The organism is Pseudooceanicola antarcticus (assembly GCF_900215355.1).
Taxonomy (GTDB): Bacteria; Pseudomonadota; Alphaproteobacteria; order Rhodobacterales; family Rhodobacteraceae; genus Pseudooceanicola; species Pseudooceanicola antarcticus.
Genome location: NZ_OBEA01000006.1, coordinates 54,487 through 110,902 on the forward strand (window position 1 = coordinate 54,487; position 56,416 = coordinate 110,902).

At 66.9% G+C, this 56,416-nt stretch carries 49 protein-coding genes and 1 tRNA gene (2 of these 50 running past the window's edge); 27 read left to right on the forward strand and 23 right to left on the reverse strand.

Going from position 1 to position 56,416, the window contains the following annotated elements; translation table 11 throughout:
• Both CRO50_RS14990 and CRO50_RS14995 read left to right on the forward strand, forming a co-directional pair.
• Positions 1 to 1,706 carry the 3' portion of a TRAP transporter permease gene (locus CRO50_RS14990; RefSeq protein WP_097146744.1) on the forward strand. It extends 502 nt beyond the left edge of the window, so the window shows 1,706 of its 2,208 coding nt (coding positions 503–2,208); its start codon lies beyond the left edge, outside the window; it ends in the stop codon at positions 1,704 to 1,706.
• 3 nt (positions 1,707 to 1,709) lie between these two features.
• On the forward strand, positions 1,710 to 2,951 hold the full coding sequence (locus CRO50_RS14995; protein WP_097146745.1) for an NAD(P)/FAD-dependent oxidoreductase: 1,242 nt from the start codon (positions 1,710 to 1,712) through the stop codon (positions 2,949 to 2,951).
• 57 nt (positions 2,952 to 3,008) lie between these two features.
• Here CRO50_RS14995 and CRO50_RS15000 read toward each other — a convergent pair whose 3' ends face one another.
• Complete coding sequence (locus CRO50_RS15000; protein ID WP_097146746.1) at positions 3,009 to 3,266, reverse strand: hypothetical protein; 258 nt, start codon at positions 3,264 to 3,266, stop codon at positions 3,009 to 3,011.
• A gap of 311 nt (positions 3,267 to 3,577) precedes the next feature.
• Between CRO50_RS15000 and CRO50_RS15005 the strand changes: the two genes are divergently transcribed.
• From CRO50_RS15005 to CRO50_RS15015, 3 genes are all read left to right on the forward strand, one after another.
• Positions 3,578 to 4,156 (forward strand): YqaA family protein, encoded by a 579-nt coding sequence (locus CRO50_RS15005; RefSeq protein WP_097146747.1) that lies wholly within the window; start codon positions 3,578 to 3,580, stop codon positions 4,154 to 4,156.
• On the forward strand, positions 4,153 to 4,611 hold the full coding sequence (locus CRO50_RS15010) for a disulfide bond formation protein B (protein WP_097146748.1): 459 nt from the start codon (positions 4,153 to 4,155) through the stop codon (positions 4,609 to 4,611). The genes CRO50_RS15005 and CRO50_RS15010 overlap by 4 nt, the downstream gene beginning before the upstream one ends.
• Positions 4,612 to 4,708: 97 nt before the next feature.
• Positions 4,709 to 6,277 (forward strand): helicase HerA-like domain-containing protein, encoded by a 1,569-nt coding sequence (locus CRO50_RS15015; RefSeq protein WP_416061096.1) that lies wholly within the window; start codon positions 4,709 to 4,711, stop codon positions 6,275 to 6,277.
• A 154-nt stretch (positions 6,278 to 6,431) separates the two neighbouring features.
• Here the strand turns inward: CRO50_RS15015 and CRO50_RS15020 are convergent, their stop codons facing one another.
• Both CRO50_RS15020 and CRO50_RS15025 read right to left on the reverse strand, forming a co-directional pair.
• Entirely contained in the window at positions 6,432 to 10,085 is a 3,654-nt protein-coding gene (locus CRO50_RS15020) for a vitamin B12-dependent ribonucleotide reductase (protein ID WP_097146749.1), read from the reverse strand.
• A 797-nt stretch (positions 10,086 to 10,882) separates the two neighbouring features.
• Positions 10,883 to 11,779, reverse strand: a complete 897-nt coding sequence (locus tag CRO50_RS15025; protein ID WP_097146750.1) for a LysR family transcriptional regulator — start codon at positions 11,777 to 11,779, stop codon at positions 10,883 to 10,885.
• A 189-nt stretch (positions 11,780 to 11,968) separates the two neighbouring features.
• Between CRO50_RS15025 and CRO50_RS15030 the strand changes: the two genes are divergently transcribed.
• The 5 genes from CRO50_RS15030 to CRO50_RS15050 all read left to right on the forward strand — a co-directional run bounded on the left by CRO50_RS15030 (position 11,969) and on the right by CRO50_RS15050 (position 16,674).
• Positions 11,969 to 12,979 (forward strand): hydroxyacid dehydrogenase, encoded by a 1,011-nt coding sequence (locus CRO50_RS15030; protein ID WP_097146981.1) that lies wholly within the window; start codon positions 11,969 to 11,971, stop codon positions 12,977 to 12,979.
• Positions 12,980 to 12,981: 2 nt separating this feature from the next.
• A complete protein-coding gene (locus tag CRO50_RS15035; protein WP_179747297.1) occupies positions 12,982 to 13,662 on the forward strand; it encodes an RraA family protein in 681 nt (226 codons plus the stop codon).
• A 28-nt stretch (positions 13,663 to 13,690) separates the two neighbouring features.
• Positions 13,691 to 14,644, forward strand: coding sequence for a Bug family tripartite tricarboxylate transporter substrate binding protein (locus CRO50_RS15040; protein ID WP_097146752.1), 954 nt, complete (start codon positions 13,691 to 13,693; stop codon positions 14,642 to 14,644).
• A gap of 65 nt (positions 14,645 to 14,709) precedes the next feature.
• Positions 14,710 to 15,171: a tripartite tricarboxylate transporter TctB family protein gene (locus CRO50_RS15045; protein WP_097146753.1), complete on the forward strand. Its 462-nt coding sequence runs from the start codon at positions 14,710 to 14,712 to the stop codon at positions 15,169 to 15,171.
• A 3-nt stretch (positions 15,172 to 15,174) separates the two neighbouring features.
• Positions 15,175 to 16,674, forward strand: a complete 1,500-nt coding sequence (locus tag CRO50_RS15050) for a tripartite tricarboxylate transporter permease (protein ID WP_097146754.1) — start codon at positions 15,175 to 15,177, stop codon at positions 16,672 to 16,674.
• A 147-nt stretch (positions 16,675 to 16,821) separates the two neighbouring features.
• Here CRO50_RS15050 and CRO50_RS15055 read toward each other — a convergent pair whose 3' ends face one another.
• Positions 16,822 to 17,955 (reverse strand): alpha-hydroxy acid oxidase, encoded by a 1,134-nt coding sequence (locus tag CRO50_RS15055; protein ID WP_097146755.1) that lies wholly within the window; start codon positions 17,953 to 17,955, stop codon positions 16,822 to 16,824.
• A 289-nt stretch (positions 17,956 to 18,244) separates the two neighbouring features.
• Between CRO50_RS15055 and CRO50_RS15060 the strand changes: the two genes are divergently transcribed.
• Together CRO50_RS15060 and adh are read left to right on the forward strand one after the other, a co-directional pair.
• The gene (locus CRO50_RS15060; protein WP_232617800.1) at positions 18,245 to 19,207 is read left to right on the forward strand and encodes a GAF domain-containing protein; all 963 of its coding nucleotides are present in this window, start codon (positions 18,245 to 18,247) and stop codon (positions 19,205 to 19,207) included.
• 123 nt (positions 19,208 to 19,330) lie between these two features.
• Entirely contained in the window at positions 19,331 to 20,851 is a 1,521-nt protein-coding gene (gene adh, locus CRO50_RS15065) for an aldehyde dehydrogenase (RefSeq protein WP_097146757.1), read from the forward strand.
• A 272-nt stretch (positions 20,852 to 21,123) separates the two neighbouring features.
• On the opposite strand, the gene CRO50_RS15070 is transcribed toward adh, so the two are convergent.
• The 4 genes from CRO50_RS15070 to pdxH form a co-directional block, all read right to left on the reverse strand.
• A tRNA-Pro gene (locus CRO50_RS15070) sits at positions 21,124 to 21,200 on the reverse strand.
• A gap of 58 nt (positions 21,201 to 21,258) precedes the next feature.
• On the reverse strand, positions 21,259 to 21,735 hold the full coding sequence (locus tag CRO50_RS15075; protein WP_097146758.1) for a DUF192 domain-containing protein: 477 nt from the start codon (positions 21,733 to 21,735) through the stop codon (positions 21,259 to 21,261).
• A 15-nt stretch (positions 21,736 to 21,750) separates the two neighbouring features.
• A complete protein-coding gene (locus tag CRO50_RS15080) occupies positions 21,751 to 22,293 on the reverse strand; it encodes a cold-shock protein (protein ID WP_097146759.1) in 543 nt (180 codons plus the stop codon).
• Positions 22,294 to 22,408: 115 nt separating this feature from the next.
• Complete coding sequence (gene pdxH / locus CRO50_RS15085; protein WP_097146760.1) at positions 22,409 to 23,014, reverse strand: pyridoxamine 5'-phosphate oxidase; 606 nt, start codon at positions 23,012 to 23,014, stop codon at positions 22,409 to 22,411.
• 132 nt (positions 23,015 to 23,146) lie between these two features.
• Between pdxH and fabI the strand changes: the two genes are divergently transcribed.
• Genes fabI through gpt form a run of 3 tightly spaced genes read left to right on the forward strand, consistent with a single transcriptional unit; the run spans position 23,147 to position 25,207 of the window.
• On the forward strand, positions 23,147 to 23,953 hold the full coding sequence (gene fabI / locus CRO50_RS15090) for an enoyl-ACP reductase FabI (RefSeq protein WP_097146761.1): 807 nt from the start codon (positions 23,147 to 23,149) through the stop codon (positions 23,951 to 23,953).
• A gap of 55 nt (positions 23,954 to 24,008) precedes the next feature.
• Complete coding sequence (locus CRO50_RS15095; protein WP_097146762.1) at positions 24,009 to 24,641, forward strand: LysE family translocator; 633 nt, start codon at positions 24,009 to 24,011, stop codon at positions 24,639 to 24,641.
• A gap of 41 nt (positions 24,642 to 24,682) precedes the next feature.
• Positions 24,683 to 25,207 carry a xanthine phosphoribosyltransferase gene (gene gpt / locus CRO50_RS15100; protein WP_097146763.1) on the forward strand — a complete coding sequence of 175 codons (525 nt, stop codon included), beginning with the start codon at positions 24,683 to 24,685 and terminating at the stop codon, positions 25,205 to 25,207.
• Between the two features lie 75 nt (positions 25,208 to 25,282).
• Here gpt and CRO50_RS15105 read toward each other — a convergent pair whose 3' ends face one another.
• A complete protein-coding gene (locus CRO50_RS15105) occupies positions 25,283 to 26,143 on the reverse strand; it encodes an NAD(P)H-binding protein (RefSeq protein ID WP_097146764.1) in 861 nt (286 codons plus the stop codon).
• Positions 26,144 to 26,248: 105 nt separating this feature from the next.
• Here CRO50_RS15105 and CRO50_RS15110 point away from each other — a divergent pair, with 105 nt between their 5' ends.
• Positions 26,249 to 26,701 carry a winged helix-turn-helix transcriptional regulator gene (locus tag CRO50_RS15110; protein WP_097146765.1) on the forward strand — a complete coding sequence of 151 codons (453 nt, stop codon included), beginning with the start codon at positions 26,249 to 26,251 and terminating at the stop codon, positions 26,699 to 26,701.
• A 4-nt stretch (positions 26,702 to 26,705) separates the two neighbouring features.
• Here the strand turns inward: CRO50_RS15110 and CRO50_RS15115 are convergent, their stop codons facing one another.
• Positions 26,706 to 27,407, reverse strand: coding sequence for a DUF4336 domain-containing protein (locus tag CRO50_RS15115; RefSeq protein ID WP_097146766.1), 702 nt, complete (start codon positions 27,405 to 27,407; stop codon positions 26,706 to 26,708).
• A gap of 159 nt (positions 27,408 to 27,566) precedes the next feature.
• On the opposite strand from CRO50_RS15115, the gene CRO50_RS15120 reads away from it, so the two are divergent.
• Both CRO50_RS15120 and CRO50_RS15125 read left to right on the forward strand, forming a co-directional pair.
• Positions 27,567 to 28,748: an aminotransferase gene (locus tag CRO50_RS15120; protein WP_097146767.1), complete on the forward strand. Its 1,182-nt coding sequence runs from the start codon at positions 27,567 to 27,569 to the stop codon at positions 28,746 to 28,748.
• Positions 28,749 to 28,896: 148 nt separating this feature from the next.
• On the forward strand, positions 28,897 to 30,750 hold the full coding sequence (locus CRO50_RS15125) for a peptidyl-prolyl cis-trans isomerase (protein WP_097146768.1): 1,854 nt from the start codon (positions 28,897 to 28,899) through the stop codon (positions 30,748 to 30,750).
• Positions 30,751 to 30,839: 89 nt separating this feature from the next.
• On the opposite strand, the gene CRO50_RS15130 is transcribed toward CRO50_RS15125, so the two are convergent.
• Positions 30,840 to 31,736 (reverse strand): serine hydrolase domain-containing protein, encoded by an 897-nt coding sequence (locus CRO50_RS15130; protein WP_097146769.1) that lies wholly within the window; start codon positions 31,734 to 31,736, stop codon positions 30,840 to 30,842.
• 103 nt (positions 31,737 to 31,839) lie between these two features.
• The gene (locus CRO50_RS15135) at positions 31,840 to 33,357 is read right to left on the reverse strand and encodes a polysaccharide deacteylase family 2 protein (RefSeq protein WP_179747298.1); all 1,518 of its coding nucleotides are present in this window, start codon (positions 33,355 to 33,357) and stop codon (positions 31,840 to 31,842) included.
• Between the two features lie 285 nt (positions 33,358 to 33,642).
• Between CRO50_RS15135 and trpD the strand changes: the two genes are divergently transcribed.
• The 6 genes from trpD (at position 33,643) to lexA (ending at position 38,615) form a co-directional block, all read left to right on the forward strand.
• Positions 33,643 to 34,665, forward strand: a complete 1,023-nt coding sequence (gene trpD, locus CRO50_RS15140; RefSeq protein WP_097146771.1) for an anthranilate phosphoribosyltransferase — start codon at positions 33,643 to 33,645, stop codon at positions 34,663 to 34,665.
• Positions 34,662 to 35,354 (forward strand): uracil-DNA glycosylase, encoded by a 693-nt coding sequence (locus CRO50_RS15145; protein WP_097146772.1) that lies wholly within the window; start codon positions 34,662 to 34,664, stop codon positions 35,352 to 35,354. Before trpD ends, CRO50_RS15145 begins: the two co-directional genes overlap by 4 nt.
• Positions 35,351 to 36,160, forward strand: coding sequence for an indole-3-glycerol phosphate synthase TrpC (gene trpC, locus CRO50_RS15150; protein ID WP_097146773.1), 810 nt, complete (start codon positions 35,351 to 35,353; stop codon positions 36,158 to 36,160). Before CRO50_RS15145 ends, trpC begins: the two co-directional genes overlap by 4 nt.
• The gene (gene moaC / locus CRO50_RS15155) at positions 36,160 to 36,633 is read left to right on the forward strand and encodes a cyclic pyranopterin monophosphate synthase MoaC (protein ID WP_097146774.1); all 474 of its coding nucleotides are present in this window, start codon (positions 36,160 to 36,162) and stop codon (positions 36,631 to 36,633) included. The genes trpC and moaC overlap by 1 nt, the downstream gene beginning before the upstream one ends.
• On the forward strand, positions 36,630 to 37,814 hold the full coding sequence (locus CRO50_RS15160; RefSeq protein ID WP_097146775.1) for a molybdopterin molybdotransferase MoeA: 1,185 nt from the start codon (positions 36,630 to 36,632) through the stop codon (positions 37,812 to 37,814). Before moaC ends, CRO50_RS15160 begins: the two co-directional genes overlap by 4 nt.
• 81 nt (positions 37,815 to 37,895) lie before the next feature.
• Positions 37,896 to 38,615 carry a transcriptional repressor LexA gene (gene lexA, locus CRO50_RS15165; protein ID WP_097146776.1) on the forward strand — a complete coding sequence of 240 codons (720 nt, stop codon included), beginning with the start codon at positions 37,896 to 37,898 and terminating at the stop codon, positions 38,613 to 38,615.
• A 103-nt stretch (positions 38,616 to 38,718) separates the two neighbouring features.
• Here the strand turns inward: lexA and CRO50_RS15170 are convergent, their stop codons facing one another.
• Positions 38,719 to 40,827, reverse strand: a complete 2,109-nt coding sequence (locus CRO50_RS15170; protein ID WP_332835702.1) for a ComEC/Rec2 family competence protein — start codon at positions 40,825 to 40,827, stop codon at positions 38,719 to 38,721.
• Positions 40,828 to 40,907: 80 nt separating this feature from the next.
• On the opposite strand from CRO50_RS15170, the gene gltX reads away from it, so the two are divergent.
• Together gltX and CRO50_RS15180 are read left to right on the forward strand one after the other, a co-directional pair.
• On the forward strand, positions 40,908 to 42,320 hold the full coding sequence (gltX, locus tag CRO50_RS15175) for a glutamate--tRNA ligase (RefSeq protein ID WP_097146777.1): 1,413 nt from the start codon (positions 40,908 to 40,910) through the stop codon (positions 42,318 to 42,320).
• An 89-nt stretch (positions 42,321 to 42,409) separates the two neighbouring features.
• Positions 42,410 to 43,705 (forward strand): citrate synthase, encoded by a 1,296-nt coding sequence (locus CRO50_RS15180; RefSeq protein WP_097146778.1) that lies wholly within the window; start codon positions 42,410 to 42,412, stop codon positions 43,703 to 43,705.
• Positions 43,706 to 44,058: 353 nt separating this feature from the next.
• Here the strand turns inward: CRO50_RS15180 and CRO50_RS15185 are convergent, their stop codons facing one another.
• From CRO50_RS15185 to CRO50_RS15230, 10 genes are all read right to left on the reverse strand, one after another.
• Entirely contained in the window at positions 44,059 to 44,835 is a 777-nt protein-coding gene (locus CRO50_RS15185; RefSeq protein ID WP_097146779.1) for an enoyl-CoA hydratase-related protein, read from the reverse strand.
• A gap of 73 nt (positions 44,836 to 44,908) precedes the next feature.
• The gene (locus tag CRO50_RS15190; RefSeq protein WP_232617801.1) at positions 44,909 to 45,394 is read right to left on the reverse strand and encodes a cytochrome c-type biogenesis protein; all 486 of its coding nucleotides are present in this window, start codon (positions 45,392 to 45,394) and stop codon (positions 44,909 to 44,911) included.
• On the reverse strand, positions 45,391 to 47,427 hold the full coding sequence (locus tag CRO50_RS15195) for a heme lyase CcmF/NrfE family subunit (protein WP_097146780.1): 2,037 nt from the start codon (positions 47,425 to 47,427) through the stop codon (positions 45,391 to 45,393). The genes CRO50_RS15190 and CRO50_RS15195 overlap by 4 nt, the downstream gene beginning before the upstream one ends.
• A 101-nt stretch (positions 47,428 to 47,528) precedes the next feature.
• Positions 47,529 to 48,077 carry a holin family protein gene (locus CRO50_RS15200; protein ID WP_097146781.1) on the reverse strand — a complete coding sequence of 183 codons (549 nt, stop codon included), beginning with the start codon at positions 48,075 to 48,077 and terminating at the stop codon, positions 47,529 to 47,531.
• Positions 48,068 to 48,682 (reverse strand): holin-associated N-acetylmuramidase, encoded by a 615-nt coding sequence (locus CRO50_RS15205; RefSeq protein WP_097146782.1) that lies wholly within the window; start codon positions 48,680 to 48,682, stop codon positions 48,068 to 48,070. Before CRO50_RS15205 ends, CRO50_RS15200 begins: the two co-directional genes overlap by 10 nt.
• A 119-nt stretch (positions 48,683 to 48,801) precedes the next feature.
• Positions 48,802 to 49,239: a cytochrome c maturation protein CcmE gene (ccmE, locus tag CRO50_RS15210; RefSeq protein WP_097146783.1), complete on the reverse strand. Its 438-nt coding sequence runs from the start codon at positions 49,237 to 49,239 to the stop codon at positions 48,802 to 48,804.
• Between the two features lie 25 nt (positions 49,240 to 49,264).
• Positions 49,265 to 50,293 carry an N-acetyl-gamma-glutamyl-phosphate reductase gene (argC, locus tag CRO50_RS15215; RefSeq protein WP_097146784.1) on the reverse strand — a complete coding sequence of 343 codons (1,029 nt, stop codon included), beginning with the start codon at positions 50,291 to 50,293 and terminating at the stop codon, positions 49,265 to 49,267.
• Between the two features lie 123 nt (positions 50,294 to 50,416).
• Entirely contained in the window at positions 50,417 to 51,229 is an 813-nt protein-coding gene (locus CRO50_RS15220; protein WP_097146785.1) for a glutamate racemase, read from the reverse strand.
• Positions 51,230 to 51,265: 36 nt separating this feature from the next.
• Entirely contained in the window at positions 51,266 to 52,195 is a 930-nt protein-coding gene (locus CRO50_RS15225) for a lysophospholipid acyltransferase family protein (RefSeq protein WP_097146984.1), read from the reverse strand.
• 233 nt (positions 52,196 to 52,428) lie between these two features.
• Positions 52,429 to 55,842: an indolepyruvate ferredoxin oxidoreductase family protein gene (locus CRO50_RS15230; RefSeq protein ID WP_097146786.1), complete on the reverse strand. Its 3,414-nt coding sequence runs from the start codon at positions 55,840 to 55,842 to the stop codon at positions 52,429 to 52,431.
• A gap of 179 nt (positions 55,843 to 56,021) precedes the next feature.
• Here CRO50_RS15230 and CRO50_RS15235 point away from each other — a divergent pair, with 179 nt between their 5' ends.
• Positions 56,022 to 56,416, forward strand: partial view of a LysR family transcriptional regulator gene (locus CRO50_RS15235; RefSeq protein ID WP_097146787.1) — the 5' portion only. The gene runs 520 nt beyond the window's last position; 395 of the gene's 915 nt are visible here — the first part of the coding sequence; the start codon lies at positions 56,022 to 56,024; the stop codon falls past the right edge of the window.

Genomic DNA, 56,416 nt, shown 5'->3' on the forward strand with positions numbered 1-56,416 from the left:
CCATCATCTGCGTCTTCATGGCCTATGCGCTGTTCGGGCCCGTTTTCCCCGGCCTGCTGCAACACCCCGGCGTGAAGTTCCGCACCTTCGTTTCCTCGATGTACTTCCCCTCGGAAGGCATCTTCGGCGTCACCCTCTGGGTCACCGCCACCATCGTCTTCCACTTCGTGCTCTTCGGCGTCGTGGCGCAGCGCACCGGCCTCGGCAAGCTCTTCATCGACAATGCGACGATCCTCGCCGGCCGCTATCGCGGGGGCCCGGCCAAGGTCTCGGTCGTGTCCTCGGCCTTCTTCGGCACGATCTCGGGCAGCTCGGTGGCCAACACCGTCTCAACCGGCGCGCTGACGATCCCCAACATGAAGCGCCTGGGCTATCCCGGTCACTTCGCGGGCGGGGTCGAGGCAGCCTCTTCCGCCGGGGGCCAGATCACCCCGCCGATCATGGGCGCTGCCGCCTTCATCATGGCCGAGTTCCTGGAGCTGCCCTACACCACCATCGTCATCGCGGCGATCTTCCCGGCGATGCTGCACTACCTCGGCGTCTTCACCGTGGTCCACCTGATGGCCCGCAAGCTGGGTCTCGAGGGCCTTCCCAAGGACGCCCTGCCCCGCCTCAAGGCGGTCTGGGCCGAGGGCTGGGCCAATCTCCTGCCGCTCGTCGGCATGCTGGCAGTGCTCTTCTCGGGATACACGCCCTACATGTCGGCCTTCTGCGGCATCTCGCTGGCACTGGTCGCGGGCATGGCGCGCTGGCGCAACCCGCTGACGCTGGTCTACCCGGCGGCCTTCCTGGGCTATGTGCTATGGAAATTCGCAGGCGGCGGCTTCGATCCGGTGATTGCCGCGCTGCTGAGCGCGGCCACCCTGCTGGCCTGCCTCAGCCCGCAGCCCCGCATCACCCTGCCCGAGATGTCGGAAACCCTTGAAACGGGAGTGAAATACGCCCTGGCCGTCGGCGCCGCCTCGGCCGCCGTCGGCATCGTCGTCGGTGTCATCAACACCACCGGCATCGGCTTCCGCCTGGGCTTCATGGTGACCTCGGGCGCCGCCACCATGGCCGAGAACCTGCATACGCTGATCTCCATCGGCGGATGGGAGCTGGCCTCGATCCCCGATCTGACGCTCTTCCTGTCGCTGATCCTGATCGCGCTGGCCTGTATCCTGATGGGCGCGGGCATCCCGACCACGGCGCTTTACATCATGCTGGTCTCGGTCGCGCAGCCGGCGCTGGCGCAACTGGGCATCCCGCCGCTCGCCAGCCACCTCTTCGTGCTCTACTACGGCGTCGTGGCCGAGATCACGCCCCCGGTCTGCACCTCGGCCTATGCGGCCTCGGCCATTGCCAACTCCAACCCCTTCCGCACCGGGGTCTCGGCCTTCACGCTGGGTCTGGGCAAGGTCGTGGCCCCGATGGCCTTCGTCTATGCGCCGGTGCTGCTCTTCACCGCCACCACCTTCGAGCCGCTGTTCTTCGCCTATGCCGCCGCCTCGGCCATCGCGGGCGTCTTCGCGCTGTCGGTCGCCGTGGTCGGCATGTGGAAGGTGGCGGTTCCGGTCTGGGGCCGGGTGCTGCTGGCCCTCGCCGGCCTCGTCTTCATCGCCCCGGACTGGAGCACCGATCTCATCGCCGTTGCGATCTGCCTGCCGGTGGTCCTGCAGCAGTTTCTGGGCCTGCGCCGAGGCGCGGTCCAGGAGGCCGGAGCCTGAACCATGAAGCACGACATCCTGATCATCGGCGGCGGTATCGTCGGCATTTGCTGCGCCGTCTCGGCCCTGGCGCGGGGGCTCAAGGTCCACATGGTGGAGCCCGGAGAGCCCGGCCAGCAGACCTCGGCGGGGAACGCGGGCATCATCTCTCCCTGGTCCATCGCGCCGCAGGCCACGCCGGGCATCTGGAAGAAGATCCCCGGACTGCTGATGTCCCCGGCCCGGCCCCTCAGCATCCGGCCCGGTGTCTGGCCGCAGATGCTGGGCTGGGGCACGCGCTTCCTGGCCAATAGCGGCAACGCCCGGTTCCGCGCCCTGTCGCAGGCCATGGCACCGCTGAATGCCCCCTGCATTTCCCTTTTCCGTCAGCACCTTGCCGCTGCCGGAGAGAACAGCGACCTGGTCACCGACAGCTATTATGTCCATGTCTTCCGCGACGCCGCCAAGGCCAATCTGAAGGACCTGGAATACAGCGTGCGGCGCGAGGCCGGCGCGGATATCACGCTCATCGGCCCGGCCGAGCTGAAGGCCCTCGAGCCCGCGCTCGGCCCAGGCTTCGAGGCCGCGATCGTGATCCGGGGACAGGCACGGGCGCGCTCTCCGGGACGGCTCGGCCAGGTGCTGGCGGGCCATGCCGAACGCGAGGGGATGCAACTGACCCGCGCCAGGGTGCAGGAGCTTCGGCGCCAGGAGACCGGATGGCGGGTCGAGACCGAGGCCGGTCCGATCGAGGCCGGGAACGTCGTGATGGCGGCCGGGGCCTGGTCGGGAGAGCTCCTGCGCGGCATCATCTCGAAGCTGCCGATGGTCTCGGAGCGGGGCTATCACGGGGAATTCCCCCAGGCCGGGCTGGAGCTCAATCACTCGGTAATGGATGTCGAGAACAAGGTGGTGGCCAGTTCGATGGAAACCGGGGTGAGAATCGCCGGCACCGCAGAGTTCGCCGCCATTGACGCCCGCCCCGATCCGAAACGCGAGGCGCTCTTCAAGGCGCAGGCGCGGGCGCTCTGCCCCGATATCGGGCTTGGCGACATGCGGCTGTGGATGGGGCGGAGGCCCTCGCTGCCCGACAGCCTGCCCGCGCTCGGCCCGGTCAGGGGCCAGCCCGGCCTCTACGCGGCCTTCGGACATTCGCACTATGGTCTGATGATGGCCCCGAAGACAGGCGAGATCATTGCCGATCTGCTGTCAGGGCGCGATCCGGGGCTGGATCTGGCGCCCTATGACCCGCTTCGCTTCAGTTGAAGCGGGGCGCGAGCCTGCCCCTTTCCGTGAGTGGAAACCTTTGATCCGGTGCGGATCTTATGCGGCGCAGGCGCTTGCGACGGTCTCGGCCTGAGCGTCGACCATGTGCTGCGGCAGGCGAGCGATGCCACCGCGACGGGCCAGGGCCTGGCGCAGGGAGTAGACGCCGGACTGGTCCAGCACGCGACGTGCGGAGCGAGCGGAGCCCGAGGTCTGAGCGGGCGCTTCGGAGAGCTGCTGCATGGCCTCGTCGACGGCGGCGTTCAGCATGTCCAGGGTCACGGTACGGTTCCGGGTGGCTTTTGCTTTGCGCATCTTCGTTGCTCCTGTTGTCGGCCCTTGGGCACTTGTGAGTGTCGGGCTGTCTGTGTCGCCCTGTTGACCTTGTTTTAGCACCAGTTGACGTGCCGGGCAGGGGCGCAACAGGAGAACAATGGGAAAGTTCGGACAGGTTCCTATCCCTTCGGATAGGTCGACCTGCCCCCATGGCGGCAAAGCCTTCCCGCCCGGCCGCGCCAGAGGCGGGGATTCCACCTGCGCAGCTTGACCACACCTTGGGTGCATGGTCTCTGGGCGAGAGTCGCAGGACCCGCATTTAGCCGACAATCATTTCAAAGGATTCTCTCGTGATCAGACGCCTTTATGACTGGACCATCCGCATGGCGGATCATCCTCATGCCCTTTGGGTTCTGGCGCTCGTGGCCTTCGCGGAATCCTCCTTCTTCCCCATCCCGCCGGATCTGCTGATGATTCCGATGATCATCGCGCGCCCCTCGCGGGCCTTCACCATCGCCGCTGTCGCCATGGCGGCCTCGGTCGCAGGCGGCATGGCGGGCTATGCCATCGGCGCCTTCGCCTTCGACGCCATCGGCCAGCCCATCCTCGAGAGCATGGGCAAGGGCCACGCTATGGAAGAGTTCAACCAGCGCTTCAACGATGCGGGCTTCTGGGCGGTGCTGGGGGCGGGCGTGACCCCCTTCCCCTACAAGGTGATCACCATCATGTCGGGCTGGACCGGCATGCCGCTGGCCACCTTCGTGGTCACCTCCATCGTCGCGCGCGGCCTGCGTTTCTACATCATCGCAATCCTGCTGTGGAAATTCGGCTCACCCGTTCGTGACTTCATCGAAAAGCGCCTTGGTCTTGTCTTCACTGTGTTTTTCGCCATTCTGCTCGCCGGTTTCCTGGTGGTGAGATATCTATGACCTTCCGACTGAAGACGGCCCTGGCCGGTGCCGGTTCCGCAGCGCTCCTGCTGGGCGCCCTGGGCTCTCAGTTCATCGGCGGGCTGGCGCCCTGCCACCTCTGCCTGCTGCAACGCTGGCCGCACCTGGCCGCGATCGTGATCGCCGGGGCGGCGGTGGCGACGGGGCAGCGCCTGCTGGCCCTGCTGGGCGCTCTGGCCGCCGCAGTGACCGCGGGCATCGGGATCTACCACACCGGCGTCGAGCGCGACATCTTCGAGGGCCCCACCTCCTGCACCTCCTCCAGCACAGGCTCGGTCAGTGCCGACCAGCTCTTCGACCAGATCATGGCCGCGCCGCTGATCCGCTGCGACGAGGTGGCCTTCGAGTTCCTGGGCCTCTCCATGGCGAGCTGGAACGCGGTGCTGTCGCTGGGACTGGTGGCGGTCTGGCTCTGGGCCTACCTGCGCGACTGATCACCACCGCCTGACGGCAGGGGCGGAAGGGGGTTGGCACCCACCCTGACCCGAGGCGACGCTCCGCGACGGATTTTCTTGCCCGTCATTCCGCGACATGGAAAGCTTCGGTCAAACAACCGAGGGCGGGTCAGTGACCGAAGACAACAGCATTTTCGTGGGCGGCGCAGAGCTGCCGCAATGGCTCAACCTCAAGCGGGCGAACCGGCACGGGCTGGTGGCGGGCGCCACGGGCACCGGCAAGACGGTAACCCTGCAGATCCTTTGCGAGGGCCTCTCGGCCCAGGGCGTGCCGGTCTTCGTGGCCGATGTGAAGGGCGACCTCTCGGGCCTCAGCCAGCCGGGCACCTCGAAGGATTTCCTGGAGAAGCGCGCCGCCACCATCGGCTTTGACGACTACGCCTACGAGGCCTGCCCGGTGATCTTCTGGGATGTCTTCGGGAAGCAGGGCCACCCGGTGCGCTCGACCATCTCGGAAATGGGCCCGACGCTGCTCGCCCGCCTGCTGGAGCTGAACGACACCCAGGAGGGCGTCCTGTTCGTCGCCTTCGAGGTGGCCGACGACCAGGGGCTGATGCTGCTGGATATTGACGACCTGCGCGCCATGCTGACCTACCTGGGCGAGAATGCCGCCGAGATCCGCAAGGAATACGGCAATGTCTCTGCGGCCTCCATTGGCGCCATCCAGCGCCGCCTGCTGAAGCTTCAGGCCGCGGGGGCCGAACAGTTCTTCGGAGAACCCGCCCTTGAGCTGGCCGATTTCATGCGCACCACCCGCGACGGGCGCGGCTACGTGAACATCCTTGCCGCTGATGACCTGATCCTGTCGCCCGGCGTCTACGGCACCGTGCTGCTCTGGCTGCTCTCCGAGCTCTTCGAGGAGCTGCCCGAGGTCGGCGACCCCGAGAAACCCCGGCTGGTCTTCTTCTTCGACGAGGCGCACCTGCTGTTCGACGATGCCCCCAAGGCGCTGCTGGAACGCTTGGGCCAGGTGGTGCGGCTGATCCGCTCGAAGGGGGTGGGCGTCTACTTTGTCACCCAGAACCCGCAGGATGTGCCGGACGAGGTGCTGGGCCAGCTGGGCAACCGGGTGCAGCATGCGCTGCGCGCCTATACGCCGAGGGACGCCAAGGCCGTGCGCACCGCCGCCCAGACCTTCCGCCAGAACCCCGAGCTGGACACGGAAACCGTGATCACCGAGCTGGGCGTGGGCGAGGCGCTGACCTCTTTCCTCGATGCCAAGGGCGTGCCGGGGATCGTCCAGCGCACGCTGATCCGCCCGCCCTCTTCCCGGCTGGGTCCGGTGACCGAGGCCGAGCGGCGCGGGGTGATGAACATCAGCCCCGTCGCGGGCCAATACGACAAAGCCGTCGATCGCGACTCCGCCCATGAGATCCTGACCCGCCGGGCCGAGGAGATGGCGCGCAAGCGAGAAGAAGAAGAAGCCCGCGAGGCCGAGGAAAAGGAAGAGGCCGCCCGTGCCAAGCGCGAGGCCCGCGAGGCCAGAACCGCGCGCAGCTATTCCATGCCCCGCACCCGCCGTCGCCGCAGCTCGAACCGCCAGAGCATCGGCGAGGCCGCGGCCAAGTCCATCGTGCGCGCGGTCTCGACCCAGGTCGGCCGGGCCCTGGTGCGCGGTCTCCTGGGCAGCCTCAGCCGCCGCTAGACAGAAAAAGAGGGAGGGTTTCCCCTCCCTCAGTCTGTTCAGCCGGGCTCTCTCTGCTGACTGCTCTCGATATCTGCCTGCCCCGGCTGCCGTGCCATCCCGACACGTCCCTCGGGCGGGGCCCTGAGGCCCCTGCCCCTGTCACTGTCCAAGATCAGCTGCAGCCGGAGGTGCCGCCGCAGGTGTTGCACTTCATGCAGGTGCCGTTGCGCACCAGCGTGTAGTTGCCGCATTCGCCGCAGGCCTCGCCCTCGTAGCCCTGGATCTTGGCCTTGGTGCGCGCATCCATGGTGCTGACACCGGCAGAGATCGCCACGCTGGAGGTGCTGACCGAAGCCGCCACGCTGCCCGAGGCCGCCGGGCTGGCGGAGGCCTGGGGTGCCACGGCGCCCGAGCTTCCCTCGCCGCCCCGCATCACCAGCAGCTCTTGCGGCAGGCGCTTGCGCAGGTAGCCCGTGGAAGAGATCTGCTTCAGAACTTCCAGGGACTTGGTCGCGGCGGTCTCGCTCATCTCCTTGATATTGCTGACACCTTCCTCTTCGCCACGGCCTACGTCGTCGAAGGACGCGCCCTGCGGCTTCACATGGGCCAAGTCGGTACGGTCCAGGTAGGACACGGCCAGTTCGCGGAAGATGTAGTCGAGGATCGAGGTCGCGTTCTTGATCGTCTCGTTGCCCTGCACCATGCCGGCCGGCTCGAACTTGGTGAAGGTGAAGGCGTCGACGAACTCTTCCAGCGGCACGCCGTACTGAAGACCGACCGAGACCGCGATGGCGAAGTTGTTCATCATCGCGCGGAAGCCGGCGCCTTCCTTGTGCATGTCGATGAAGATCTCGCCAAGCGAGCCGTCCTCGTATTCGCCCGTCCGCAGATAAACCTTGTGACCGCCGACGCTGGCCTTCTGGGTGTAGCCCTTGCGGCGCATCGGCATCTTCTCGCGGCCGCGCTCGACCTCCTTGATGATCACCTTCTCGATGATCTTCTCGGCCAGCACCGCGGCCTTCTCCTGGGTCGAGCCGCTTTCCAGCACCTCGGCCGCCTCGTCGTCATCCTCGACCAGGGCCGCTGCCAGCGGCTGGCTCAGCTTCGAGCCGTCGCGGTAGAGCGCATTGGCCTTGACGCCCAGGGACCAGCTCAGCTCGTAGGCGGCCTTGCAGTCCTCGATGGTGGCATCGTTGGGCATGTTGATGGTCTTCGAGATCGCACCCGAGATGAACGACTGCGCCGCCGCCATCATTTTGATGTGGCTGTCGACCGAGAGGAAGCGCTTGCCCTTCTTGCCGCAGGGGTTGGCGCAATCGAAGATCGCGTAGTGCTCTTCCTTCAGGAAGGGCGCGCCTTCCAGCGTCATTGTCCCGCAGACGTGGTCGTTGGCGGCGTCGATCTCGGCCTTGGTGAAGCCCAGGTGACGCAGCATGTCGAAGCTGGGATCGTTCAGCTTGGCCGCCGGGATGCCCAGGGTCTTGGTGCAGAACTCTTCGCCAAGCGTCCACTGGTTGAAGACGAAGCGGATGTCGAAGGCCGACTTCAGCGCCCCGTTCACCTTCTTCAGCTCTTCGGGGCCGAAGCCATGGCCGACCAGCGAGGTGGTGTTGATGCCGGGGCAATTGCCGAGGCTGGCGTGACCCACGGCATAAGAGACGATCTCTTCGACCTGCGAGGGGCTGTAGCCCAGCTTGGCCAGTGCCGCGGGAACCGAGCGGTTGATGATCTTGAAGTAGCCGCCACCGGCCAGCTTCTTGAACTTCACCAGGGCGAAGTCGGGCTCGATGCCGGTGGTGTCGCAGTCCATGACCAGGCCGATGGTGCCCGTGGGGGCGATCACGCTGGTCTGCGCGTTGCGGTAGCCATGCTGTTCGCCAAGGCGCACGGCCTCGTCCCAGCTGGCCATGGCCAGCTTCACCAGATCCTGGTCGGGGCAGTTGCCCAGATCCAGCGGCACCGGCTTGACCGCAAGCTTCTCGTAGCCCTCGGTCGCGCCATAGGCGGCGTTGCGGTGGTTGCGCATGACGCGCAGCATATGCTTGGCGTTGCGCTCGTAGCCCGAGAAGGCACCCAGCTCACCGGCCATCTCGGCGGAGGTGGCATAGGCGACGCCGGTCATGATCGCGGTCAGCGCGGCGCCAAGGGCGCGGCCCTCGTCGCTGTCGTATCCGTAGCCCATGTTCATCAGCAGGCCGCCGATGTTGGCATAGCCCAGGCCCAGGGTGCGGAAGTCATAGGAGAGCTGGGCGATTTCCTTCGAGGGGAACTGCGCCATGGTCACCGAGATCTCCAGCGTCACCGTCCAGAGACGGGTGGCGTGGATGTAATCCTCGGCCTGGAACTTGCCGTCCTTGAGGAAGGTCAGCAGGTTCATCGAAGCCAGGTTACAGGCGGTGTCGTCCAGGAACATGTACTCGGAACAGGGGTTCGAGCCACGGATCTCGCCATCTTCCGGGCAGGTGTGCCAGGCGTTGACGGTGTCATGGAACTGGATGCCCGGATCGGCACAGGCCCAGGCGGCATGGCCGATGTCTTCCCAAAGGTCGCGCGCCTTGATGGTCTTGGCGACCGAGCCGTCGGTGCGGTTGATCAGCGCCCAGTCGTCATCGTTGCGCACCGCTTCGAGGTAGGCATCGGTGACCCGGACAGAGTTATTCGAATTTTGCCCAGAAACCGAGGCATAGGCTTCGGAATCCCAGTCGGTATCATAGGTCGGAAACTCGATGCTGCTATAGCCCTGGCGCGCGTAGTCCAGCACGCGCTTGATGTAGGTCTCGGGGATGGAGGATTTCTTTGCCTCGCGCACCGCCTTCTTCAGGCCTGCATTCGCGGCGGGGTCGTAGGCGTCAGCCTCGGCCCCGTCCCATTGCCGGATCGCCGCGAAGATGTCGTTCAGCTTGGCCTCGTGCATCTTGGAACCGGCAACGATGGAGGCAACCTTCTGTTCCTCCTTCACTTTCCAGTTGATGTATTCCTGCACGTCGGGGTGATCGGCATCAACGATGACCATCTTGGCCGCGCGCCGGGTGGTGCCCCCGGACTTGATCGCGCCGGCCGCCCGGTCGCCGATCTTCAGGAAGCCCATGAGGCCCGACGACTTGCCGCCGCCCGACAGCCGCTCGCCCTCGGCACGCAGGGACGAGAAGTTGGTGCCGGTGCCGGAGCCGTACTTGAACAGGCGCGCTTCACGCACCCAGAGATCCATGATCCCGCCTTCCGAGACCAGGTCATCCTTCACCGACTGGATGAAGCAGGCGTGGGGCTGGGGATGCTCGTAAGAGGATTTCGACTTGGTCAGCTTCCCGGTCTTGTAGTCCACGTAGTAGTGGCCCTGGCCCGGTCCGTCGATGCCATAGGCCCAGTGCAGGCCGGTGTTGAACCACTGCGGAGAGTTCGGCGCGGCGCGCTGCGTGGCCAGCATGTGGCGCATCTCGTCGTAATAGGCGCGGGCGTCTTCCTCGGTGGTGAAATAGCCACCTTTCCAGCCCCAGTAGGTCCAGGCCCCGGCCAGACGATCGAAGACCTGCTTCGAGGAGGTCTCGCCGCCGATCTCGGCGCCCTCGTCGGCGACCGAACGCCAGAGGAACTCGGGCACGCCCTTTTCGCGCACGCGCTTCAGCTTCGAGGGCACGCCCGCCTTGCGGAAGTACTTCTGTGCGATGACATCCGAGGCCACCTGGCTCCAGCTCTCGGGGACTTCCAGCTCGTCGAGCTTGAAGACCACGGTGCCGTCCGGATTGCGGATCTCGCTGGTGGTGGTGATGAAGGGAATGCCCGCGTATGCGTCCTGGCCTGCTTCGGTAAACCTGCGTTCGATCTTCATGATTTGCGCCCTAATACTGGTTCCTGTCCTCGAACCCGAAGCCCGCATCCGCCCTTCTGGACATCAGCCTCCTGGCCCTCCGCCTCGGCAAGGCCGAGCAAGACTCCATGGCGACCGCCTTTTGGAGGCGGTTCGGGGCCCTCGGGACAGGACCCTGCTTGCTTGTGTTGTCTTGCCGCGAAGCTCACTACATTTAGTGGGCACCCCGCCTGCCGTCACAATCTGCGGTATTTGAAGGTCGATATCAACGGATTTTATCACCTAAAAATCCCTTGACGTGATCTTGTCGCAGGGCGTTGATTCCCGTTACTGACCCGAGAGACAGAAAACCCTTTTCGTTCAAGAAGCTTACCGCCGCGGCTCAGGCTCAGGCTGAACTTCCGCCGCGTCGCGGCAACCTGGGCGCGAGCGCAACACTCCTCGGTCTGCCCACAAAATGCCCGGTGTTTGATCTTTAAATCACACCACATCTGGTAGGTCCGGGCTTGCAGAAATGCATCCCCCTGCGCGGAGGGGAATCAACCGCGCGGTCAAATTTCGCGGCAAGGAAAGCGACAGGGCTTTCCCCAGGGAAAGCCAAGCAAATCAAAGAGATGCGGAAAAGCGTCAGGTCTGGAAGCCCAGGCGCCAAAGATACCGGGCCAACCGAAGGCGGGCCCCTGCCCCCGGGTGGCCAAGGCTTAGGCCAGTCCCCCTACTATATATACAGTGCCCCCTGTGCGTGTTGGTGCGCCTCGTGAGAACAGACGCCAGCCAACCGACACGCATCGCCAGGAAGGGCCGGGCCGGTGTGACGTTCAGGAGGTCGCGTCGCGGTCGACACCGTATTCACCGCAAAGCTCGGACAGGGCGCCGTGCAACAGGCCGATGATCTCGGCGCGCGGAGAAGAGGTCCGCTCGACGATGCCGATCTGGCGGTTCACCTGCGGCGAGCCGAAGGGGTGACGGCTGAGGCCCAGGTCCTCGGGCTCCTGCAAGGCGACATGGGGCACAACCGAGATGCCCAGCCCCTGGCGCACGAAGGTGACGATCGAGCCGATGGTGTCGATCTCGGCCACGTCATTGGTCACCACGCCGAGTCGAGAGAGTTCGGTGTCGATCAGGTTGGCCAGCGGCACCGCGCTCCGGAAGCGGATATAGGGCCGCGTATTCAGCAACTCGATGGGGTCGACGGCCTGCATGCCCGGCGGTCCGATCAGCCAGAGCGGCTCGCGCAGGAAGGGACTCCAGCGCAGCGCACTGGGGAATCCCAGGTGTTCCGCGACGATAGCCGCGTCGAGACGACCGGCCGCGACATCCGCGATGAGGCTGGTCGAGAGCGACACCCGCAGGCTTGGCTTCAGCGCCGGATAGCGCTGGCGCATCTGTATCAAAGCGCGCGGCAGGAGGTTCAGCGCGCTTGAGCGGACCGAGCCCAGCATCAGCGTGCCGGCGATCTGATCACCGCTCAGGCTGGCCTTGGTATCCTCGGCGCGGCGCAGGATATCACGTGCCATTTCAAGCACCTGATGTCCCTCGGGCGTGACCCGCGGCGGTCGGGTGCTGCGGTCGAAGATGGTCACGCGCAGCTCCTCTTCCAAGGCGTGAACCTGCTGGCTGACGGCCGAGGGGGTCAGGCCGACAACATCTGCCGCCTGGGCGAAAGTGCCATGGGATTGAATGGCCAAGAGGGTCTTCAGTTGCCGGGTTTCCATCATCACATCCAGTTTTTCTAAATCTAATAACCAGAATTACGCGTTTTTGTGAAGACATTCTTTGCGTTAGGGTCACCACCCAAGGAGGAGACCTGCAGCCCGGTTGAGGAGACCGCTGCAGATCTATCGACAGACACAGAGACGAAATGGCGCGCCCCGACGTCTCGGGACGCTATGGAGACACGCGCGATGAGCAAGACAATCCTCGTAACGGGGCCCGACCTCGACCCGGCAGCGGCCCGTATCGTGGCCGAGCATGGGTACCAGACGGTGCACACCCCGCCCTATGCCGACAGCGCGGTCATTTCCGAGTATCTTCAGAAGACCGGCGCCGAGGGCATTGTCTCTCGCATGGGCCGCCTGGATGCCTCGGTCATGGATGTGGCGCCGCACCTCAAGGTGATCTCGAAGCACGGGGTCGGCGTCGACAACATCGACATCGAGGCCGCCGCCGAGCGCGGCATCCCGGTGCTGGTCGCCACCGGCGCCAACGCGGTCTCGGTGGGCGAACATGCCATCGCGCTGCTGCTGGCAACGGTCAAGCGGGTGCTGCCGCTGGATGCGGGCCTGCGCGCCGGTCGTTGGGAAAAGCCCGGCTTCTCCGGGCGAGAGATCGCCGGCTCCACCATGGGCCTGATGGGCATGGGCGCGATTGCCCAGGCCACCGGCCGCATGGCCAAGGGCCTGGGTCTGAACCTGGTGGGGTATGACCCCTACGCCCCCGACAGCGCCTTCGAGGCGCTCGGCGTCACCCGCTGCGCCACGCTCGATGAGATGCTGGTGCAATCCGACATCCTCTCGCTGCATTGCCCGCTGAACGACCAGACGCGCGGCATGCTGAACGCCGAGAGCATCGCCAAGATGCCCAAGGGGGCCTATGTCATCAACACCGCCCGCGGTGGTCTGATCGACGAGCCCGCCCTGGTGGCAGCGATCGAGAGCGGCCACCTGGCAGGCGCGGGCCTCGATACCTTCGCGGTCGAGCCCCCCGCCCCCGATCACCCCTATTTCGACGTTCCGGAAATCGTGCTGACCCCGCATATCGGCGGCGTCACCCGCCAGGCCGGCGCCCGTGTCGGCGTCGATGCGGTGACCGGCATCTTCCAGATCCTCGACGGCCAGCCCGTCGCCCCCGAACGCATCATCAACCGCAAATTGCTGGCCGCCGCACAGGCAGAGCCGGCAAACATGGAGAAGTGACAATGACCATCGGCTTCCGCATCCTCAACCGTGACCGCGTCGCCCCTGCCGAGCTCGTCGCCGAGTTCGCCAAGCTTCCGGTGGCCAATGTCTCCGACAGCATGTCGCGCATGACCGCCGCCGGCTCGCGCCTGCGCCCGATGCACAGCTCCGGCGGCATGGCGGGCGTCGCCCTGACGGTGAAGGCGCGCCCCGGCGACAACCTGATGCTGCATGCCGCCATCGACCGTGCCGTGCCCGGCGACGTGATCGTCGTCGACGCGGGCGGTGCCCTGGACAATGCACTCATGGGCGAGTTGATGCTGGCCTATGCTATCAAGAAGGGCGTGGTCGGCTTCGTCATCGACGGCGCGATCCGCGACCTGGACAATTTCCGCGAGACAAACCTGCCGACCTGGGCAGCGGGTGTCACCCATCGCGGCCCGTACAAGGACGGACCCGGCGAGGTCAATGTTCCTATCTCCATCGACGGAATGGTTATCCATCCCGGCGATATCATCATCGGTGACAGCGATGGCGTGCTATGCGTGCCTATCGACGGGGCCGATACGATCCTGAAATCCACTCAGGCCAAATCCGCCGCCGAGATCAAGCAGATGGCTGACATCGAAGCTGGCACCAACGACCGGAGCTGGGTTGACCGCGCACTCAAGGAACGCGGTTGTGCCCTGCCCCAAGACTAAGCAAACCTGCATGCAAAGGAGGAGTGACATGCTCAACATCTTCAAGAAAACTGCCATTGCCGGCGCAATGATCCTGTCCGCAGGGGCAGCCATGGCCGACTATCCCGAGAAACCCATCGAGGTGATCGTGGGCTATTCCGCTGGTGGCGGCACCGATGTCATGGCGCGTACCGCCGCGCCCTTCATCGAGAAGTACCTGGGCGACGGCGCAAGCCTCGTCGTGAAGAACATGCCCGGTGCCTCGGGCCAGATCGGCGTGACCGAAGCGGCGAATGCCGATCCGGACGGCTACACCCTGGGCACCTTCAACCTGCCGGGCATGATGGCGCGTACCATCGACCGCGAGGCCGATTACGACCGCGACAGCTTCACCTACCTGGCCAACGTCGTGAACGATCCCAACGTGATCGTCACCTCGAAGGACAGCGGCCTGGACACCCTGGACAAGCTGATCGCCGAAGCGAAGGAAAACCCCTTCGCCGTGACCGTCGGCATGTCCTCGCTGGGTGGCGATGACCACTTCGCGCTGATCAAGCTGCAGAACCTCACCGAGACCGAGTTCACCATCGTTCCGTTCAAGGGCTCCGCCCCCGCACGGACCGCGCTTCTGGGCGGCCACGTCGCCATGGGCATCCTGAACATCTCGGAAGTGGCCGAATTCCAGGACCAGCTGAACGTCCTGGGCGTCGCCACCAAGGAGCGTTCGCCCTTCGCACCTGAGCTGGCAACCTTCCAGGAGCAGGGCCTCGACCTGGTCAACGGCTCCATGCGCGGCTTCATCGCCCCCAAGGGGCTGCCGGAAGACGTGCAGGCCAAGCTGATCGACGCCTTCTCCCAGCTGTCCAGCGATCAGGAGTTCCTCGACGCCATGGCCGCGACCGCCAACCCGGTCGAAGTGGTCACCGGCGAGGACTTCAAGCAGCTGACCTCGGACCTCTATGATCTCGCCAAGGGCGTGTGGGAAACCACCCCCTGGAACTGAGGCCAAGAGCGTGAGGGGGATCTTCCCCCTCACGCATCCCCCCACCTGTCATCAAGAGCAAACCCATGCCCGAGAGCCGCAAATCCCGTCTGACCCGGCCCGAGACCCTGACCGCACTCGGGATCCTTCTGGTCGCCGCCGGGTTCCTTATCCCCACCTCCGAGCTGCGCCCGATCTCCGCGCTGCTGCCCGCCGCAATGCTGATCGGCCTGATCGTTCTGGCCGTGCTGCTGCTGCTCGCCGACCAGCGCAAGGCCGCCGCCGGAGAAGAGGCAAAGCCCGTCACCCAGTCGCCGAAGCGCGTGGTCGGAGCCTTCCTGCTGATCGTCTCCTACGCGCTGGCCACCGATTTCATCGGTTTCTACGTCAGCACCGCCGTGACCATTCCGCTGGTCGCCTGGCTCTTTGGCTATCGCAATCCGCTCGGGCTGCTGGTCGCCACGGTGATCGTCGTCGGCACGATCTGGGCCATCTTCGATTTCGGGATGTCGCAGGACTTCCCCACTGGCCGCTTCTGGGGGCGTTGATCCATGTATTCCGATCTTCTTCATGCTCTGCCCGACGTCTTTGCCCTGACCAACTTCGCCGCCGTGATCATCGGCGTCATCGCGGGCATCGTCGTGGGCGCCATGCCCGGCCTCTCGGCCACCATGGCAATCTCTGTTCTCGTGCCCTTCACCTTCGGACTTGAGCCGCTCGTCGCGCTCGGCCTGATGGCGGGCATCTACAACGGCGCCATGTATGGCGGCGCAATCCCCGCCGTCCTGCTGCGCATCCCCGGCACCCCCGCCGCCGTCGCCACGACCTTCGATGGCTACCCGATGGCGCAGAAGGGTGAAGGCGGCTTCGCCCTGCAGGTCGCGGTTGTCTCCTCTGCCTTCGGGGGCATCGCCTCGGCCTTCGCGCTGATGCTGCTGGCTCCGCCGCTGTCCAAGGTGACGCTGCTCTTCGGCCCCTCCGAGGTCTTCTGGGTCGCGGTCTTCGGCCTGGCCTCGATCATCTTCCTGCTGGGTGGCAACCCGGTGAAGGGCCTGATCTCGGCCTGTTTCGGTGTCTTCGTCTCGGTCATCGGTTCCGACCCGATCTACGGCAACGACCGTTTCACCTTCGGCCAGCTGGAAATGCTGGACGGCATCAACATCGTGATCCTGCTGGTCGGCCTCTACGCGCTGCCGCCGGTGATCGACCTGCTGGAAACGCCGCTGAAGACCGGCGGTGTCTCGAGCTCCAAGCTGGGGACCGAGTCGCTCTGGAAGGCCCTGCCGCGCATGAAGGGTTTCTGGAAGACCTGGCTGCGCGGGTCCTTCCTGGGCATCTGGATCGGGATCCTGCCCGGTGCGGGTGGCTCCATGGCGGCCTTCATGTCCTACAACGAGGCGCGCCGCACCTCGAAGAACCCCGAGGAATGGGGTGAGGGCGAGCCCGAGGGCGTGGCCGCGGCCGAGGTTGCCAACAACGCCGACACCGCCTCTGCGCTGATCCCCGCCCTGACCCTGGGCATTCCGGGCACCGCCGTTGCCGCGGTGATGCTGGGCGGCCTGCTGGTGCATGGCCTGCAGCCGGGTCCGATGTTGTTCCGGGACAATCCCGACATCGTCTTCGGCTTCATGTGGCAGTTCCTCTTCGGGGCGATCCTGCTGATCATCCTGGGCGGCTCGCTGGCGACCAACAGCTTCGCCCGCCTGCTGAACCTGCCGCGCCCGCTGCTGGGGTCCGTGATCATCGTTCTGATGCTGATCGGCGTCTATTCGATCCACGGCCGGATGTTCGACGTCTACCTGATGCTGGGCTTCGGTGCGGTCGGCTGGGTCATGGACCGGCTGAAGTTCCCGCTGCCGCCGGTGGTGCTGGGCCTGATCCTGGGCGGTTTCGCCGAAGAGAACCTGCGCCTGGCCCTGCGTATCGGTCGCGGCGACCCGATGGTGCTCTTCCAGAACACCACAAGCCTGATCCTGGTGGCGCTGACCGTCGCCGTGATCATCGGACCGTCGCTGAAGAAGCGCTTCATCGATAGCCGAAAGGCCGATTGAGCCCCGCGCCGCACCCACGCTCCCCGTGGTGCGGCGCCCCCTCCCCCCTCTTTAGCGACAGATGGGAGCGCCCTTCGGGGCGCTCCCATGCGTTTTGGCAGGCAGTCATCGGTGCGCCGGTGCAGGCGAGCGCCGAGGGGGCCAGTGTCAGACGCGATGCAGGATATCCGGGCCGACCTCGGACAGGCTGCGCAAACCCAGGAGGCCCAGGTTGCGGTGGATCTCGGTCTTCAGGATATCGATGGCCCGTGTAGCCATCTCCTGCCCGCCCAGTGTCGCCGCGTAGAGAAGCGGCCGTCCCACCAGCACCATGTCCGCGCCCAGGGCCAGGGCCTTGATCACATCGGTGCCGCGCCGGATGCCGCCGTCGACGAGCAGCGCCATGTCCCCCGCCTGCGCGCGCGCTTCGGGCAGGATGCGCAGCGGCGATATCGCGTGGTCCAGCTGACGCCCGCCGTGGTTGGACAGGACCACCCCGTCGCAGCCAAGCGCCCGCGCCCGCCCCACGTCGTCCGGGGCAATCACGCCCTTCAGAACCAGCTTGCCCGGCCAGAGGTCGCGCATCAGCGCAAGGTGATCCCAGCTCAGGTGATCCTTGCGCCCGAAGTCCCGCATCGCCTGCTTCGAGATGATCGGCGCGCCGCGAATGGCATCGGAGTTCTCGAAGTGGGGCATGCCCCTGGCCAGGGTGGGCACGAAGGTTCCCAGCACCCAGCGGGGCTTGATGGCGAAATCCCACAGCAGCCTCGGCGTCACCCTGAGCGGCGTCGAGAAACCGGCCCGCAGGTTGTTTTCCCGGTTGGCCACCACCGCCGTGTCGGCGGTCAGCACCAGGGTGCCGAAACCGGCCTCTCGGGCGCGGGCGATCAGGGCGCGGATGCGGTCTTCTTCGCCGGGCAGATAGGCCTGGAACCAGGCGTCGGGATTGGCGTCCCGGACGTCCTCCATCCGCGTCAACGAAGAGCCGGAGAGCACGAAGGGAAGCCCCGCCGCCCCGGCCGCCCGCGCCAGAACCCTGTCGCCGTCGCGCGCCATCAGCGCCGAGAGCCCCATGGGCGCGATGCCGAAGGGGGCGGTATACGTCTTGCCCATGAGGTTCTGCGCGACAGAGCGCCCCTCGACCCCGGCCAGCACCTTCGGCACCAGGCGCCAGGCATCCAGCGCCGCGCGGTTATCCTGCCGTGCCGCGCCGGTTTCGGCAGCGCCCGAGACATAGCCAAAAAGCGGGCGCGGCAGGCGGCGGCGGGCGGCGGGCTCGAAATCATCCAGTGTCAGCAGCATCAGAAACCATCTTGTCGTTCAGGGGGCCCGGATGCTGCACCGGCGATCCTGGGGCCAAAGCCCCGCGGCAAGGCGGGCCTATGGGCGGGATCTACGGGAGCGGTTCGGGGGTCATTGCATGGGGTCATTCCCTACCCCAGATGCCCTGCGCGGGAAAGGCTGCGCCGGTGGCCCCGATCCTTCCGGAGTGCGTCGCCCCACTCGATCCGAGCTGGCGGGTATCTCTGGCTGTCGCTCGACGGATCAGAAAAGACGCGATACCATCAGCGCAGGGAGGAGTTCAGGATTGATGTCGGACACGAAGCACATTGATCGCGTGGTGGCGGTCGCCAGTCATCCCAGTGCCGCGGCCAGATCCCGGCTTGCTGCTTCGTGGCGCCGGTCGTTCGACCATCATGGCCTGGATCCGGGCCAGAAGGCCGGCGTGCAGCGCGTGACGTCAGAGGCCTTGGCAGAGCGGCGCGAGCGATCGGAAGCGATGTTGCACGTGGCCGCTCCGAAGCTCGATGCGCTCTTCCAGCTCGTCGGCAGCTCGGGCTGCGGCGTGCTCCTGACCGATGCAGATGGGGTGGTGCTCGACCTGCGCACCGCGGACAGCGATCTTGCCGCCTTCGATGGCTGGGGGCTGACACCCGGCTCCGACTGGTCCGAAGCCTCGGAAGGCACCAATGGCATCGGCACCTGCATCGCCGAAGGGCGGCGCGTCATCATCCACCGCGACGACCATTTCCATGCCCGCAACACCGGGATGAGTTGCATGGACGCCCCCATCTTCGGCCCCGAGGGCGAGTTGATCGGCGCGCTCGACGTATCCTCGGCCCGGGCCGACCAGACCGAGGCGTTCAATCACCTGATCGCGGCGATGGTGGTCCAGACCGCTCGCCAGATCGAAACCGACAACTTTCGCGCGGCCTTCTCGGGGGCCCGGATCATCGTCGCCGATACCGACGACAGCGAAGCGGCGACGCTGCTGGCGGTGGATCGCGACGATCTGGTGATGGGCGCCACCCGCGGCGCACGCAAGGCCTTTCGCCTGAACAGCAGCGGACCGATCAAGTCGGTTCCCGCCTCCGACCTCTTCGGGCGCGACGACGGGCCGACCGGCTTCGAGAAGGCCGAAAGAGCGGCGGTAAATCGGGCACTGTCGCGCGCCGATGGCAACGTGTCCCAGGCCGCCCGGATGCTGGGGATCGGCCGTGCCACCCTCTATCGCCGCATGAAACGGCTGGGGCTCGGCGGAAATCCGAACTGAATGTCTCAGGGATGAGACACGTCGCGCCTGCCGGTTCGGTTGCCCGGGCTGACGCGGGCGCTGTCGTCTGCAACCTTCTCTTCGTCTCTGGTGGAGGACCGGAGGCGCAAAGGAGGATACCCAATGAACGAGATGACCGACGTCACGGGCGCATTCAAGTCGCCCTTCCGCACCCGCTATGACAACTTCATCGGCGGCACATTCGTGCCCCCCGTGAAGGGCCAGTATTTCGACAACATCACCCCGATCACCGGCGCCAAGGTCTGCGAAGTGGCCCGCTCGACCGCCGAGGATGTCGAGCTGGCGCTGGACGCCGCCCATGCCGCGAAAGAGGCCTGGGGCAAGACCAGCGCGGCTGAGCGCTCGAACGTCCTGCTGAAGATCGCCGACCGCATCGAAGAGAACCTCGACCTGATCGCCGCAGCCGAGACCTGGGACAACGGCAAGCCGATCCGCGAGACCACGGCGGCCGACATCCCGCTGTCGGTGGACCATTTCCGCTATTTCGCGGGGGTGCTGCGCAGCCAGGAAGGCACGATGTCCGAAATCGATTCCGACACCGTGGCCTATCACTTCCACGAGCCGCTCGGCGTTGTCGGCCAGATCATCCCGTGGAACTTCTCGATCCTGATGGCGGCCTGGAAGCTGGCGCCTGCGCTGGCGGCGGGCAATTGCATCGTCTTGAAGCCGGCCGAGCAGACCCCGGCTGCGATCATGGTCCTGATAGAGACCATCGCCGACCTGCTGCCCGCGGGCGTCCTGAACATCGTCAACGGCATGGGCCCCGAGGTCGGCGGCCCGCTGGCCGAAAGCGACCGCATCGCCAAGATCGCCTTCACCGGCTCGACCGAGACCGGGCGCATCATCATGAAGGCCGCGACCAAGAACCTGATCCCGGTGACGCTGGAACTGGGCGGCAAGTCGCCCAACATCTTCTTCTCCGACGTCATGGCCGAGGACGACGCCTTCCTCGACAAGGCGGTCGAGGGCTTCGTGCTCTTCGCCTTCAACCAGGGCGAGGTCTGCACCTGCCCCTCGCGCGCGCTGATCCAGGAAGACATCTACGAGGAATTCATCGCCCGCTGCATCGAACGGGTGAAGGCGATCAAGCAGGGCGACCCGCGCCAGATGGAGACGATGGTCGGCGCCCAGGCGTCGAAGGAACAGCAGGACAAGATCATGTCCTACCTGACCATCGGCGTCGAGGAAGGGGCCGAGGTCCTGGTCGGCGGCGATGCCGCGCGCTTCAACGGCGACCTCGCGAACGGGTACTACGTCCAGCCGACGATCCTGAAGGGCCACAACAAGATGCGGGTCTTCCAGGAAGAGATCTTCGGCCCCGTGGTCTCGGTCACCACCTTCAAGGACGAGGAGGAGGCCCTCGCCATCGCCAACGACACGATGTATGGCCTCGGCGCCGGCGTCTGGACCCGCGACGGCACCCGCGCCTATCGTTTCGGTCGCAATATCGAGGCCGGCCGCGTCTGGGTGAACAACTACCACGCGTATCCCGCGCACGCTGCTTTCGGTGGCTACAAGCAGTCCGGTATCGGTCGCGAAACGCACAAGATGATGCTCGACCACTACCAGCAGACCAAGAACATGCTGGTCAGCTACAACCCGAACAAGCTCGGGTTCTTCTGACATCGATAGATCGGGCAAGGGATGCCGGCCGTTTCGAGCGGCCGGCGTCGCGTTTCCCGGTCTTCTGCCTCATTTGGAGCCGAACCTGGAAACGCTGTTCAAGCGCGATGCCGGCCAGCACTTGGAGGTTTCTACGACCGACCGCTATGGCCGAGGCAGAAACGATCGCGAAAGTGGTGAAGCTGCGGACCCCCTGGAAAACGACTTGTCTCAAGCCCGTTGCCCAAAGCCAATCCGTTTCAACGGAGATGCCTTGCAAGTCGTTGATGGTGTGGTCGGGGCGGCGAGATTCGAACTCACGACCCCCTGTACCCAAAACAGGTGCGCTACCAGACTGCGCTACGCCCCGGACCGTGCGCTTCTCTAGCCTGTCATGACGACGATGGAAAGAGGCTCTTGCAGCGCTTTCAGCCCTGATCGCAGGGTGCGGCCGCCAGAGCGGGGTCAACCGCCGGATGACGCAGCTTCGCGCCTTCGGAAATGCCCATTCTCGCGGCCAGGCCGCCGTTGATCTCGAGCACGAACTGGCTGACGCCCCCCGGCAGCGGCGTCTCGTCCAGCGGCCTGGCCATCTCTTGCGCGCGGACCAGCGTGCCGGTCTCGTCAAAGAAGAGGATGTCCAGCGGGATGAGCGTATTGCGCATCCAGAAGGCCAGCTGCTGCGGGCGGTCATAGACGAAGAGCATGCCCTGCGAGAGCGGCATGCTCTCGCGGTACATCAGCCCGCGGGCGCGCTCGGCGGCATCATCGGCGATCTCGACGCGGAAGGCCTGAAGGCCGGCATCGGTGATCACCTCCACCCGGTCATCGCGGCAGGCCCCGGCCTGCCCGAGCTGGGGCATCAGCACCGAAAGACAAAGGACGAGGCAAGCCAGTCGCGCCATGGAACCCCGGCAGCCCTAGCGGGCCGCCGCCTCCCAGGCGCAGATCTCGGTGGCCATGCGTCCGCGCTTGCCGTCGATCACCCGCAGGGCAACCGCCTCGCCGGGGGCGAGATCTGCCAGGCCCGAGGCGCGCAGCACCTCGACATGGATGAAGACATCCTCGTCGCGGCCAAAGACATTGGCGAAGCCGAAACCCTTGATCTTGTCGAACCACTTCACCCGCGCAGGCTCCATCGGCAAGGCCTGGATCTGCTCGGGATCGAGCGTTCGGAAATCCTCGAGCACCGCGGTGCCCGCCCCTTCGGGCGGCTCGATGCTGAGAACCTCGATCGCCTGGGCTCCCCGCTGGGTGCGCTGGACCAAGATATCCACGACCGCCCCGTCCGCGACGGAGCTCTGACCGAAATTCCGCAGCACGTTCGCGTGCAGCAGAATATCCGGCCCGCCTTCTTCGGCCACGACAAAGCCGAACCCGCGTGCCGGATCGAACCACTTCACGCGGCCGATCAGCTTCCGGGTGGTGTCGTCATGATGATTCACTTCAAACCCCGCTTGCATTCACGACGCCCGTCCCCAAACTCGACGTCGTAAACCCCCACTGTTTTTATCAACAACATTCGCGTACCAACGGCAACCCGCCAGTAGCGTTAAAAAGCTCAAGTGACGCGAGTTTTCAGGGGTTCAACCTCTGGATATCCCAATTCCCGGTCACTTCAGCACGCGTCCAGCGGAAACGGTCATGCAACCGGAACGCGCCATCCGCCCAAAATTCAATCTCAACAGGCTCGATCTTGTAGCCGCCCCAGAACGGAGGCCGCTTCGGATTCGTGCCATGGGTTGCAGTGACCTTCGCCACCTCCGCCATGAGCGCACCACGCGATGCCAAGGGTCGGGATTGTGCAGAAGCCCAGGCCCCCAGCCGGGATTTCAGCGATCTCGACGCGTAATAGGCATCCGCCTCGGGACCGTCGAAACGTGTCACGAGGCCGCGCACCCGAATCTGCCGCCGCAGGGATTTCCAATGCATGACAAAGGCCACCTTGCCGCTTAGGTCAAGTTCATTAGCCTTCATACTTTGGTAATTCGTATAAAATACGAAGCCGTCGCTCAAGATATCTTTTAGAAGCACCATGCGCACGTTCGGCAAACCGTCCTGGTCCACGGTCGACAGGGCGATCGCGTTCGGGTCGTTGACCTCGGTCTTGACCGCCTCCTCAAGCCAGCGTTGCGCAATGACGAAAGGGTCGTCGCCTACGAAAATCCCGTCTCTGTCCGACATGCGGGCATCCTCCTGTCACTCTGTGGACCCTTCTGGGTCCTCTCCGGGTCGCTTGGGGCCCGGCAGGCTTGAAGCGTCCTGACCTATCGCTTAAGGGAGTTTGACCGGAAGTTACAGGGCGGAGAGCGCGCTATGTCGAACAACCTCATGGCAGGCAAAAAGGGTCTGATCATGGGCCTGGCCAATGACAAATCCATCGCCTGGGGGATCGCAAAGGCCCTCGCCGATGCAGGCGCAGAGCTGGCCTTCACCTATATGGGCGATCAGTTCAAGAAACGTGTCATTCCGCTGGCCGATCAACTGGGCGTCAAGCACCTCTATGATTGCGACGTCTCCGACGAGGCCTCTCTCGACGCGGCCTTCGAGTCGGTGAAGTCCGACCTGGGCGATATCGACTTCATCGTCCACGCCATCGGTTTCTCGGACAAGTCCGAGCTGCGCGGTCGCTACATCGACACCAGCCGCGGCAACTTCCAGATGACCATGGATATCTCGGTCTACAGCTTCACCGCCGTCGCACAGCGCGCCGAGAAGCTGATGCCGAACGGTGGCTCCATGCTGACGCTGACCTACTACGGCGCCGAGCAGGTGATGCCCCACTACAACGTCATGGGCGTCGCCAAGGCCGCGCTGGAAGCCTCGGTCAAGTACCTGGCCGAGGATCTCGGCAAGGACAACATCCGCGTCAACGCGATCTCTGCCGGGCCGATCAAGACCCTGGCGGCAAGTGGAATCGGAGACTTCCGCTACATCCTGAAGTGGAACGAGCTGAACTCGCCGCTGCGCCGCAACGTGACCATCGACGACGTGGGCAAATCGGCGCTCTACCTGCTGTCCGACCTCTCGTCCGGTGTCACCGGCGAGAACCTCCATGTCGACTCGGGCTACCATATCGTCGGCATGAAGGCCGTCGACGCGCCCGACATCGACAAGAGCTGACCGGCCGCGCGCTTCGGGAGGGCGCGCGTCCTCCCGTTGCACGAGGTTTCCGCCCATGTCCGCTGTTCTTCTTTCCGTCTTTGCCGTCCACCTGGTGGCCGCGATCTCTCCGGGGCCCGCGGTGCTGATGACGATGCGCACCGCGATGACCCGCGGCATGGCACGCGGCGCGGGCTTTGCCTTCGGCGTGGCCCTTGGCGCCATGGCCTGGGCCAGCGCCGCGGTGCTGGGACTGGCGACGCTCTTCGAGCTGGCGCCGCGCCTGCTGATCGCCCTGCGCATCGCCGGGGCCTCCTATCTGATCTGGATGGCCTGGAAGATGTGGCGCGGCGCGGATCAGCCGCTTTCGGTCGCGGCGGCCGCCAGCGCCGCCCCCCTGCCCCGCGCGGGCCTGCGAGAGCTCGTCCGCCTGGCCCTGCGCGGCGTGACCACCCAGCTTGCCAATCCCAAGCCCGCGGTCTTCTTCGGCGCCGTCTTCGTCACCCTGGTCCCCGCCCATGCCGGACCGCTGCTCTTTGCCGCGATCCTGGGCGTGGTCTTCGTCAACGAATTCGCCTGGAACCTGATCGTGGCACGGATTTTCTCGCTTGAATCCGCCCGCCTGGGCTATACCCGTCTGAAATCCGGTATCGACCGGGTGCTGGGGGGGCTGCTCGCCGCCCTTGGCATCAAGATCGCTGCCTTCTGAACCGACACCGCTGCTACGCGACCAAGAAAGGGACCGCCGCCATGGTCGACAACCGCCTTCCCCATGAAAAGGGGTTCCACGTTTCCTGGGACCAGATCCACCGTGACGCCCGCGCGCTCGCCTGGCGGCTGGACAACCAGAGCCCGCTGGAAGGCGGCGCCTGGAAGGCTGTCGTTGCCATCACCCGTGGCGGCATGGCCCCGGCGATGATCGTCGCGCGCGAGCTGGACATCCGCACCGTCGACACGATCTCGGTCAAATCCTACCACTCGGGCGGCGGCAAGGCCGACGAGCGCCGCGACGCCGAGGTGCTGAAATCCCCCGACCCCGAGATCATGGGCGACGGCGAAGGCATCCTGATCATCGACGACCTGGTGGACACCGGCAAGACGCTGGAGCTGGTCCGCGCGCTCTACCCCAAGGCCCATGTCGCCACCGTCTACGCCAAGCCCCAGGGCCGGCCGCAGGTGCAGACCTTCATCACCGAGGTCAGCCAGGACACCTGGATCTTCTTCCCCTGGGACATGGCCCTGCAATACGTCCAGCCCTACCGTGGCAAGGACTGAAACCGCAGAGCTTCACGCAAAAGGGCGCCCCTCGGGGCGCCCTTCGTCTTTTCGGGATCAGGCCGATGCCCGGCCTCAGGCGAGCGCCGCGCGCAGGGTGTCGCGCCAATCCGTCGCCGGCCGGCCGATCAGCGCTTCCAGCTGGGCGCCCGATCCTTCCAGCGCACCGGAGGCCGCATTGGCCGAGCTGTCGGCCAGCATATGCGCCACCACCTCGGGCAGCCCGGCGCCCGTATAGACCTCTTTCAACGCAGGCTCGGGCAGGTCGGCATAGCCGATTTCGCGGCCAGTCACGGCGCTGACCTCGGCTGCGAATTCCGCCATCGAGAAACTCTCGCCGCCGGCCAGTTCGTAGATGCCCGCAGGCGCGTCGGAGAGCAGCACCACGGCGGCGGCCTCGGCATAGTCGGCACGGGCGGCGGGGCTGTAGCGGCCCTCTCCGCTGGCGCCGATCAGTGCACCGGCTTCCAGCGCGGGCGCCAGCCCGGCGGTCAGGTTCTCGGTGTACCAGCCATTGCGCAGCAGCGCCGTCGGCAGACCGCTTTGCACCAGCAGCGCTTCGGTCGCCTTGTGGTCCTCGGCCAGCCACAGCGGGCTCTCGTCGGCATGCAGGATCGAGGTATAGGCGATCAGCTCGACCCCCTCGGCGCGGGCCGCCTCGATCACGTTGCCATGCTGCGCCGGACGGTCCTTGCCCACTTCGCTGCCCGAGATCAGCAGCACGCGGTCCACGCCCTTCACCGCAGCGGCGAGCGCGGCGGGGTCCTCGTAGTCACCCAGGCGGACCTCGACACCCTTGGCGCGCAACGCAGCCGCGGCTTCCTCACGGCGCACCAGCGCCACGATGTCGGAGCCTTTGGTTCTGGACAGCAGGCTGTCGATCACCAGCGCCCCAAGCTGACCGGAGGCGCCGGTCACCAGGATCTTCTTGCTCATCACATCTTCCTTCCTTGCGAAGCCGGGTCTTCAACCCGGTCTCATTGTGGGATATGGTCTCGGATGTAGACCACCTATGAGGCCCTGTGAAGGAGGCACTTTTTCATGACAAGGGAACGTCCGGGTAACCCCGTCGTGCTGGATGCCACCGCGCGGGCGGTGCTGGATCGCTTCTCGTCCTTCGCCGGCGGCGATGGCGGTAGCGACGAAGGCGGCTTGCAGAACTGCCCGGTGCGCAACGTGCTGGACCGGGTGGGCGACAAGTGGAGCCTGCTGATCCTCATCGCGCTGTCGCACCAGCCCCGCCGCTTCGCCGCCCTGCAACGAGAGGTGGGGGATATCTCGAAGCGGATGCTGACCCAGTCGCTGCGCACGCTCGAGCGGGACGGGCTAGTGGCGCGCCAGGTCTTTCCGACCAAGCCTCCGGCGGTGGAATATTCTCTGACGGCGCTCGGTGAATCCGCGCTGCCGCCTATCGCGGGGCTGGTTGGCTGGGCGGCCATGGCCCATGACGAGATCCGCGCCGCGCGCCAGGGCTTCGACGCCGCCGCGGGCTGAGCGCTCAGCCGCGCCGGAAGAGCCAGCCGAACTCGCGGTGCATGAGCCCGCGCGCGCCCTGTTCCACGGGCGTGCCATGGGCCACCAGCAAGCGGGTGATCGGCCAGTCCAGCAACAGCCGCGCCGCCTGGCCGGCCATGCGCCGATGGCCCAGGAAACCAAGGCGGAACTTGCGCGGCATCCGGGGCCTGGGCCCGACCATGCCATCCAGCCGCGCCACCACGCCACGCCAGCCGGGAAACCACCCGACCGGGTAGTTCTGCAACAGATCCGTCACCAGCACCGTGCCGCTGGCGCGATGGAAGAAGAGCACCTCGGTGGTGATCGCATTGCCGCGCAACACCAGCTGGTCGATCTGCCCGGCCCAGGCGTCCGGCGCGGCATCCCCCAGCTCCTGCGCCCGAGTCAGCTCGGGGTGGCGCGCGGGCAGGCCCGGCGCCAGATGGACCTCGGCCTGCGGATAGGCCTGTACCCAATCGTCAAGCCAGCTGTCATGCAGGTGATTGGGCGCCACCAGCGCCTGTGGCAGGCCCAGGGTCTCGACCGCCGCGCGCAGCTCTGCGGTCAGCGGTATCGGCGACCAGATCCATAGCCCGCCCCCGTCCAGCCGCACAACGGCCATGCGGGTGGGAAAGCGGAACCCTCCGGCGGCGGTGATCACCGGCCCTTCGGCGTAATGCAGGTCCGGTCCAAAGCTGTGCAGCATGTGTCCTCCGGCGTTGGCCCAGTGTGACGCCTTTGCTGCGCTGCGGCAAGGGCCTTGCCTGCCCCTGGCGGTGCTGCGCCGGACCGCGCCCGGCGCGCCGCCCCTTCCCCTCTGTGCCCGCCGCTGCTAGCGTCGCGCGACCAATGACCAGAGGCCGCCATGATCCCTGCCAAGACCCGCACCAGCGCCACCTTCCTGCCCCCAGTGATGGAGGCCCGCCGCTGGCTGGACGGGGTCACGTTTCCCGCCGAGCGCCCGCTGATCAACGTCAGCCAGGCCGCGCCGGTGGCCCCGCCCCCCGCGCCGATGATCGAAGCGCTGCAAGAGGCCATGGCAGAGCCCGAAACCCACCTCTACGGCCCCGTGCTGGGTCTGCCGGCCCTGCGTGAACAGATCGCCGCCGATTGGTCTGCTGCCTACGCAGGCCAGATCCGCCCCGCCCAGGTCGCCATCACCGCCGGCTGCAACCAGGCCTTCTGCGCCACGCTCTTCGCCCTGGCCGCCGAGGGGGACGAGGTCATCCTGCCGACGCCCTGGTACTTCAATCACAAGATGTGGCTCGACATGGCCGGCGTCGCCGCCGTGCCGCTGCCCTGCGGCGCGGGCATGCTGCCCGACCCCGACCAGGCCGCCGCGCTGATCACCCCGCGCACCCGAGCGATCACCCTGGTCTCGCCCAACAACCCCGCCGGCACCGAGTACCCGCCCGAGCTGATCACCGCCTTCCGAGATCTCTGCCGCAACCGTGGCATCGCGCTGATCCTCGACGAGACCTACCGTGACTTCCACTCGTCCGAGCAGGCACCGCATGATCTTTTCACCGATCCCGACTGGGACGATGTGCTGGTCCATCTCTACTCCTTCTCCAAGGCCTACCGGCTGACCGGGCACCGCACCGGGGCGGTGGTGGCCTCGGAGCGGCTTTTGAGCGAGATCGAGAAATTCCTCGACTGCGTGGCCATCTGCCCGCCGCAGCCGGGCCAGATCGCGGCACTCTGGGGGATGCGGAACCTGGCCCAATGGCTGGCCGGAGAGCGCGCCGAGGTGCTGGCACGCGGTCGGGCCATGTGGGCGGGCCGCGAGCGCCTGGCCGAGGCCGGCTGGACCCTGCATTCCGCCGGCGCCTATTTCGCCTACCTCAGCCACCCCTTCGACATCTCCTCGGCCGAGCTCGCGCCGAAGCTGGTCCGCGACGCCGGTATCCTGATGCTGCCGGGCACCATGTTCACCCCCTCGGGCGACGCCCTCGGCCAGCGCCAGATGCGTGTTGCGGTGGCCAACCTCGACCTGCCGGGCATCGAAAGCTTCCTGACCCGCATGAGCGAATTCGCCTCCGCCTGAGCGGGCGGACCGGCTTCACCGAGGCGCGCCTTGCCCCCCGAGGGGCAAGGCTTTAACAAGATGCCGGAACGGCCTTCCCGAAAGGCCGCAAAATCATATCACTAAGGCCCGCCAGCGCTTTGGCGCGGCAGAAAATCGGAGGCGCCGCATGGCGAGCAAAGCATCCAACGGGCTGGTCTGGGTTCTCCTGGCCCTGCTCATCCTGGGCCTCGGCGGTTTCGGCGCGACCAGCTTCACCGGCTCGGTCAGCTCCGTCGCCAAGGTCGAGGGCAAGTCCATCCGCATCGACAGCTACTCGCGCGAGCTGCAGAACCAGATGAACCAGATCGGCCAGTCGCAGCTGAACCGGCCGCTGACCATCACCGAGGCCGAGGCCTTCGGCATTCCCGATGGCGTCATGGCCCAGCTGGTCAGCGAACGCGCCCTGGACGCCGAGGCCGCGCGCCTTGGCCTGTCGGTCGGTGACGCCACCCTGCGCGACCAGATCATGCAGATCCAGGCCTTCCAGAGCGCCAACGGCAGCTTCAACCGCGACACCTATACCTTCGCGCTGAGCCAGGCGGGCCTGTCGGAAAAGGACTTCGAGGCCGACCTGCGCGACGAGACCGCGCGCTCGGTCCTGCAGGCCGCCGTCATCGCCGCCACGCGGATGCCCGAGAGCTATGCCGATGCGCTGATCGGCTATATTGCCGAGACCCGTGACATCACCATGCTGCGCCTCGACCAGGACGATCTGGAAGCGCCGCTCGAGACACCCTCGGACGAGGTGCTGCGCGCCTTCTACGAAGAGAACATCTCTGACTACACCGCCCCCGAGAAGAAGCGCATCACCTATGCGATGCTCTCTCCCGATGCGCTGATCGACGAGATGCCCATCGACCCCGAGACCGTCCGCGAAGCCTACGAGGCCCGGATCGACGAGTTCGAGCAGCCCGAGCGCCGCTTGGTCGAGCGCCTGGCCTTCGCCGATGAGGCTGCAGCAGAGGCCGCCAAGGCCGCGCTCGACGCCGGCGAGACCGATTTCGAGACACTGGTCGGTGACCGAGGCCTGACGCTGGCCGACGTGGACCGGGGCGATGTCTCCGAGGCCGCCCTCGGCGCCGCGGGCGAGGCCGTCTTCGCCGCCGAGAGCGGTGAGGTCGTGGGCCCCCTGCCCTCTGATCTGGGCCCGGCGCTCTACCGGGTGAACGGCGTTCTGGCGGCGAACAATGTCGACTACGGCACCGCCGCGCTGATGATCCGCGAAGAGTTGGCCGCCGATGCGGCCCGCCGCGAGGTCTCGCGCCAGGCTGAACCCGCCGAGGACCTGCTGGCCGGTGGCGCGACGCTGGAAGAGCTGGCCGCCGACACCGGCATGGAGCTTGGCACCATCGACTGGTTCGACGGCCTCTCCGAGGGGATCGCGGGCTATGCCGACTTCGACGAGGCCGCCGCTGCGGTCACCGCCGAGGATTACCCCGAGATCGCCGAGCTCGACGACGGCGGCATCTTCGCCCTGCGCCTCGACGAGGTGGTCCCTGCCGCGCCCGAGCCCTTCGAGGACGTGCGTGACCGGGTGCAGAACAACTGGGAAGCCGCCCAGACCGAAGCCGCGCTCAGCGCCCGCGCCCAGGAGATCCAGGCCCAGACCGAGGCCGGCGCCACGCTGGAACAGATCGCCGAAGAGACCGGCCTGGAGCTGAGCACCGAGACCGGCGTGACCCGCGGCGGCTCTGTCCTTGGCACCGCCACCGGCTTCAACGCCAGCGTCTTCGAGCTGGCCGAGGGCGAGACCATGATCAGCCAGGCCTTCGGCGCGGTCCTCTTGACCCGTCTCGACGCGGTGACCCCGCCCGACGAGGGGGATGAGCAGACCGAGCTGCTGCGTCAGCAGATCACCAGCCAGATTTCCAGCGGCCTGGCCCAGGATCTCTACCAGGCCTATGCGGCGGAGGTGCAGGAAAGCATGGATGTGCGCATCGACCAGGACGCGCTGAACGCGGTCCACGGCCAGTTCCGCTGAGCCCTGGGACATCGGATCGGAAAGGGGCGCCTCGGCGCCCCTTTTTCTTTGCCTGAAGTGCCTGGACAGACGTCGGACGAGGGCTCAGCTCAGGGCGCCTCGCCCGCGGCAATGGCTTGGTCGATGCGCAGGGCCTCCCATTCCGCGGGGGCCTCGTTCCAGCCGTCGGTGAAGCTCGCCACCGTGACGGCGGGCGCCAGATCGGGGAAGGTATAGACGGCGTTGACGCAGAAGGGTCCGCCGCCCGAATGTCCCCAGGCCCGGCCCATGTCCTTCAGCCGACCGCTCATCAGGCCCAGTGCATAGCCCGTTTCCTGCCAGGGGCGTCCCTCGATCGCACCTCCCAGCGGGCGGCGTTCCTGCATCTCGGCCAGGCTGTTGTCTGAAAGCAGCGCGCCATGGGCCAGCCCGTGCAGCAGCGCCGCGGCCTCCCGTGCCGAGCCCAGAAGCAGCCCGTGGTAGACCCAGCCCGGATGGTAGTCGCGCCCCTCTGGCCAGTGGATCGCCGCCATGTCTGGACGGCAGCGGGCCAGTCGCACGCTTTTCAGGCCCAGGGGCGCGCAGATGTGCCGCTCTACATAGGAGCCGAAATCACAGCCCGCCGCCGCCTCGATTCGGGCGCGGGCCAGCATGTAGCCGGGGTTCGAGTATCGCCAGCCTTGCGCCTGCGGATCGGGCCGGGCCCCCGCGCCCAGCTCGGCCATCATGCGGCTCGGCGTCCAGGGCTCGACATTCGCGGCCACCGCGCGTCTGTAGGAGGGCAGGCCCGCGTAATCCCCCAGCCCCGCCTCGTGGCGCAGCAATTGGCGTAGCGAGGCCCCATCCTCGGGCCGGTCGAGATCAAGCCGCCCCGCCTCCTGCAGTTGCAGGGCAGAGATGGCGATGACGGTCTTGGTGAAGCTCCACCAGGGAAAGAGCGCGTCGGCATTGCCAAGGCTGCCGGTCTCGCCCTCTGCGGTGATCCAGCAGGAGTGCAGCGCGCTCATTGCGGGGACAGGCCCCGCCGCGGGGCCCTCAAGACATGTCGCATGGGCCGCGCAGCGGGCCATTCCGCCGGATCACGCCCGCCCGTGGGGTTCCGGCGCGGGGTCATTCGCCCCTGTCCGCAAGAACCGCGGTCACCGGCACCAGCTGCACCTTGCCGGCACGGTCCGCAAGGCCCCAGACCAGCAGCGCCGAGACCGTCTCGGGGCGCAGACGGCCCACCATGACAACGCCGCCCTCCTGGTCCGCCTTCAGCGCGGCATAGTCGAGGAAGCGGCGGATGACCTTCTGATCCTCGCCCTTGGCATCGAAATCCCGGAAGAGCGTCGCCGCCGGTACGCCTTCGCGCTCGGCCAGCTTGCGCGCGGTATCCAGCCCTTCGGGGTAGAGCACCAGCCCCTGCCCGATCTCCGCCAGCGCCGCCGCCAGCTGCTCGGAGCTCTCGCGGCCGCGTTGCAGCGCGCCGGGGGTGGCCTCCATCAGGGCCACCGCCTCGGGCATGGCGCCGATCCAGCTCTGGGTGGCGGTCTCGACATCGGCAGGAGCTGCCCCCTCGGGCAGATCGCTCAGCGCCAGCACCTCGAAGCCCGCATCGCGGTAGGCGCGCATGGTGCGGGTGGCATCGGGCAGCGAGGGATCAAGCGCGAAGCTCAGCGGATAGGGGAAGCGGCGCAGGGCGTTGAAGGTCACGGGGCTGTCGCCCGCGTCGATCAGCACCACCGCCATGCGCGGCCGCGGGTCGGTGGCGTCGTAGTCCACGGCGTAGGCCTCGAAGGGCCGGACCGAGGTGGCATCGGGCGCGTCCTCGCGCAGGGTGAGAGGCCCGTCGGCGGCCTTGCCCGGCAGACGCGGTGCCTCTGCCTCGGTCGCAGCCGTCTCGCCGACCTGCGGCAGGCGCGGGCTGATCTCGGGCTGTGCGAGGTCTTCGGGCTCGGGGCTGAGGTCAGCCTCCGCCTCCGGCGCAGGCGTCTCCGCCTCGGGCACGGACATGGCGGCCAGCTCCGTCTCAGCGCCTTCCGCATTCTCGGGCGCGGTTTCAACCGAGACTTCCGGCGCGATCTCGGGGGCCGTGCCAAGCGCGTCAAGCTCGCTCGCCGGGAAGCCCGTCGGGGCGCTTTCAACCGGGTCAGAGGCGGCCATGGTCGTGCCACCGGCGCTTTCCGCCGGCGGGGTGACGGGGGAAAGCCCCTGCAGCGTCACCTCTGCCTCGGGCTCGCGCGCCGGTTCGGCAGCCTCGGCAGGTTCTGCAGGCGCAGGGGCGGGTTCTGCGGGAACCTCTTCCGACAGCGCGGCTTCGGGCTCGTCCGCACTCTCGGGCGCGGGCTCTGCGACGGTTTCGGGCTCGGCCGCCGGCTCGGCGTCAGGGGCAGGATCAATCTCCGGCTCCGCTTCGGCCTCTGGCGCCGCTTCCGGCTCCGCCTCTGGCTGTTGGTCGGCCTCTTCTTCCGGCTCCGGCGAGACCTCCGCCTCGGGCGGCGTCGTGGCCTCGGTGGCAGGCGGTTGCGCCATGTCCCCCATGACCGGCACGCCCCCAGGAGGCGGCGCGGTCAGCGAAGCCGTGGCCAGCGCCATCCCGGTCAGGAGGCTTCCCCAGACAAATCCAGTAATCGCACCGCGTGCCACTCGACCCTCTCGCTCTCTCCGGGTCTTTCGCCCGGTCTGGACCGGGCCAAGCCCCGGCCCGCCTGTCATTTCGCCCCCGCGTCCCGGAACAGCCCTTGACGCTGCCCGGCTGGCGCGGGATCAATGCAACGGCCCGTCAGCGCGGCCTCCCCGCGCCGTCCCGCTGCGGACCGGCGGACCCGGAGCGCCGCTGCGCCACGGGTCCTGCCAAGACCACGCCCCCTTGGGGTGTCGGGAAACTATACCACCATATCCGCCCTCGGAAAGGGGGTGAGGAGAGCCCGAATGTCCGATGCCCTGAAGCCGCTCATCGCCGCCGCCGCCAGCCGCGCGCTCAGCCGCGAGGAGGCCGAGCAGGCCTTTGAGCTCCTGTTCGAGGGCCAGGCGACCCCGGCCCAGATCGGCGGTTTCCTGATGGCGCTGCGCACCCGTGGCGAAACGGTCGAGGAATATACCGCGGCCGCCTCGGTGATGCGCTCGAAGTGCCACAAGGTGACGGCCCCCGCAGGCGCCATGGATATCGTCGGCACCGGCGGCGACGGCAAGGGCACGCTGAACATCTCGACCGCCACCGCCTTCGTGGTGGCCGGCGCGGGGGTGCCGGTGGCCAAGCATGGCAACCGCAACCTGTCGTCCAAGTCCGGCGCGGCGGATGCGCTCGGCCAGATGGGCATCAACGTCATGGTCGGCGCGCAGATCGTCGAAGAAGCCCTGGCCAAGACCGGCATCGCCTTCATGATGGCACCCATGCATCACCCGGCCATGGCCCACGTGGGCCCCGCCCGCGCCGAGCTGGGCACGCGCACCATCTTCAACATCCTCGGGCCGCTCACCAATCCCGCCGGAGTCCGCCGCCAGCTCACCGGCGCCTTCTCGCGCGAGATCATCCGCCCGATGGCCGAAACCCTGGGCGCCCTCGGCTCCGAGAAGGCCTGGCTGGTGCATGGCTCGGACGGCACGGACGAGCTGGCGATCTCGGGCATCTCCTGGGTCGCCGCCCTCGAAGAGGACGGCTCCATCCGGGAATTCGAGCTGCACCCCGAAGAGGCTGGCCTGCCGGTGCATCCCTTCGAGGCCATCATCGGTGGCCAGCCCGAGGAAAACGCCGCCGCCATGCGCGCGCTGCTGGCAGGCGAGGCCTCGGCCTACCGCGATGCGGTGCTGCTGAACGCCGCCGCCGCCCTGGTGGTCGCGGGCCACTCGTCCGACCTGAAGGAAGCCGCGGGCATCGCCGCCGAGAGCATCGACAGCGGTGCCGCCCGCGCCCGGATCGAGGCGCTGGCTGCGCTGACCACAGCCGCCGCATGAGCCTGCCTGAAGGCCAGCCCGCACCGCCCCCGGCCTGGGCGGATCTGCCCTTCTTCGCCGAAAGCTATCCCGGCATAGCCACGACCCTTGCGGCGGAGACCCGGCAGATCCTGCCGCCCGCGCCGCAGCGCTTCGCCGCGCTCGACGCCTGCCCACCCGAGGCGGTGCGCGTGGTGATCCTGGGCCAGGACCCCTACCCGACGCCCGGACATGCCCATGGGCTGGCCTTTTCGGCCGAACCCCATGTGCGCCCGCTGCCCCGGTCCCTGGGCAATATCTACAAGGAAATGACCGAGGACCTGGGCTCCTGCCCGGCCGACGCCGACCTGCGTTTCCTGGCCGCCCAGGGCGTGCTCCTGCTCAATACCGCGCTCTCGGTGCCGGCGGGCGAGGCCGGCGCCCATGCCAGGCTCGGCTGGTCGCAGTTGACCGCAGAGGTCATGGCCCGCCTGTCGGACCGCCCGCGCGCCTTCCTGCTCTGGGGGAAACCCGCGCAAAGCTATCAGCGTTATATTGCCGGGCAGGACCACCTGGTGCTTGCCTCGCCGCATCCCTCTCCGCTCTCCGCGCGCCGCGGGTTTTTCGGCTCGCGGCCATTTTCAAAGGTCAACAACTGGCTTAGAGCGAGAGGAGAGACCGAAATCAACTGGACCGGCCAGGGGTCCGCGCAGAAGGGAGCCTCAGGATGAGCGAAACCGTGCTGGACCGCATCAAGGCCTACAAGCTGGAAGAGATTGCCGCCGACAAGGCCGCGAAATCGCTGTCGGAAGTCGAGGACGCGGCCCGTCAGGCCTCGCCCGTGCGCCCCTTTGCCGACGCCCTGCACGAGGCCTCGCGCCAGGGCTACGGGCTGATCGCCGAGGTCAAGAAGGCCTCGCCCTCCAAGGGGCTGATCCGCGAGGATTTCGATCCCGAATGGATCGCCGGGGCCTATGAAGAGGGTGGCGCCACCTGCCTGTCGGTGCTCACCGATACGCCGTCCTTCCAAGGGTCCAAGGACTTCCTGCCGATGGCCCGCAACGCCTGCTCGCTGCCGGTGCTGCGCAAGGACTTCATGTATGACACCTACCAGGTGGCCGAAGCCCGCGCCATGGGCGCCGATTGCATCCTGATCATCATGGCCTCCGTCTCGGACGAGCAGGCGGCCGAGCTCGAGGCGGCGGCCACCGAATGGGGCATGGATGCGCTGATCGAGGTGCATGACCAGGAAGAGCTGGAGCGCGCCGCGCACCTGGAAAGCCGCCTCTTGGGCATCAACAACCGCAACCTGAAGACCTTCGAGACCTCGCTGGACACCACCCGCAAGCTGTCGCGTCTGGCCCCCGAGGACCGTATCCTGGTCTCGGAAAGCGGGCTGCACGGTCCCGAGGACCTGGCCGAAATGGCCCGCTACGGGGCCCGTTGCTTCCTCATCGGCGAAAGCCTGATGCGCCAGGACGACGTGGCCGGTGCCACCCGCAAGCTGCTGGCCCAGCCGACCGGCGGGGTGATGTAATGGCGCTCAGCCATTTCGACGGCAAGGGCGATGCCCATATGGTGGATGTCTCGGAAAAGGCAGTAACCGCGCGCCTCGCGGTGGCCGAGGGCTTTGTCCGCATGGCACCCGAGACGCTGGCGCTGATCTCCTCGGGCGAGGCCAAGAAGGGCGATGTCGCCGGGATCGCCCGGCTGGCGGGGATCATGGGGGCCAAGAAGACCTCTGACCTGATCCCGCTCTGCCACCCGCTGCCGATCACCAAGGTCGCCCTCGAGATCACCCCGGACGAGGCCCTGCCGGGCCTGCGTATCGAGGCCACCGTGAAGACCTCGGGCCAGACCGGCGTCGAGATGGAGGCACTGACCGCCGTCTCGACCGCTGCGCTGACCGTCTATGACATGGTGAAGGCAGCCGACAAGGCGATGGAGATCACCGCCATCCGCCTGCTGCTGAAGGACGGCGGCAAGTCGGGCCGCTTCGAGGCGCAATGATCTCGGTCGACGAGGCCCTGGCGCAGCTTTTCGCGCTGGCGCAGCCCCTTGGCACCGAAGAGGTGCCCCTGCGCGAGGCCGCAGGACGTGTGTTGCGCGAAGATGCTGTGGCGCGCCGGGATCAGCCGCCCTTTGCCGGTTCCGCCATGGACGGCTATGCGCTGATTGCGGAAGAGGCGGTCGTGGGCGCCAGCTTCGAGGTTATCGGCGAAAGCGCCGCCGGGCATCGTTTTGATGGCACCGTCAGCGCCGGTCAGGCCGTCCGCATCTTCACCGGCGCCCCCATCCCCGACGGCGCAACCCGCGTGGTGCTGCAAGAGGATGTGACCCGCGAAGGTGATCGCATAACCCTTGGCGAGCGCCTCGACACCGGCCCCCATATCCGCGCCGCCGGCATCGACTTCCGCGCCGGAGACCGCCTGACCGCCCCTCGCCTGCTGCGGCCGGCCGACGTGGCGCTGCTGGCGGCGATGAATGCCCCGCGCCTCACCGTCTCGCGCCGCCCCGAGGTCGCCCTGATCTCGACCGGCGACGAGCTGGTGCTGCCCGGAGAGGACCCGGGCCCCGACCAGATCATCGCCTCGAATACCTTCGGGCTAGAGGCGCTTTTCCGCGCCCATGGCGCGACGGTCCGCCTGCTGCCGCTGGCCCGCGACAGCCGCGCCTCGCTGGAGGCCACCTTCGCGCTGGCCAGTGGAGCCGACCTGGTCGTCACCATCGGCGGCGCCTCGGTGGGCGACCATGACCTGGTTGGCCGCGTGGCGGCCGATCTCGGGATGGAGCAGAGCTTCTACAAGGTCGCCATGCGGCCGGGCAAACCGCTGATGGCCGGACGCATGGGGGCCGAGATGGGCGGCGCGATGATGATCGGCCTGCCCGGCAACCCGGTCTCCGCCATGGTCTGCGGCCATGTCTTCGTGGCCCCTGTGCTGCGCGCCCTGCAGGGCCTGCCGCCCGCGCCCGCGCCGCTGGCGCGCGCGCCGCTGCTGGAAGACCTGCCCGCCAACGGCCCGCGGGCCCACTACATGCGCGCCCTGCTCTCGCCCGAGGGCCTGCGCCCCGCGGGCTCGCAGGACAGCTCCCTGCTGTCGCTGCTCTCGGAGGCCGGCGCGCTGATCATGCGCCCGCCCGAGGCGCCCGCCGCCCGCGCCGGAGAGATCCTGCCCTACCTGCCGCTTTGAGCTGGATTCAACCGGCTTCGTTGACACAAAACGGGAACACCTGTAGAACGAACCCAGAGGACCAGAGCAGGAGCCCCCGCAATGCTGACGAAAAAGCAGCTAGATCTTTTGGAATTCATCCACAAGCGTATGGCCCGTGACGGGGTGCCGCCGTCCTTTGACGAGATGAAGGAAGCGCTGGACCTGCGCTCGAAGTCGGGCATCCACCGGCTGATCACCGCGCTGGAAGAGCGCGGGTTCATCCGCCGCCTGGCGCATCGCGCGCGCGCCATCGAAATCGTCAAGCTGCCCGACAGCCTGCTCGCCAAGGAGGCCGCCACCAGCCGTGGTTTCCGGCCCCGCGTAATCGACGGCGGCGCAGATGCCTCGGCCGCGGCCGACCGGCCCTCGGGTGGGCAGCCGCTGGAGGCGCTGCATGCGCAGGAACTCCAGGTGATGGGCAAGATTGCCGCCGGTGTCCCGATCGAGGCGATCTCGGAAGTGGCTTCCCATATCGCCGTGCCGGGCTCGATGCTGTCGCGTGGTGGCGATCACTATGCGCTGGAGGTCAGCGGCGACTCGATGATCGAGGCCGGGATCAACGATGGCGACGTGGTGATCATCCGCGAGACCGCCACCGCCGATGACGGCGATATCGTCGTGGCGCTGGTGGAAGAGCAGGAAGCGACGCTGAAGAAGATCTACCGCAAGTCCGGCTCGATCGACCTGGTGGCCGCCAACCCCGCCTATGCCACGCGCACCCTGCCCGCCGACAAGGTGCGGGTGCAGGGACGGCTGGTCGGGCTGATCCGCAGCTACTGAGGGGGCGTGGGGGCTCTGCCCCCGTCCGCTGACGCGGACTCCCCCGGAGTATTTTCAGCCTGGTGATGACATGAAGAGGGCGCCCCGGTCGGGCGTCCTTTTGCTATTCCGGCCCGCGCGCGGCGGTGAGGTCGCTGCGCGAGAGGCGCTGTCCGAGAGAGGCCCAGAGGCCCGGACTGCGGGACAGCTCGGGGCTGTTCCAGTAGCGGGTGCCGTCGGTCTCGCTGGCCGTGACGACCAGTTGCTTGTCGAGGTAGATCGCCACCGCACCGGTGCGGCGCAGTCGGGCGGGGTCGTAGATCTCGCAGCCGGTAGCCCTGCTTGCCAGCGCGGCCTCGACGTTCAGCACCAGAATCTCTGCTTCCTCGCAGGGTCCGGCGGCCCCGGCGGCGCGTTTGCCCGTCGCGTGGCGGATCGCTGTGCCCGCCTGCCAGCGCCCGGCGGCCTCGAGCTGTTGCGCCTTGTCGCCGTCGTTCTCCAGCCAGACCCTTGCGGTGAAGCTTTCAGAGCGTTCGCGCGAGAGCGCCCGGCCCTCAGGCGTCATCACGCCGACGAGGCCGCCGGTCTCGGCGATCAGGATGTCGGGGCGGGTGGTGCCCTGCCAGAGGATCAGGGCCAGGGCCACCGGCGCGACGCCAAGCCAGCGCGCCCGCCCTGCCCATAGGATCACGAAGAGCCCGCCGAGGCAGAGCATCGGCAGGGCCACCGGCGGCGGGCTTGGCACCGTGCCGCGCGCGCCCTCCAGCCCCGCCGTGAAACGCGCCACCGCAAGGATCCAGTCCAGCCCCCAGCCCATGAGTGTCATCGGCAGCGCCTCGAGCCCGAGCGGCATCAGCAGGACCGAGACCAGCGCCGCGGGCATCACCAGCGTGCCCATCACAGGCACCGAGAGCAGGTTGGCCAGCAGCCCGTAATGCGCCAGCTGGTTGAACTGCGCCGCCGCCACAGGCGCCGTGGCCGCCCCCGCCACGGCCGAGGAGATGACAAGTGTCAGTACCCGGCCACGCCAGCCCCGGCCCGGCCAGCCAGCCCCCTGCCCGTCCTTCGGCGTCATCAGCGAGAAGATCCAGACCAGCGCCAGGGTTGCGGCGAAGGACATCTGGAAACCCGGCGACAGCAGCGCCTCGGGGCGCAACCCCAGCACCACCAGTGCGGCCAGCGCTACCGCCCGCAGGGTCAGGGCTCGGCGCAGCGCCATGGCGGCGACCAGCACCACGGCGACCATGACGAAGGCGCGCTCGGTGGCGATGGAGCCGCCCGAGAGCCCGAGGTAGATCACCGCCACCACCAGCGCGCCCGCCGCCGCGATGCTGCGCAGCGGCAGGTGCAGGGCCAGGCGCTCGGACACGGCAAGCAGGCGGCGCAGGGAAAGAAAGACGAAGCCCGTCAGCAGCCCCATGTGCAGCCCCGAGATCGCCAGAAGATGGGCCAGGTTGGCCACCCGCAGCGCCTGCAAGGTCTCTTGCCCCATGCCCGAGCGATCGCCCGCGGTGATCGCCGCCGCAAATGCGCCGGTCTCGCCGGGCAGGGCCTGGCGGAAGGCCTCGGCCAGGGCCATCCGGGCCCGGAAGATGCGGGCGGCGCCGGGTTCGGGTGGGGCGACCCCGAGCAGCGGGATGCGCGTGTAGCCGACGGCGCCCAGCTTCTGGAACCAGGCGTGGCGGCGGAAGTCGAAGCCTCCGGGCTCGACCGGGCCGCCGGGGGGCGAGAGATGGCCGGTGGTCATGACGCGCTGCCCCGGACGCGGCACCGTGCCGCCGTCTCCGTGCAGGGAAATGCGCACCCGCGCCGGGGTGCGCGCGGGCGCCATGCGGCCCAGTCGCACCTGGTCCAGCGTCAGGCGCAGCGCGTCCGAAGCCGAACGGTCCATGCCGATGATGCGCCCTTCCACGGGACCATAGTAGCGATAGCCCAGCACCGGAGCCGAGACCCGCGCGGCGCGCTCTGCCGCCAGCCACATCCCCCCCGCGATCAGCGCCAGCGCCACGAAACCCGCCTGCAACAGCGGCCTGTCCCGCCGCGACGCGCCCCAGGCCAGGCCCGACAGCACCACAGTCAGCACCGGCAACGCCAGCCGCAGTTCCGGTCCCGGCTCCTGACGCAGCGTGAAGTACCAGCCGATGCCCAGGCCCAGGAAGACCGGAACCCAGGGGAACATATGCCCGCGCTGTGCCAGCAGGGCCTGCCGCATGATCTGTACCAGCCGCCGCACTTGTCTCGCCTCCGGCCCGCCGATAGACAATGCCCGAAACGCTATGCCGCGTATGGTTAATCAATCGTTAGGATCTCCCCTTGTCCGATCAGATCGTCACCCGCTTCGCCCCCTCGCCCACGGGCTTCCTGCATATCGGCGGCGCCCGCACGGCGCTGTTCAACTGGCTCTTCGCGCGGGGCCGTGGCGGCAAGTTCCTGATCCGGATCGAGGACACCGACCGCGCCCGCTCGACCCCCGAGGCGACGCAGGCGATCATCGACGGCATGGCCTGGTTGGGTCTCGACCACGACGGCGAGATCGTCAGCCAGTTCGAGCAGGCCGAGCGCCACCGCGCCGTCGCGCTGGAGCTGCTCGAGAAGGGCGCCGCCTACAAGTGCTTCTCGACCCAAGAAGAAATCGAAGCCTTCCGCGAGCAGGCGCGGGCCGAGAAACGCTCGACCCTGTTCCAGAGCCCCTGGCGTGATGCCGATCCCGCCAGCCACCCCGATGCGCCCTACGCGATCCGCCTGAAGACCCCGCAGGAGGGGGAGACGGTGATCGAGGACCAGGTGCAGGGGCGCGTGACGATCCGCAACGATCAGCTCGACGACATGATCCTGCTGCGCTCGGACGGCACGCCTGTCTACATGCTGGCAGTGGTGGTGGACGACCACGACATGGGCGTGACCCATGTGATCCGAGGTGACGATCACCTCAACAACACCGCCAGGCAGATGGGAATCTACACCGCCATGGGCTGGGAGCTGCCGGTCTACGGTCATATCTCGCTGATCCACGGCGAAGACGGCAAGAAACTGTCGAAGCGCCATGGGGCGCTTGGTGTCGAAGAGTACCGCGACATGGGCTATCCCGCCGCCGGCCTGCGCAATTACCTGGCCCGTCTCGGCTGGTCGCACGGCGATGATGAATACTTCACCGACGCCCAGGCCCAGGAATGGTTCGGCTTCGACGGGATGAACAAATCTCCGGCCCGTTTCGATTTCAAGAAGCTGGCCAATATCTGCGGCCAGCACATCGCCGCGGCCGACAATGCTGCACTGCTGAAAGAGACCTTGGCCTTCCGCGAAGTCACCGGGCAGCCCGCGCTGTCCGAGCAAAAAATTAATCTCCTTTCCCTGGCCATGCCGGTCTTGAAGGAGCGCGCCAAGACCTTCCCGGAACTTCTTGATAAGGCTCACTTCTGCCTGGCAGAACGCCCCCTTCAGGTTGAAGAGAAAGCGGCCAAATCGCTTGACCCAGTATCCATCGGTATACTGACCGAATTGACGCCGCACTTGCAAAATGCTAGCTGGACGCGTCAGGATCTGGAGGGGGAACTGACGACTTTCGCCGAAGCTCGCGAGATGAAGTTCGGCCAGCTTGCCGCACCCCTGCGTGCAGCACTGGCAGGCCGGTCCGCGACGCCGAGCGTATACGACATGATGCTGGTCCTTGGCCGGGAAGAAGTGCTTCTCAGGCTCGGGGATGTGACCGGCAACGGTGCTGCTTAACCTTTCGTTGAGAGGCGCCGTGAAAGAGAAGGGGCGCCGGGCTGTCGCTGCGACGGGCCGGTGCGGGAACAGAGGAAGGGATATCAAGAATGTCTGAACCTAAGAAGACGGCGACTCTGACGGTCGACGGTGAGAGCTACGAATTCCCGGTGCTTTCGCCCTCTGCCGGGCCCGATGTCATCGACATCCGCAAGCTCTATGCCACCACCGGCATGTTCACTTATGACCCGAGCTTCACCTCCACCGCCTCCTGCGAATCGACCATCACCTACATCGACGGTGAGAAGGGCGAACTGCTGCATCGCGGTTACCCGATCGACCAGCTGGCCGGCAAGTCGCACTACCTGGAAGTCTGCTACCTGCTGCTCTACGGCGCCCTGCCCTCGGCCAAGCAGCTCGAGGACTTCGAGACGCTGGTGACGCGCCACACCATGGTGCACGAGCAGATGCACCGTTTCTTCACCGGCTTCCGCCGGGATGCGCATCCGATGGCCATCATGGTCGGTGTCGTGGGGGCGATGTCCGCCTTCTACCACGACAGCACCGACATCAATGATCCGCATCAGCGCGAGGTCGCCTCGATCCGCCTGATCGCCAAGATGCCGACCATCGCCGCCATGGCCTACAAGTACACCGTCGGCCAGCCCTTCGTGTACCCGCGCAACGACCTGGACTACGCGTCCAACTTCCTGCGCATGTGCTTCTCGGTCCCGGCCGAGGAATACGAGGTGAACCCGATCCTGAGCCGCGCGATGGACCGGATCTTCACCCTGCACGCCGACCACGAGCAAAACGCCTCGACCTCGACCGTGCGCCTGGCCTCCTCTTCGGGTGCCAACCCCTTCGCCTGTATCGCGGCCGGCATCGCCTGCCTCTGGGGCCCCGCTCACGGCGGCGCCAACCAGGCCTGCCTCGAGATGCTGCGCGAGATCGGCACGGTCGACAAGATCCCCGAGTACATCGCCCGCGCCAAGGACAAGAACGATCCGTTCCGCCTGATGGGCTTCGGCCACCGCGTCTACAAGAACTTCGATCCCCGTGCGACGGTGATGAAGGAAAGCGCGGACGAGGTTCTGGAACTGCTGGGCATCGAGAACAACCCGACGCTGCAGGTCGCGAAAGAGCTGGAAAAGCAAGCGCTTGCCGATCCCTACTTCGCCGACAAGAAGCTCTTCCCGAACGTCGACTTCTACTCGGGCATCATCCTCGAGGCCATGGGCTTCCCGACGTCGATGTTCACCCCGATCTTCGCGCTCTCGCGCACCATCGGCTGGATCTCGCAGTGGAAGGAACAGATCGAGGATCCGTCCCTGCGCATCGGTCGCCCCCGTCAGCTCTATGTCGGCGAGACCTCGCGCGACTACACGGACGTGGAAACCCGCTGATCGGCGGCACATCCCGAAATTGCAAAGGGCGGCTCTGCGGAGCCGCCCTTTTCTTGTGTCCCGCCGTTCTGGGCTTGCTTGCGCCCCTGCGGGGCGGGGCGCCTCCGGCGGGAGTATTTGGGGCCTGGTGATGATGGGGGCCTGGCGCGGATTTGTCACCCGACGCGCCCGCTGTCAGACCGCGGATCCGCAAGCGGCAAAAGGAGGCCGCCTGCAAGGCGCCCCTTCTGCAACATCACCAGGCTGGAAATACTCCGGGGGTGAATTGGGCCCGCAAGGGCTCAAGAGGGGGCGGCGCCCCCTCCCCCGCGCGCGCCGGAGGCAGGACGCAGGTCCTGCATGATGGCGCTCTTTCAGCGGCCTTCAAAGTGGGGCGGGCGCTTTTCCAGGAATGACACGACGCCCTCCTTGAAGTCACGGCTCTGGCCGCAGCGACCCTGGGCCTTGCCCTCGGCCTCGAGCTGGCCGTCCAGGTCGCTCTGCCAGGAACCGCGGATGATCTGCTTGACCTCGGCATAGGTGGCGGTCGGCCCCTTGGCCAGGTGTTCGGCCCTTGCGCGCCAGTGGGCTTCGAAGCCCTCGTCCGGAACAGCCTCCCAGATCATGCCCCAGGCGTCGGCCTGGGCGGCGGTGATCTTCTCGGCGAAGAGCGCGGCCCCCATGGCTTTCTGGCTGCCCATGGAACGCGGCAGGAAGTAGGTCCCGCCGGCATCCGGCACCAGGGCGATCCGGGTGAAGGCCTGCAGGAAATAGGCGCTCTCGGCCGCGATCACCACATCGGCGCAGAGCGCGAGGTTGGCGCCTGCCCCGGCTGCGGCGCCGTTAACGGCCGCGATGGTGGGGATCGGGCAATCCACGATGGCCTTCAGCATCGGCACGTATTCGTCGCGCAGGGTGCGCTCGAGATCCGGATTGGCCACATTGGCCCGATCGCTCAGGTCCTGGCCCGAGCAGAAGGCCCGGCCCTCGGCGGTAAGCACCAGCACCCGCGCCTTCTCTCCGGCGACCCGCACCGCATCGGCGATCTCGGCCCGCATCTGGCTGTTCAGCGCGTTCATCACCTCGGGCCGGGTCAGCCGCAGCACGGCGATATCGGCCTCGATTTCCAGCGAAATGGTCTGATAGCTCACGAGAGCCCTCCTCCTGTCATCCTCGGCTCCACAGAAGCCCGGATGCGCCCCCGCGTCAAACCTGAACACAGCGTCATTTCTTCAGGATTTCCTGCAAGCGCGCTTCTTCCTCGTCCGAGAGCACATCTGCCCCCGCCTGGGCCCGTCCCCGCGCCCGCACGAAGCCCAGGCCGAGGCCCAGGCCGAAGAGCAGCATCAGCGGGCCCGCGGCCCAGAGCACGATGTTCAGCCCGCCCGTCGTGGGCTTGAGCAGCACGTATTCGGTGTAGCGCCCGACGATATGGTCCAGCACCTCTTCATCGGTGTCGCCTTCCAGCAGGCGCTCTCGCACCAGCAGGCGCAGGTCACGGGCCAGCTCGGCGTTGGAATCGTCGATGTTCTCGTTGCGGCAGACCAGGCAGCGCAGCTCCTTGCTGATCTCGCGGGCGCGTTCTTCCAGCACCGGGTCGTCCAGCATCTCGTCGGGCTGCACCGCCAGGGCCGGGCTTGCCAGCACCAGCACCGCCAGCACCAACAGCGTCGGGTGGATGCTATCCACCATCCGTCTCAGCCAGGTCATTCCGCCGGCACTCCCTGCGCCTTCACGGTCCTTGCCGCCCCCGCCGCGACGCGGTAGCGCCGGTCCGACAGGCTCAGGCCGCCACCGAGCGCCATCAGGATGGCGCCGCCCCAGATCCAGTTGGCCAGGGGCTTGTAGTAGCTGCGCATGGCCCAGCCCCCGTCCGGCTGCGGATCGCCGAGCGCAACGTAGATATCGCGCAGGAAACCGTTGTTGATCGCGGCCTCGGTGGTGGGCATGCCCGCTACCGGGTAGACCCGCTTCTCGGGGTGCAGCAGGCCGATCGTGCGGCCGTTCTTCGACAGCGCCACATCGGCCATGGTCGAGACATAGTTCGGGCCCTCGACCCGGTTCACCCCCTGCAGCTGCAGCTCGTAGCCCGCGATCTCGACCCGGTCGCCGGGTTGCACCACGCGGATATCCTCTTCCTGCCAGGCCAGCATCGAGGCGATGCCCGCCATGCAGACGCCAAGTCCCGCATGGGCCACCGCCCGGCCCCAGTCGGCGCGCGGCAGGCGCCAGAGCCGCGAAAGCGGCCCCTTGCCCTTGCGCGTCCAGAGATCCGCCACGGCGCCCGCCACCAGCCAGGCTCCCAGCATCAGCCCCACTGGACCAAGTGCCGAGCGCCCCGTCTGCAGGGCAAAGAAGAGCGCCAGCACCGCCAGGGCCAGCACGGCGGCCGGGATGAGGCGCGGCATGACCCGGCCGAGCCGGGCCCGCTTCCAGGGCAGCATAGCGCCCAGGGGCAGCACCGCGCCGAGCGCCACCATGAAGGGGGTGAAGGCCATGTTGAAGAAGGGCGCCCCCACCGACAGCTTCTCGGGGTGATCGAAAAGGCCAAGCGCATAGAAGGGGTTGCGGAAAGCCGCCCCGCCAAGCCGCCAGATCTCCTGGTCCGAGGCGAGCTCGATCGCCAGCGGCCAGATGGTGCCGACGAAGACCACGAAGGCCGCCACCGCCAGCAAGATGTTGTTCAGCACCAGCGCCGACTCGCGGCTGACCATGCCGAAGACCCCCTTGGCCGAGAGCTCGTCGGCGCGGAAGGCAAAGAGTGTCAGCGCCCCGCCCATGAAGAGGCCGGTGATGGCCAGCAGGAAGACGCCGCGCTCGGGGTCGTTGGCAAAGGCGTGGACCGAGGTGATGACGCCGGAGCGCGTGATGAAAGCGCCGATCAGCGAGAAGCCGAAGGCGGTGATCGCCAGCAGGATTGTCCAGGCCTTCAGGCTCTCGCGCTTCTCGACCACGATGGCCGAATGCAGCAGCGCCGCAGAGACCAGCCAGGGCATGAAGGAGGCGTTCTCGACCGGGTCCCAGAACCAGAAGCCGCCCCAGCCCAGCTCGTAATAGGCCCACCACGAGCCAAGCGCGATGCCGATGGTCAGGAAGATCCAGGCAGCCAGGGTCCAGGGCCGCACCCAGCGACCCCAGGCGGCATCGACGCGGCCTTCCAGCAGCGCCGCCACGGCGAAGCTGAAGGACATCGAGAGGCCCACGTAGCCGAGGTAGAGGAAGGGCGGATGGAAGGCGAGGCCGGGGTCCTGCAGCAGCGGGTTCAGGTCCTGCCCGTCGAAGGGCGGCACTGCCAGGCGCAGGAAGGGATTCGAGGTGAACAGAAGGAAAGCCAGGAAGGCCGCGCCGATCAGCCCCTGCACCCCGAGGACGCGGGCGCGCAGGCTGGCGGGCAGGTTGTCTCCGAAGAGCGCCGCCGCGCCACCGAAGAGCGCCACGATGAGCACCCAGAGCAGCATGGAACCCTCGTGGTTACCCCAGACCCCGGTGATCTTGTAGAGCATCGGCTTGGCGGAATGGCTGTTGGCCCAGACCAGCCGCAGCGAGAAATCAGAGGTCACGAAGGCCCATGTCAGGGCGGCAAAGGCGAAGGCCACCAGCAGCGCCTGGGTCACGGCGGCGGGCTCGGCGGCCGCCATCCAGCCGGGCCAGCGGCGCCAGGCGCCGACAAGGGGCACCACCGCCTGGAAGAGGGCCACGGCGAAGGCGAGGATCAGGGCGAAATGGCCAAGTTCTGTCATCATGCCCGGACTATAGTCTCAGGGCTGGTCAGGCCTCAATTCAAATGCGCGGCAGGGACGCGACCGAATTGTCGCGCCCCTGCCCCCGGATCGCCCCCCAGGGCTCACCCGGCCTTGCGCCAGGCCTCAAGCGCCGGGTTCGCACCTCCCGGCGCCTCTGCCGCCCGGACCGGCTCTGCCAAGTCCGGCGCGTCCAACTGGCGCAACGCTTCGATGTTCTCGACCACCTGCGGCACAAGGGTCATGCTGCGGGCGATCTCGCGCTGGAATTCCTGTCCCTTCACCTGGTGCCTTGCCCCGAAGTAGAAGCTGACCACCGCCCCCAGGAGCCACCAGAGCGCCTCGGGCACCAGGGCAAGCCCTTGCATCCGTTCGGAAAACCACACCGGATCCCACATCGCCGAGACGAAGAGGCCGATGGCGCCAAGGGCCATGGCCGGCCGGGGCAGCCGGTTCAGCCCGTCCATGAAACGGTCAAAGCCCCTGCGCTGGTCGCGGAACTCCCGCCCATGCTGCGCCAGGGCCGCCTGGAAGGCTGCCAGGTCGCGCTGGTCCGTGGCTTCGGCATTGGTCCGGAACACCTCTGCAGTATCGCGGATCACGTTGCGCCCGCCGCCGAAGACGACCTCCAGAAGACCTGACATCAGCCCCATGCCGCGACCCTCTCGGCGAATTCCGCGTCCGACATGTGGTAGCGCGGCGCAATGAAGCTCTCGGCGCGCCTGATCCAGCCGCCCTTGCCGCCCGAACGGGTGCGGCAGTACTTGCGGCTCCGAGCGCGGGCATCGGCGATGCGGAAGTAGTAGTTGCGCCGCGCGATTCCATAGGCATCGACGATGTAGTCGGCGGCAGCGGCATGGGCCTCGTGGCAGGCCGCGATGGTGCGCGGCCCGATGACACCATCGGCGCTGATCTCCCACCCCATCTCGCGCAGCAGCCGCTGCAGGATCTTCACCGCATTGGCACCGGCGTTGACATACATGTCGAAGACCGAGGCCCAGAGCGGCTCCGGCAGATCGGCGATGCGCGGCTTGTGGAAGTAGTGATCCAGGAAGATCTCGCGCGCCTTGTCGCGGCTCAGGCGCTGCACATCCGCCACGTCCACATCGCCGTCATCATCGAGGTCAAGGCCCAGGCGGCGCATGGTGTGGATCGTCACCCCGTGATTGGTCGCCCCGCCGGGATCGTCGGGATCATTCACGAACCCGCCCTCGCGGGTCAGGATCTCATCCGCAATCTGCTGAACATCCAAGGACATGGTGCAATCTCCCGAAGCTTTGCCTCGGGGATCAGCCTGCGCGGGAAGGGTTAACGGCGCGCAACGGCAGCGCGCGGAGGCCCGGTCTCGCCAAGCCGTCCGTCACTGCGCCTGGGGGATCAGCTCTCGGGCGGCTGGTAGACGCCCTGCTCTTTCAGCGCGTCCACGACCTCTTTCGGCATATAGCTCTCGTCGTGCTTGGCGAGGATCTCGGTCGCCACGAAGACACCATCGACGAGGCTGCCGGTGCCGATCATGCCCTGGTTCTCTTCGAAGAGGTCGGGCAGGATGCCGCGATAGGTCACCGGCACCGTTGCCCCGCCATCGGTCACCGAAAAGCGGATCACCTCGCCGCGCTCCAGGGACCCCTCGGATACCAGCCCGCCCAGGCGGAACACCTCGTTCGGCGCGGGCGGTGCCTCGGCCACCTGGCTCGGAGAGCGGAAGAAGTTGATGCCGTCCTGGAAGGCATAGCCAATCAGCGCGCCAGAGATGGCAAGCGCCACGAAGGCCAGCACGATGATTTGCACGCGGCGCTTCTTCTTCAAGCCTTTCATCGGCTTACCCTCCAAACCTCATGTGTTACGGGAAAAGTGCCGCCCCCATCAGACCAGCGGTCTCATCGAGCCCCAGCATCAGGTTGGCGTTCTGCAGCGCCTGGCCGGAGGACCCCTTGCACAGGTTGTCGAGCACCGTCACCACGATGGCCCGGCCCGCGATACGGTCGCCGGTGACGCCGATATGGACGAAGTTCGAGCCCCGCACGTCGTGGGTCGAGGGCACCTCGCCAAAGGGCAGCACCTGGATGAAGGGTTCTCCCGCATAGGCCGCGACCATGGTGTCATAGACCTCCTGCGCATCGCCCGAGACATAGCCCGTGGACAGGATGCCCCGGTTCACCGGCAGCAGATGCGGCGTGAACTGGATCTTCACCTCGCGCCCCGCCAGCTTGCTGAACTCCTGGTCGAACTCGCCCAGGTGCCGGTGCTTGCCGCCGACGGCATAGGCGTTGTAGCCCTCCGACAGCTCGGCATGCAGCAGGTTTTCCTTCAACGACCGCCCCGCGCCGGAGACGGCGCATTTCATGTCGAGGATGATGTCGTCGAGCCCGATCACGCCGGCTTCGATCAGCGGGCGCAGGGTGAACTGGCCGGTGGCCGCATTGCAACCGGTGCCGGCGACGAGGCGCGCGGACTTGATCTCGTCGCGGTAGAATTCGGTCAGGCCATAGACGGCCTCGCCCTGCATCTCGACGGCGGCATGATCATTGCCGTACCACTGCTTGTAGACCTCGGGATCACGCAGCCGGAAGTCGGCCGAAAGATCGACGATCTTCAGCGACTTGGGCAGCTCGCGGATGACCTCCTGGCTGGTCTTGTGCGGCAGGGCGCAGAAGGCCAGGTCGATCTGGGAAAAGTCGATCTGATCCACCGTCACCAGGTCGGGCAGATCGAGGTGTCGCAGGAAGGGAAAGACCTGGGCCATGCGCATGCCGGCCTTGGAATTGGCCGCCAGCGCGGCGATCTCCAGACCCGGATGGGTCGAGATCAGCCGGATCAGTTCCGCCCCGGTATAGCCCGAGGCGCCGATGATTGCGATTTTCTTGGTCATGTCGGCTCCGCGCGTCAAACGCGCTCTAGATGCGGCATGGGGGCCGCGTATTCAAGGGATTTCAGCCCTTGCAGCGACTGCACGCCGCAGGGCCAAGGGCCTGTGGCCCGTTGGACAACCGCCTCAGGCGGCGTGGAAATCCAACCGTCGTCGGAGGAATTGCGTGGCCCTGGAAGAGACCCGCGCCGGATCGCCGGTGGTCAGGAACATCGAGACCTCGCCCGGTCCGCGCCGCTCGGGGTGGCGGTCCAGGTAATCGGCCAGAGACTCGGCCACCAGATTGGCCTGGGAATAGACGGTCACGTGCTCTCCCAGGGCCTGCTGGAAGGCCTCGGCCATCAGCGGGTAATGGGTGCAGCCCAGGATCGCCGCCTCGGGCTCGGGCATCTTGCGCTTCAGCGCATCGACATGGGAGTTCACCAGCGCCTCGGCCAGGATCATGTCGCCGTCCTCGATGGCATCGACCACGCCGCCGCAGGCCTGGGCCTCGACATCGACGCCGATGGCGCGGAAGGCCAGCTCGCGCTGGAAGGCCCGGCTGGCGACCGTGGCAGGCGTGGCAAAGAGTGCCACATGCTTCACCGCGACCTCGCGCGGCGGAGAATTGTCGCCCCACTGGCGTTCGGTCAGCGCCTCGATCAGCGGCACGAAGACCCCCAGCACCCGCTTGCCTTCCGGCACCCAGCTTTCCTGCATGCGGCGCAGCGCGGCGGCGGAGGCGGTGTTGCAGGCCAGGATCACCAGGTCGCAACCGGCATCGAAAAGCCGCTGCACGCCCGCCTTGGTCAGATCGAGAATGTCATCGGCGGTGCGCACGCCATAGGGCGCATGGGCCTGGTCGCCCAGGTAGACGAAGGGCACATCCGGCAGACGCTTGGAACAGGCGTCCAGCACCGTCAGCCCGCCCAGACCGGAATCGAAGATACCTACCGCCATGTCATGCCCCGGTCCCTCTCGGGCACCGCCTCTGCCTTACGCGCGGGCTTCTGCCCTGCGCTTCGCCTCGAACTCGTAGCCGTATGCATAAGATTTCAACGGCATTGGAGAAAGCTCATACGTCGCTCTGCGCAGGAAATCCATCATCGCCTTCGTGTCCCCTGCCCGGCTGCGCAATTCTTCGCGCGCGATCGGCTCTCCGACCACCACGCGGACCGGCCCGTCGATACGGGAACGAAACTCCTTCAGCAGCAGCCCCATGCGCAGGGTCGGGTGCAGATGGCTGGCCAGTTGGAAGAGCCGCGAGGTCGTGCCCTCGAAGAAGACCGGCACCACGGCGGCCTCGCTCTTGGCGATCATGCGTGCGGTGAAGCCGCGCCAGCCGGGGTCCATGGGATGGGCGAAAGGCGTGGCAGCGGTCGAAACGGTGCCACCGGGGAAGACCCCCATCACGCCGCCCTCGCGCAGGTAGCGCAGCGCCTCGCGGCGGGTCTCGACATTGGTCTGTACCGCCTCGCGGGTCTCATCGAAGCTGATCGGCAGGATCACCCGGTCAAGATCGCTGGCCTTGCGGAAGACCCTGTTGGCGAGGATGCGGAAATCGCCGCGCCGCTCTTGCAGCATATGACCCAGGATCAGCCCGTCGAGAATGCCATAGGGGTGGTTGGCAACCACCACCACCGGGCCCTCGGCTGGGATGTTCTGCAGGCTGCCGGCAGAGTATTCCAGTTGCAGCCCGTAGCGCTCCACCATCACCGACCAGAAGTCGCGCCCTGCGCGCACGTCCTCGGCGTAGCCATCGGCCCTGCGGATCAGCGAGGGGCGGCCAAGCGCGTTCTCCATCAGACGGATCACCATCTGACCCGAGCGCGTCTCGGCGCTGGAGGCGTAGGAGATATCGCGGGCGATCTGGCGCTCGCTCGGCGGACGCGGATTCTGCTCAGAGGGGAGGATTTCTGCAGTCATGGCCATGTCCGAACGGGTCGCGCCCTCTTACCGGCGGCGGTGGATTCGTTCCAGTGAATTGCGCCCCCGCAGCGGTGCTGCCCGCTATCCTGACCGAGGGGCCCGAACAGCCGGTTAACGCCCCCGGTTGCGAAGGTGGCGGCGACCGTCACCCCGGCCGCCCTGCCACCAGATGGGAAGCGCATTCGGGCGCCGCAAGAGCGGCGCCCGGTCTAGTCGTCTCACGCGGCGCCTTACTCGGCAGCGGCCCGAAACGGCCCGTCGCGCAGCACCGCAAGATAGGCCTCGCGCTGCTTGGCGGCGCGGGCCTCGTTCTCGGCCTTGACCGGACCATAGCCGCGGATCTGCATCGGCAGCTCGATCAGCGCCTTGACGCTTTCCTTCAACTCCGGGTCGTAACCCTTTAGGATATCTTCCATATCCTGCTCGAACTGGCGGATCAGACCGCGTTCCATCCGGCGTTCGGCCTGGCGGCCGAAAGGGTCCAGCCGGGTGCCCCGCAGCCCCTTCATCCGCGCCAGCAGCCAGAAGGGCGCCTTCATCCAGGGCCCGAACTTGCGCTTCTTCGGACGTCCGGTGCCATCCTCTCCGCCCAGCATCGGCGGCGCGAGGTGGTAGGAGATCCTGAAATCGCCGTCGAAGACCTCGCGCGCCTTGGCGCGGGTCTCCAGATGCATCCGGGCAACTTCGTATTCATCCTTGTATGCCAAGAGCTTGTGATACGATCTTGCCACCGCTTCACGCAGCTCCTCGTCCTCGAAACGATCCACCATGGCGCGATAGCGACGGGCCAGCCGGCGGTTCTGGTACTTGCGCAGATGCGCCGCTCGGGTCTCGATCAGCGCGTCCAGGCTCAGCGGCTCGGGCTTCTGCGCCGCGGGGGCGATCAATTGCGCCACCTCCTCCTTGTGCAGCACGGCGTAGCGGCCGACCTCGAAGGCATGCAGGTTGCGCTCGACCGCCGCGCCGTTCAGCGTCACCGCCTGGCGGATCGCGTCATGGCTGAGCGGCACCAGCCCCTGCTGCCAGGCTGCCCCCAGAAGGATCATGTTGGCAAAGATGCTGTCCCCCATGGCGACCTGCGCCAGGGCCGAGGCATCGAAGAGCTCTACCCGATCCCGCAACCGCGCCTGCAACTGAAGGGCAAGCCTTTCAGAAGGCAGGGTAAATTCGGTATCTCGGGTGAAATCTCCGGTGACGATCTCATGGGAGTTCACCACCGCGCCGGTCTGGCCCTGCCGGGTCAGGCCAAGCGTCTTCGAGCCCGCGCTGACCACCAGGTCGCCCCCGATCAGGGCATGCGCCTCGCCCGCGGCAACCCGGATGGCCGAGATATCCTCGGGCGTCTCGCCGATCCGCAGATGGATATGCACCGCGCCGCCCTTCTGGGCGAGGCCCGCCATCTCCATCATGCCGGCGCCCTTGCCGTCGATCTGCGCCGCCTGCGCCAGCACGGCACCGATGGTGACGACGCCGGTGCCACCGACGCCGGTCAGCACGATGTTGTGGGTGCCGTGGATCTCGGGCAGCTCGGGCAGGTCCATCCCCTCGGGCAGCTCCAGGCTGCGCTTCGGAGCCTTCTTGGGCACAGCCCCCTCGAGCGTCACGAAGCTGGGGCAGAAGCCGTTGAGGCAAGAGAAGTCCTTGTTGCAGGCCGATTGGTCGATGGCGCGCTTGCGGCCGAAGTCGGTCTCGACGGGGGTGATTGCGACGCAGTTCGACTGCACGCCGCAATCGCCGCAGCCCTCGCAGACATCGGTATTGATGAAGACCCGCTGGTCGGGGTCCGGGAACTCCTTGCGCTTGCGCCGGCGGCGCTTCTCGGCGGCGCAGGTCTGCACGTAGATCAGCGCCGAGACGCCTTTGACCTTTGCAATATTCCTCTGCACCTCCTCCAGATCGGCGCGCTCGGCAATCTCGATCCCTTTCGGGAATTGCGAAAGATCAATATTTTCCTTCTGATCATGCACCACGGCGATATGGGCCAGCCCCATGCCCTTCAGCTCTTCGGCGATGCGATAGGCGGTCAGCCCGCCCTCGTTCTTCTGGCCGCCGGTCATGGCCACGGCATCGTTGAACAGGATCTTGTAGGTCATGTTCACACCCGCCGCCTGGGCCGCACGGATGGCCTGGATGCCCGAGTGGTTGTAGGTGCCGTCGCCCAGGTTCTGGAAGACGTGATCGCGGGTCGAGAACGGCGCCTCGCCGATCCAGTTGGCGCCCTCGGCGCCCATATGGGTGAAGCCGGTGGTCTCGCGGTCCATCCACTGCACCATGTAGTGACAGCCGATGCCCGCGTAGGCCCGCGAGCCCTCGGGGATCTTGGTCGAGCTGTTGTGCGGGCAGCCGGCGCAGAAATAGGGCAGCCGCGCCGCGAGGTCGGTGACATTGTCATTGCTGCGGGTCTCGGTGAAACGGGTCAGTGCCGCCTGCACCGCCTCGGTACCGCGCCCCTCTTCCACCAGGATCGCGCCCAGCTTCTCGGCAATCCAGACCGGATCGAGCGCGCCCTTGGTCGGAAACAGCTCTTCGGCATGGGCGCCACCCTTGCGCCAGCCATAGACGCGACGGCCGCGGCGATCGTCGAAGATCGCCTCCTTGACCTGCACCTCGATCAGCTTGCGCTTCTCTTCCACCACCACGATCAGGTCGAGCCCCTCGGCCCATTCGTGGAAACTGTCCATGTCCAGCGGCCAGACCTGCGCCACCTTGTAGGTGGTGATGCCAAGCCGCTCGGCCTCGGCCTCGTCGATGCCCAGCAGGGACAGCGCATGAACCAGGTCAAGGTAGTTCTTGCCCGCCGAGACGAAGCCGATCTTCGCCCCCGGCTTGCCCCAGATCCGCTTGTCGATGCGATTGGCGCGGGCGAAGGCCTCTGCGGCAAAGCGCTTGTGGTCGATCATCCGCGCTTCCTGCTCGGGCGGGCTGTCGCCGAGACGGATGTTCACCCCGCCCTCGGGCATCGGGAAGTCGCTTGGTGTGACCAGCTTCATGCGGAAGGGATCGCCATCGACGACCGAGGTCGCCTCGACCGTATCCTTCATCGTCTTCAGCCCGACCCAGACGCCCGCATAACGGCTGAGCGCATAGCCGTAGATACCCAGATCCAGGATCTCCTGCACGCCCGCTGGTGAAACGATGGGCATATAGGCATCGACCAGCGCCCATTCGCTCTGATGCAGCACGGTCGAGCTTTCGCCGGTGTGATCATCGCCCATGGCCATCAGCACGCCGCCATGGGGCGCGGTGCCCGCCATATTGGCATGTTTCATCGCATCGCCCGAACGGTCGACGCCAGGCCCCTTGCCATACCAGAGCCCGAAGACCCCGTCGAAGCGCCCCTCTCCGCGCAGATGCGCCTGCTGCGCGCCCCAGAGGGCGGTGGCCGCGAGGTCCTCGTTCAACCCTTCCTCGAAGCGCACCTCGGCGGCATCTAGGATCTTGCCCGCGCGCCGCATCTGCATGTCGACCGCACCAAGCGGCGAACCGCGATAGCCCGTGACATAGCCGGCGGTGTTGAGACCGGCGGCCTCGTCGCGGGCCTTCTGGGCCAGCATCAGTCGGACTAGGGCTTGGGTTCCGTTCAGCAGGACCGGGGACTTCGAGAGGTCGAACCGGTCGTTCAGAGAAATTTTCTCCTGGCTCATGATATTGGTGCCTCCTTGGGAAGCAGTATAGCCGAAGAACGGGTCAGCACCGATGACCGGGCCGAAAAATAACGAAAAATTCGCTATCCAAAGAAGGGCGACCCCGTTAAGACAAGCGCCACGTGAGCCGCAGTAGAAATATTGTGCGGAGCTCGAAAACGGCGACAGGCAGTTTCAATATGGATTGGGATAAGCTCAGAATCTTCCACGCGGTGGCCGATGCCGGCAGCCTGACCCATGCGGGCGATGCGCTGCATCTGTCGCAATCGGCTGTTTCCCGCCAGATACGCGGCCTGGAAGAGAGCCTGAACACCACCCTCTTCCACCGTCACGCGCGCGGACTGATTCTCACCGAGCAGGGCGAATTGCTGTTCGACGCCACCCGCGCCATGGCCAAGCGCCTGGAAACCGCCACCGCCCGTATCCGCGACAGCGAAGAGGAAGTCTTCGGCGAGCTGCGCGTGACAACGGCGGTCGGTTTCGGCACCCTCTGGCTGGCGCCGCGGCTGCCCAAGCTCTACGAGAAATACCCCGATCTGAAGATCGACCTGATGCTGGAAGAGCGTGTCCTGGA

Bases quoted from the DNA above. Each gene is read 5' to 3' on its own strand.
- CRO50_RS15035 (WP_179747297.1), top strand. From the start codon at position 12,982: ATGACCATCGGCTTCCGCATCCTCAACCGTGACCGCGTCGCCCCTGCC.
- ccmE (WP_097146783.1), bottom strand. From the start codon at position 49,239: ATGAAAGGCTTGAAGAAGAAGCGCCGCGTGCAAATCATCGTGCTGGCC.
- CRO50_RS15040 (WP_097146752.1), top strand. From the start codon at position 13,691: ATGCTCAACATCTTCAAGAAAACTGCCATTGCCGGCGCAATGATCCTG.
- lexA (WP_097146776.1), top strand. From the start codon at position 37,896: ATGCTGACGAAAAAGCAGCTAGATCTTTTGGAATTCATCCACAAGCGT.
- CRO50_RS15055 (WP_097146755.1), bottom strand. From the start codon at position 17,955: ATGCTGCTGACACTGGATGATTTCGAGCCCGCCGCCCGCCGCCGCCTG.
- CRO50_RS15115 (WP_097146766.1), bottom strand. From the start codon at position 27,407: ATGCTGCACAGCTTTGGACCGGACCTGCATTACGCCGAAGGGCCGGTG.
- pdxH (WP_097146760.1), bottom strand. From the start codon at position 23,014: ATGTCGGACAGAGACGGGATTTTCGTAGGCGACGACCCTTTCGTCATT.
- CRO50_RS15045 (WP_097146753.1), top strand. From the start codon at position 14,710: ATGCCCGAGAGCCGCAAATCCCGTCTGACCCGGCCCGAGACCCTGACC.
- CRO50_RS15160 (WP_097146775.1), top strand. From the start codon at position 36,630: ATGATCTCGGTCGACGAGGCCCTGGCGCAGCTTTTCGCGCTGGCGCAG.
- CRO50_RS15060 (WP_232617800.1), top strand. From the start codon at position 18,245: ATGTCGGACACGAAGCACATTGATCGCGTGGTGGCGGTCGCCAGTCAT.
- fabI (WP_097146761.1), top strand. From the start codon at position 23,147: ATGTCGAACAACCTCATGGCAGGCAAAAAGGGTCTGATCATGGGCCTG.
- CRO50_RS15105 (WP_097146764.1), bottom strand. From the start codon at position 26,143: ATGAGCAAGAAGATCCTGGTGACCGGCGCCTCCGGTCAGCTTGGGGCG.
- CRO50_RS15230 (WP_097146786.1), bottom strand. From the start codon at position 55,842: ATGAGCCAGGAGAAAATTTCTCTGAACGACCGGTTCGACCTCTCGAAG.
- trpC (WP_097146773.1), top strand. From the start codon at position 35,351: ATGAGCGAAACCGTGCTGGACCGCATCAAGGCCTACAAGCTGGAAGAG.
- adh (WP_097146757.1), top strand. From the start codon at position 19,331: ATGAACGAGATGACCGACGTCACGGGCGCATTCAAGTCGCCCTTCCGC.
- CRO50_RS15180 (WP_097146778.1), top strand. From the start codon at position 42,410: ATGTCTGAACCTAAGAAGACGGCGACTCTGACGGTCGACGGTGAGAGC.
- CRO50_RS15220 (WP_097146785.1), bottom strand. From the start codon at position 51,229: ATGGCGGTAGGTATCTTCGATTCCGGTCTGGGCGGGCTGACGGTGCTG.
- CRO50_RS15025 (WP_097146750.1), bottom strand. From the start codon at position 11,779: ATGGAAACCCGGCAACTGAAGACCCTCTTGGCCATTCAATCCCATGGC.
- CRO50_RS15225 (WP_097146984.1), bottom strand. From the start codon at position 52,195: ATGACTGCAGAAATCCTCCCCTCTGAGCAGAATCCGCGTCCGCCGAGC.
- CRO50_RS14995 (WP_097146745.1), top strand. From the start codon at position 1,710: ATGAAGCACGACATCCTGATCATCGGCGGCGGTATCGTCGGCATTTGC.
- CRO50_RS15050 (WP_097146754.1), top strand. From the start codon at position 15,175: ATGTATTCCGATCTTCTTCATGCTCTGCCCGACGTCTTTGCCCTGACC.
- CRO50_RS15000 (WP_097146746.1), bottom strand. From the start codon at position 3,266: ATGCGCAAAGCAAAAGCCACCCGGAACCGTACCGTGACCCTGGACATG.
- gpt (WP_097146763.1), top strand. From the start codon at position 24,683: ATGGTCGACAACCGCCTTCCCCATGAAAAGGGGTTCCACGTTTCCTGG.
- CRO50_RS15015 (WP_416061096.1), top strand. From the start codon at position 4,709: ATGGAAAGCTTCGGTCAAACAACCGAGGGCGGGTCAGTGACCGAAGAC.
- moaC (WP_097146774.1), top strand. From the start codon at position 36,160: ATGGCGCTCAGCCATTTCGACGGCAAGGGCGATGCCCATATGGTGGAT.
- CRO50_RS15120 (WP_097146767.1), top strand. From the start codon at position 27,567: ATGATCCCTGCCAAGACCCGCACCAGCGCCACCTTCCTGCCCCCAGTG.
- CRO50_RS15030 (WP_097146981.1), top strand. From the start codon at position 11,969: ATGAGCAAGACAATCCTCGTAACGGGGCCCGACCTCGACCCGGCAGCG.
- argC (WP_097146784.1), bottom strand. From the start codon at position 50,293: ATGACCAAGAAAATCGCAATCATCGGCGCCTCGGGCTATACCGGGGCG.
- CRO50_RS15190 (WP_232617801.1), bottom strand. From the start codon at position 45,394: ATGACCTGGCTGAGACGGATGGTGGATAGCATCCACCCGACGCTGTTG.
- CRO50_RS15110 (WP_097146765.1), top strand. From the start codon at position 26,249: ATGACAAGGGAACGTCCGGGTAACCCCGTCGTGCTGGATGCCACCGCG.
- CRO50_RS15080 (WP_097146759.1), bottom strand. From the start codon at position 22,293: ATGCAAGCGGGGTTTGAAGTGAATCATCATGACGACACCACCCGGAAG.
- CRO50_RS15145 (WP_097146772.1), top strand. From the start codon at position 34,662: ATGAGCCTGCCTGAAGGCCAGCCCGCACCGCCCCCGGCCTGGGCGGAT.
- CRO50_RS15200 (WP_097146781.1), bottom strand. From the start codon at position 48,077: ATGGGGCTGATGTCAGGTCTTCTGGAGGTCGTCTTCGGCGGCGGGCGC.
- CRO50_RS15195 (WP_097146780.1), bottom strand. From the start codon at position 47,427: ATGATGACAGAACTTGGCCATTTCGCCCTGATCCTCGCCTTCGCCGTG.
- CRO50_RS15020 (WP_097146749.1), bottom strand. From the start codon at position 10,085: ATGAAGATCGAACGCAGGTTTACCGAAGCAGGCCAGGACGCATACGCG.
- CRO50_RS15205 (WP_097146782.1), bottom strand. From the start codon at position 48,682: ATGTCCTTGGATGTTCAGCAGATTGCGGATGAGATCCTGACCCGCGAG.
- CRO50_RS15075 (WP_097146758.1), bottom strand. From the start codon at position 21,735: ATGGCGCGACTGGCTTGCCTCGTCCTTTGTCTTTCGGTGCTGATGCCC.
- trpD (WP_097146771.1), top strand. From the start codon at position 33,643: ATGTCCGATGCCCTGAAGCCGCTCATCGCCGCCGCCGCCAGCCGCGCG.
- CRO50_RS15130 (WP_097146769.1), bottom strand. From the start codon at position 31,736: ATGAGCGCGCTGCACTCCTGCTGGATCACCGCAGAGGGCGAGACCGGC.
- CRO50_RS15095 (WP_097146762.1), top strand. From the start codon at position 24,009: ATGTCCGCTGTTCTTCTTTCCGTCTTTGCCGTCCACCTGGTGGCCGCG.
- CRO50_RS15125 (WP_097146768.1), top strand. From the start codon at position 28,897: ATGGCGAGCAAAGCATCCAACGGGCTGGTCTGGGTTCTCCTGGCCCTG.
- CRO50_RS15010 (WP_097146748.1), top strand. From the start codon at position 4,153: ATGACCTTCCGACTGAAGACGGCCCTGGCCGGTGCCGGTTCCGCAGCG.